Consider the following 54,966-nt stretch of genomic DNA (forward strand, 5'->3'; position numbering starts at 1 on the left):
CGTCGGTGGGCTGTCGCCCCCGACGGCCCGAACGATGCCGCAGGCAGCTGCTGCCAGGTACAACCCGAGGTGGCGACGAAGACGATCGCGGCCAGACTTCACGGTCACCATGCCGACGTCGGCCACCGCCCTGAGGCCGCGATGGCGCCTCCGGCACCACCCGTTGGAACAGCTCCCACAACTCATCCGGCACCAGCCGCTCAACAATCCCCGCCACAACCGACAGCCTACCCAATCATCCAAATGAGATGGCTTCTTAGTGTGACGAGCGGCCGTGTTCACGGCAGTGGTGTACGCGCTGACCAGCGGCTGTGCCTGGCGGCATCTGCCGCCGACGTTCGGCACGTCGCCCGCCACCGCGCATCGCCGCTTCACGGTATGGACCGAGGCCGGCCTGTGGCGTCGGCTGCACCGGGCGGGTGCTGGACGAACTCGGGACCCGGGGCGAGGTGGTCTGGACCTCGGCGATCGTCGACGCGGCCTCCGTTCGCGCCGAAAGGGGGGATCGCTGACCGGGCCGAACCCGGTCGATCGCGGCAAGAAGGGCAGCAAGCCGCACGTGCTGTCCGATGCCCAGGGCATCCCGCTCGCCGTCGCCGTGTCCGGCGCGAACATGCACGACAGCCTCGCCCTCAAACCGCTCATCCGCGGCATACCCGCCGTCCGGTCCCGCCGGGGACCACGGCGGCGCCGACCCGTCAAACTCCGCGCGGACAAGGCGTACTTCTCCGCCGAACACCTGGCCTGGCTGCGCGAGCGCGGGCTCGTCGCGCGCATCGCGCGGCCCGGCATCGAGTCCGGCGAACGCCTCGGTCGGCACCGCTGGAAGATCGAACGGTCGATCGCCTGGCTCTTCGGCTACCGCCGCCTCACCGTCCGATACGAACGAAAGGGCTCGCACTTCCTCGCGTTCCTCGGCCTGGCCGCCGCCCTGACCTGCTACAAGAAGCTCGCGAAACTTGCCACGTGAGACACCCTCTTAGAGCGGTCAACGACGGGAAATACGAGGTCGCCTGCAATCCATGGTCAGCTCACGCTCATCCCCCGCTCCGGCCACACACCCCGCTCCGTGTACAGCGCGTTGAGCTTCCGCGAGGCTTTCAGGAACGTATAGTCGATCTGCGCGTCCTGGACCGTCGAGGTGCAGGACGCCTTGTCCATGGTCAATCGCCGCTCAAAGTTGTCGGGGTCGTCACCGAATTCGTACTCCACGAGCTCCTCGGTCTCCGAGATTTTCCGGAAATACACAATCGCAGCCATTTACCATTCCCCTTCGAAGTCTTCGCGCTTGTCCAGCGGTCCGGAGTTGTCGGTGATCCCGGCCAGTGCCCGGTCCGTCGCGGAGGGCTCCTTCGGAGCATGTTCCAGCGCTGCCTCCAGCGCCTTGGTCGACCCACCGGTCGGTGCCCTCCGCCTTCGTCCGCGCGATGTTCGCGGAGCAACGGTCTGATGGGCCCCGGCGGTTATCCGGCCCATCTGCGGCAGGAACACCGCCAGGTCTACACCGGCCTGCTGCAACCCGGCCAACTGGTGGGCCAGTGGGCCATGACCGGGCAGTCCCCCTGCACGCGCAGAACGACGCAGCGCTGGTCCAGTGGGACTGCGTGAACGCCAGCAACCAGCACTTCCGCCTCGGCTGAGGCCGTCGGACGACCCCCAGGGGAGCCGTCATCCCCTGGAGCCCCCTTCCCGGAAAGGCCCCTGCGGGGCCGACCGGCAGCCGGTCCGGAACGGGCGGCCACCTGAAGGGCTGGCGTCAGTCGCGGACGCGGGTGCCGGCGGCGAACACGCCCACCGCCCCGACGATTCCCAGCCCCCACGCCACGGCCGTACCCACGCTGCCCAGGGCCACAGGCTCCCCCAGCATCCAGCCGTACAACACGGGCGCGTACAGCAGCGGAACGGCGGTCGGCAGTGGCATCACCACGGCGAACACCTCGGTGAAGCCGAACGGCTGGGTGCGCCCGCCGGGGAGGGACAGGGCCTGCCTCATCAACCGGTACATGCGGACCGACGCCACCAGCGCCATCACCGCGACCCCCACCGGGTACCACCAGCCCTCGGCCAACAACGCCGCCAGATAGTCCATCCCCCGCATTCTGCCGGGCCCCGCCGACAAGCCGCCCCAGACCGGCGTCCGGTTCACACGCGCGGGAAGCCGTGCCTCGGCAGCGGATACTCCCAGCCCAGCTCGGCCACCCCGTAAAGCTGTGCGCGGCTCGTTCGAACTCCGACAACTCCCCCGACAGGCCGGTCCCGTCATCAGCAGCCTCTTCGATCGCCTTCAGCAGACGCATCGACAGCTGCCGGTCCGCTTTCCCCCGCGCCGAGCGCCCCGGCCGTGGCGGCGGCCTCCACCGCCTCCACGAGCGCGATCAGGAGCGTCAGCAGGACCGCGGCGCCGCCGCCACGGCCCGCGCGCGGTGCCCGCGCCGACGCCCGCCAACCGGCACGTGCGCGTCGCTCGAGGGAGCGGGCACCGGGCGCGCGGGCGGCCTGCTCGAAGGCGTCGGCCGCCGCCTGCACCCTCGTGCGGACGAGTGCCGGGGACTGGGCGGCGCACACGGCCAGGAGGTCGCCGAGCGCGGCGACATCCCCGGCGCCAGCAACCTGTCCGGCGCGGCCCAGGAGTCCGGACGCCTCCCGGATACGCGTCTCGGCCAGCGCCCAGTCGGCCGGGGCGACGACTGGGGTGAGTCGAACCGGCGAACCTCCACGCGTTGCCCCACTCGGCGACCTTGCGGCGCGATATCCCCGGCGCCTCCGCACAGGCGACGACGTGCACGCCGGGCGAAGAGCCGCAACAGCTCCCGCAGCGCCGTGGCCGGCTCGCCGCGGGCCGGGACCGTGAAGTCCACGGGAAGTTCAGGGCGTCCCATACCCCCGGCCCCCTACTACCGGCCGGCCTGAAGGGCGCCGCGGACCGCGGCGGCCACGATGGCTCGGCGGCCGCCCGGGTGTTCGGGCCTTCAGAGGGTGGTGTCGTCGTGAGCCAGGTTGCCGCCCAGCTCGCGGGATGCCTCGGCTTGTGCCAACAGCTCCCGGGCCTTGGCCTTCACCGCCTCGATGGCGTCGGCGCCGGCGACGAAGCGTAGCGGCGGCTGCTGTTGGCCGGCGAGGGTCAGCAGGGCGCGGGCGAGCTTGGCGGGGTCGCCGGACTGCCGGCCGTTCATGCTCTTCCAGGCTTCGATGGTGGCGGTGGTGCGCTCGGCGTAGTCGTCGATGGTCGGCTCGGGCCAGGTGGTGGAGGCGTCCATGAGGAGCTCGGTGCGGAAGAAGCCGGGTTCCACGACGGTGGTGTGGATGCCGTACGGCTGCACGTCGTAGCGCAGGGATTCCATCCAGCCCTCGACGCCGAACTTGGAGGCGGCGTAGGCGACGCAGAACTCCTGCCCGATGATGCCGGCGGACGAGGAGAGCGTGATGACATGGCCGGCACGCTGTGCGCGCATGATGGGCAGGATGGCGCGCGTGACGTTCATCGGCCCGAAGAGATTGGTCTCGATCTGCTGGCGCATCTGCGCGGGCGTGATCTCCTCGAAGTAGCCGGCGAAGAAGTTCCCGGCGTTGTTGACCAGGACGTCAATGCGGCCGAAGCGGTCGATGGCTGCCTGTGCGGCTGCTTGGGCGTCGTCCAGGCTCGTGACGTCCAGCTTGGTGACCAGGAGGTTGTCCTGCGCTCGGCCCAGGGCTTTGTCGACCTCCTCAGGGCGGCGGCCGGTGGCGACGACCTTGTGGCCGGCTGTCAGTGCCTCGCGGGCGATGTCCGTGCCCAGACCGCGGCCGGCACCGGTCACGAAAATGACCTTGCTCATCAGGGGTTCCTTCCAAGCACCTTACGTCGGCACCCGTGCCGTCTTCTTGGGGCGTACGGGCCGCATCGGGGGCTTTTAGCAGGTGGGATCGGGGGCCTGCGAGTGCCCTGATCCGTGCGGTGGGCCCGATGTCCGGGCAACCACGCACCGGCCGCCGCCGGACTGCTGTGACTCCTGGCTGGTCGGCCAACAGCGACCCGGTGCATCTCTCAGCTCCGAGAGCTCACGAGAGGAATCCGAGGCGTCGCAACCATTCCTCGATCTCGGTGTCGGCGCCGTCGACTCTCTCGCCTCGTAGCGCGAGGCCCTCGGCGATGGTCGCGCCAGGGCAGGAGGCGGCGTAGTCGCGTTCGGTGGTGCCCAGCCCGCTCATGGCATGGGTGGTGACCGGGTGGATGGTCTTGCCGCGGAAGTTCAGGGCGGCGGTGAACGTCGTCATGATCATGGGTGCTCTGACGTTCCAGATGGGGCTGCCGAGCAGGACCGTGTCGTAGCCGTCGACGGAAGGCAGGCGGCCTTCGATGGCCGGCCGGGCATCGTCCTCCTGTTCGCGGAGATTGCGCTGAACGGTCGCGTCGTAGTCGTGCGGGTAAGGGTCGGCGGCCTGGATGCGGTAGGTGTCGCAGGTGACGCGGCTGCTGATCTTCCTCGCGAGCACTTCGGTGTTGCCCACCTTCAGGTCGGTGCGGCCGCCGTAGTAGTAGTTCTCGCCGGGCCTGGAGAAGTAGGCCAGCAGGACTCTCCTCTCGGTGCTTCCGGTGGTGGCGGCGGGCTCGGCGGGCGTGGACGTGTCCGACTGTGGTGAGGGTGGTGAGCAGCCCGTCAGGTGGGTTCCGGTCAGGGCGGTGGCTCCTGTCAGCAGTGCCCCGCGCAGGACGGTGCGCCGGCTTGGCAGGTCGGTGCTGTGGTGGGGTGCGATCACGTGGACGGCTCCGGGTGAACCGTTGGGGCGGGTGGTGCCGGGCGGATACCTGGGCGCGCGCGTCGGGGGTATCCCTAACCGGCCGGCGGTGGTTGTGGGACCGGGCGGGGCGCTGTTGCTTCCTGTGACGTTCAGCTGTCCAGGCGGCGCTTGCTGAGCCAGGCGACCATCTCGGGGTCGCGGTGGTCGAAGAACAGCGTCGTTCCGGTGTCGAGGCCGGCGATCTGAGCCATCTGGTCGTCGGTGAGCTCGAAGTCGAAGACGTCGAAGTTCTGCGCCATGCGGTCGGGGTTGACCGACTTGGGGATCGTGACGATGCTCCGCTGGATCAGCCAGCGCAGTACGACCTGGGCCGCGGACTTGTCGTGCGCCTTGCCGATCTCGCTGAGGACGGGGTGGGTGAACAGATCGTTCCTGCCTTCGGCGAAGCCGCCCCAGGACTGGTGCTGGACTGCGTGCTCACGCATCAGGGTCTGGTCGGCGGTGCGCTGGAAGAAGGGGTGGGTCTCGATCTGGTTGACGGCAGGGGTGACCTCGTTGTTGAGGATGAGGTCCAGGAGCCGGTCGGGATGGAAGTTGGCGACGCCGATCGCCTTGGCCAGACCCTCGCGGTTGACTGCCTCCATGGCGCGCCACTGGCCGTAGACGTCTCCGTAGGGCTGGTGCATCAGGTACAGGTCGAGGTGGTCCAGGCCCAGCTTGGTCAGCGACGTCTCGAAGGCGCGGCGGGTGTTGTCCTCGGCGGGGGCGTCCTGGATCCACAGCTTGGTGGTGACGAACAGTTCCTCGCGCGGGATGCCGCTGTTCTTGATGGCGCGGCCGACCGCCTCTTCGTTGCCGTACCCGGCGGCCGTGTCGAGCAGCCGGTAGCCGGCCGTGAGGGCGTCGGCGACAGCTTGCTCGGTCTGCTCCGGCGGGATCTGGTAGACGCCGAAGCCGAGGATCGGCATCTCGATGCCGTTGTTCAGGGTGACGGTCTGCACGGGAATCTTCCTTGTCGCTCGGGGGACGCGGGAGTCGTTGGGCGGCCGGACGGCCGGGATCCGGCTGCAGCCGGAGGCACGGGGGCAGAAGGGGATGGGGGGCAGCGTTCGAGCATCTGCGCCTGGGCTTCGGTGTGGGTCTCGCCGGCGGCGGGGGGCAGGCTGTCGAGCTTGTCGATCTGTTCGCCGGTCAGCTCGACGTCGGCGGCGGCGGTGTTCTCCTCGACCCGGCTTACGCGTTTGGTGCCGGGGATCGGGGCGATGTCGTCGCCCTGCGCGAGCAGCCAGGCCAGCGCCACCTGCGCGGGTGTGGCGCCGGCCTCGGCGGCGATGGCCTTCACCTCGTCGGCGATCGCCAGGTTGCGCTGGAAGTTCTCGCCCGTGAAGCGCGGGTTGCCGCGCCGGAAGTCGTCCTCGTCGAACTGGTCGGTGGAGCGGATCGTGCCGGTCAGGAAGCCGCGTCCGAGCGGTGAGAACGGCACCAGGCCGATGTTCAGCTCGCGCAGCACGGGCAGGACCCGCTCCTCCACGCCCCGGGTCCACAGGGAGTACTCCGACTGCACCGCGGTGACGGGGTGGACGGCGTGGGCGCGGCGGATGGTGTCCGGGCCGGCCTCGGACAGGCCGAACGCGCGGACCTTGCCCGCGGCGATCAGCTCGCCGACAGCGCCGGCCGTCTCCTCGATCGGGATGTTCGGGTCGACCCGGTGCTGGTAGTAGAGGTCGATGTGGTCGGTGCCGAGACGCTTGAGCGAGCCTTCGAGGGCCGTGCGGATGTTGGCCGGGCTGCTGTCGAGGTTCCACGCGCCTGCCCCGTGATGCGAGACGAGGCCGAACTTCGTCGCCAGCACCGCCTGGTCGCGGTGTCCCTTCAGTGCCCGGCCGAGAAGTTCCTCGTTGGTGTAGGGGCCGTAGATCTCGGCGGTGTCGATCAGCGTGACACCCAGCTCCAGCGCCCGGTGCACGGTGCGGATGGACTCCGGCTCGTCGGTCCCGGATCCGGTGTAGCCGTGGGACATGCCCATCGCACCCAGCCCGATCCGGGATACCTCCAGGTCACGCAGCTTGATGTAGCGCATCCGCTTTTCTCCGCTCCGTCGTGCTTTTCCGGCGGTGTCCACCCTGGACGCCCCTCGGTGCTCGCTCACCGCGACGCGCGGTCACGGGCGGCGATTGGCATCCCTGGCTGCCTCGCTGGGGGCGGGCTGCCCGAAAGGGCGGCTCCGGATCGCCGTGTGCCCAGCCTCGCGGTTTTTCGCGTCCGTAGGCAGGCCGGGCTGTTCGGGGGTAATGACAGGACCCCCCACCGGGCGGGCAGCGAGGGTGCGGAGCTGGGCCTCTTCCTGCGCGCCCGCCGCACCCAGACCAGCCCGCAACAGGCCGGCCTCACCGTCGGCACCGGCCTGCGCCGCACCCCGGGGCTGCGCCGCGAGGAGCTGGCCACCCTCGCCGGGATCAGCATCGACTACTACGTGCGCCTGGAGCGCGGCAAGGAGACCCGTCCCAGCCCCTCCGTCCTCGACGCGCTCGCCCGCGCCCTGCACCTGGACGACCAGGAACACCAGCACCTGCGCGAGCTGGCCGCCCGGGCAGCTCGCTACGCGCCCGAGCCGCCGCCGGCGCCGAGCCGTACCGTGCGCCCCCACCTCAAGCTGCTCCTGGAAGCGCTGCGGCCGAATCCCGCCTACGTCATCAGCCGCAGCATGGACATGCTGGCCTGGAACCCCGGTGGCCTTGCCCTGTATGCGGGGCTGGAGGACTGGCCGGCCAGGCACCATCTTCGGCGTCCTCGCCGAGCTCCGCCTCCTTGCCCGGCAGGCGTTTTCTGTGGGGCGCGGCGGACCGCGTCGGTCACGGCCATCACCAGGTGGAAGGCCATCGCCGCGGTCTGCGCCGCGTCCCCGAGCGCTTCGGCGAACGGTCACCAGGCAGGGGGGCGTGTGCGGGGGTTGCCATGGGGGTGGGCTCCCTTGTCGAGGGGTCAGCGCGTACGGGCGGGCCCCGGCCGCTCCGGACCGGGGGCCGGGCGCGGCGGCGTGCGGGGTACACCGGTAACGGTCGCGTTGGGCGGCAGGCCACGGCCCGGCGTACGCACCATGCGCGCGGTACGCGAGGTCGCCGCCTCCACCGCCTCCACGAGCGCCACCAACAGCTGGAGGACGACCTGCGCGCCGCCGCCCCGGTTCGCGCGCGGCGCCCGTTCCAACGCCCGCGCCGAGGCCCGCCATCCGGCACGCGCGCAGCCTTCCAAAGATCGGGCGCCGGGGGCGCGGGCACGGCAACTCGAAGGCGCCCGCCGCCTGGACGCGCTCGCGGACCAGGGCCGGGGCCTCGGCGGCACAGGCGGCCAGGAGGCGCCACCGGCCTACGGCCGATAAATCATCTCTGTCAGGAACGCCACGACCAGAACCCACACCCCGATCCCGAGCAGCCACCACCAGTCGACGGCCACGCCCACAGCGACCATGGCAGCCGCGCAGAGCGCGAGGGCGATGATCCTGATCCGCATGCGGCGATCTGGCGCTGACGTCATGTTCTGGCTGCCTTTCGTCTCCCCTCCCAGGATCCCTGGAAGTGGCTGCATAGGTGCAGTGGTCAGCCGCCGACGTGGATGCCGGGACGGCGGTCCGGGTCGGGTTCGTGGCTGCGGATGATCTCGCGAGTGACCGGTGCGGTGTCACCGCGCCCCAGGAGGAAGTAACGGACCATGTGCACCAGTGGGCTTCCTTCCGCCCAGGCGAAGTAGCAGTGCGGCTGGACGCCGGTGGCGTCGCGCAGGGCCAGCAGGATCGCGGCGATGGCGTTGGGCGCGGCCGGCGCGTCGGCGCGCAGGATCCGGTAGCCGTCCACTTCGACGCCGTGGACGGTGAGGGTGTCGCTGAAGTCCGAGGGGTCGACCACGTCGATCTCGAGGAACATCACGTCGGCCTGGCCGGGTACCGGATTGACGCCGCGCTGTTCACGTTCTTTGGCGCTGTACTCGTCGACGTCGCCGGCCTGGCGGCGGTTGGCGATGATGTTGATGGCGTTGTCGTGGGCGAGGGTGTCGTCGATGAAGCGGCGGGCGTCACTGTCGAAGACGATGCGGTCGGCGCGCAGCTCGGTGGTGCGTGAGACACGGGAAATCAGCGACACCAGGATGATGCCGGCGATGAAGAAGCCGGAGATGACGATGCCGTCGGGCTTGTCGATGACGTTGGCGACCAGGGCGTAGAGCAGGACCGCGGTGAGCAGGGCGAAGCCGATCGTGGCCGCGCGGCGGCGGTGGCGTGCGACGGAGACGGTGACGGCGAAGGCGCCGGAGACCATCATGGCCAGGATGCCGGTGGCGTAGGCGCCGGCCTGGTCGTCGACGTCGGCGTCGAAGGCGATCGTGATGAGGATGCACAGGGCGGTGTAGACGATGACGACGGGGCGGACGGCCCGTCCCCACTCGGGGGCCATGCCGTAGTCGGGCAGGTAGCGGGGGACGATGTTGACCAGTCCCGCCATGGCGGAGGCGCCGGCGAACCACAGGATCAGGATGGTGCTGATGTCGTAGACGGTGCCGAACCCTTCTCCGACGTGCTCGTGGGCCAGCCACGCCAGGGCACGGCCGTTGGCGGCCCCACCCGGCTCGAACTCCTCGTGCGGGATGAGGAGGGTGGTGACGAAACTCGCGGACAGCAGGTAGACGCTCATGATGAGAGCGGCGGTGGTCAGCAGCCTTCGGGTGTTGCGGATCCGCGAGCGCAGCCGCTGCTCCTCGTCGGCGCCCTCGGCTGCGACGAGCGGCATCATGCTCACACCGGTCTCGAAGCCCGACAGGCCCAGGACCAGCAGGGGGAAGGCGAGCAGCGCCGGGCCCATCAGGTCGCCGAAGCCGCCTCCGCCCTCGGCGAGGGCGTCGGTCCACTCTGACCATGCCCCCGGGGTGGTGAACACGTGGGCGAGGCCGATGCCGATGACGACGGCGTTGAGCACGAGGAAGATGGCGACCAGGGGGATGGCCACGCTGACCGCTTCGCTGAACCCGAGCAGGAACACCCCGCCCAGTACCAGCAGCAGGGCCACCGTGAGGGCGACCTCGTGGCCGTGCAGGGCGGCGGGGAAGAAGGGGTTCTCCACCACGTGTACGGAGGCGTCCGCCGTGGACAGGGTGATCGTGATGATCCACGAGGTGGCTACGAAGCCGAGCAGGATGAGCACGAACAGCTTGCCCCACCAAAAGGGCAGCAGGTCCTCGAGCATCGCCACCGAACCGGCGCCGTGCGGGCTCTCCTTCGCCACCCGCCGGTACATCGGCAGCATCCCCAGCAGGGTCAGCGCGACGATCAGCAGCGTCGCCAGCGGGGAAACCGCCCCGGCGGCGAGGGCGGCGATCGCGGGCACGTAGGCGAGGCTGGAGAAGTAGTCGACGCCGGTCAGGCACATCACCTTCCACCACGCGTGCGGCTTGGCATGCCCCTCACCGGCAGCCGGCCCCACCGGCTGCACCCGGTGGCGCAGCAGCCACTGTGCCAGGGCACCGGTCGGCTGAGTCCGCAGAGCGGGGCTGTCCACCGCCTCCGGCATCACCGGCTCGTTCGCTTCCTTCATGTCCCCCATCAATCCTTCCGGCCTTGTCCAGCGCACCCGAACGACGGCCACTGGCTCAGGGCCTCGCAAGGATCATCGAGTATGCGGGCGCCGTCGGCACGGACCCTCACCGCAGGGGGCAGCTTCTGGTACCCGCCTGCCCTTGTGCCCCGTGCATCACCTGGCACCCATGTGCCACCGGTCCGGGCCGTGAGGGCCCGCACAGGACGGTCGGAGCAGCTGTGCCTACGGGGGGACCATGCCCCGCGTTCGAGGGGCGTGCAGAGCTTGCAGGCAGATTCCCGTCCCCAAAAGCCTTGACGCATCCCTAACGCGACGGGCGACCGCCTCACCGGCCTCCCCACTCCGGCGCACGGCGTCGCGCCGGCGACGGCCTGCCTTCCACGCTCACGTCCAGCGAGCCACTTGACCGGGCAGCACCCTTGCTCCGGCCAACGTCCGGGCGTGCCGCCGCGAGGGGGCCGGTCTTGGTGTCTCTCGCCGTCGACGACGCGGACGTGACCGCCGCAAGGATCCGAGAGCGCGGTGCCACCGTTGCGGTCGGCCCGCTCTCCTTCGGCACGGGACGTGCGGCGCCGGCAGCCGGCCCCGACGGGGCGGTCTTCGGACGGTTGCGCCGGCTGTGGTGGTCAACACCGACGCGTCGCGACGTCGACAGCATGTGCGGGTGTACGCCTCAAGGCCGGCGTCAGGCGGGAACCCAACTCCCGGAAGACCGGCGGGAAGACGACGTTGCGTGGCGGGGTGCAGCAGAGCAGGTGCTCGCTGGAAGTGAGGGTGAGGAGACGTGTGGGCTGCCGCTGGAATCCGCTGATGGCCAACGGTGCTTGTCGCCGCTGGAAGTCGCGCTGGAGGTCGAGCAGCAGGTGCAGTGCGATGACGTCCATGAAGGGCACGCCGGTGAGGTCCAGGCGTAAGGGGCCGCCATGGGCCGCCGCAGCGGTGGTGGCCTGGTGCAGGGTCGGGCAGGTGTCCATGTCCAGTTCGCCGGCCACCGTGATGACTGTGCCTTCTGGATCGTGGCTCATGGTGACGCGGATGCCGTCGTTCATGGTTCGCCCCGTTCAGGGGTCGAGCCCATCACGGTCGCCCGCCGATGCGGGAGAGAAGGCCGCTGAGCGCGTGGCGTAGGGCCGCGCGCAGCCGAGCGAGACCACCCGTACCGGGCCTTGGCCATTGAGATGGCCGTAGGGGCGGCGCGGGGTCTCCCACCAGACCAGGCTGGTTGTCCCTCTTACAGTCCCAGAAGCCATGGCCGCAGTCCAGACGACGCCCAGCCGCTCTGAATAGGTCCTACATGCGATGCATCCCCGAGGGCGTCAGGAGCGGGCGCCGCGAACCGGCCGGATGAGAACGATGCCCGTCAGGCCGTAAAGGGACAAGGTCGCGGTCTTGCCGGTCGCGCACTTGCCGAGGACCTGGAGGGTGATACGCGCCCACCCGGGTGACCTCCGCCCGGCCACACGGCCCCATACCTCTGCACCACACGCACGCCGGCGCGAGGATGCACGGGCCGGTTCGCCGATATCGCGGACGAACCGCACCTGCCTGACAGGCGCGGCAGCGGGGGCCGGAGCCACCCCAACCCCAACCCCAACCCCAACCCCAACCGACCACCGGCGGCGGCCCGCCGGAGACCACCGGAGGGCCGGCGTCGTTCCGGTGTGCACCGTCGACGGCGCAGGGGACTTCTCTTGTCACTGGCGACGATCGGGTCCGCGCCGCGCCGCGCCGACGCCGCCTTGGCCATGCCGGCGCCGGGCGGCCTGCCGGACTCAGTGAGTGGGGGTCAGGCCTGTGGGGACCTGCCACTGGTAGCGGCGGCCCTTGTTGGTCAGGCGCAGTCCCTGCTTGAAGACGGCCAGGCCGAGTTCGTTGGATGCCTTGGCCAGGAGGGGGACGGTGTCGCCGGTCTTGCCGTAGCCGAGGCTGAGGGGCGACTGGGCGGCGAGGGCGAGCTGGGTGAGGTCGGCCGGCGGGACGGAGACGACGTCGGCGGCCCGGTCGCCCGCGAGGTGGCGGATCAGTGAGGGACCGACCCCGGCGAACAGCGGGGTGGGCAGAACCTCGCGGATGAAGTCGAGGACGCCCTTGGTCAGGACGGTCCCCGCCTCGGAGGGGCGCTGCTGGCGGTGCAGCACGGCGTCGACGAGGGCGGAGCCGTCCTCGTAGGAAGCGGGATTGACGTGTTCGTTCACGCCCATGATGTGGCCGATGATCCGCCAGATGTGGAAGAACGCGTCCCGGTCCTGGGCGGGGAGTTCGACGCCGAGCCGGGCCAGGCCTCGGGGGATGATGACGGAGAAACTCATCAAGGTCGCGGCGAGATCCTCCTGGTTGACGGGAACTCCCCACGAGGTGTCCCAGTCCTCCTTGCGGGCGAGGTGGTAGCGCATCGTGGCGTGCAGGAGCCGGATCTTCTGCGCGGACCGCACGCCGCGTGCTCCCGGCTTCAGACTGCCTGGCTCCAGGACGTCGACCACGAACTGGGCGGTCTCCATCAGCCGGCGGTAGACGCCCTGGGTGAGGCGGGTGGAGCGGTAGAGGACCTGCGCGCCGTCTGCGCAGCCGTAGCACAGAGGCAGGGACCCGCACAGCAGCGTCGTGACGATGTGCCCCTGGTAGCGGCCCAAAAGGCTCTGCCCGCGGGCGATCAGGACCTCGTCAGCCCACTGCGGCAAGTCGGCCGAGCGGTCGAAGTACTCCTGCAGCTTGGGCGGCAGACCGGCGGGGACCGCCTGGCTGTTGCCGTCCAACGCCAGCAGGGCCTGGCGTACCTGCTCCTGCTGGCCCAGCGCGTAGATCTCCTCGATCGCCGCGTCAGCCGGCACATCGCCGGCCTTGCGCAGCGGGTCCAGCAGTTCATCGGTCCACTTCATCGCGGGCATGATCGCCTCCACCGCAGAAACACTGCGCACCAGGGGAATGAGTGTGTGCAAGGCGCACCGGGCTTGCGGCATCCGCCTCGTTCTCAACGGTTGTAGCCGCCCGCCATCGGCTGGTGCAGCCCTGCTCACCCGCACAGCCCAAGCCGAATCGATCCGCCCGGCCCCCGAGCCAAAGACGGGCACGATGCTGCGTGCTGCTGCCGCCTGGCTCACCCCGCAGCCGCTTGCCTTGCACCAGATCGCAACCACCCTCACCACCGCTGGCGAGCGGCCCGTGCCCGATGCCGTCGCGCGCTTCACCACCGCCGACAGTGGTCTTGGACGGCAACCGCCGCTGGGCCCGGTCCCGGGCGCTCCCGCTGATCGACGGCTACCGCAGGGGAGGCGAGCGGGGCGTGGACGCGCTCGGCTGGTGCGAGCAGGTGACCGGGCTGGACACCGTGACCCTGTGGCCGCTGTCCACGGAGAACCTCCGGCGGCCGGCCCCCGAACTCGACGCGCTGCTGCAGGTGGTCGTCGACATCACCGAGCGGCTCGCCGCCGCCCGGCGCTGGCGCATCCGCTTCCTGGGCCACCCGACGTGCGCGAAGGCCATCGATGGAAACCCATCCCATATGTCAAGCGCGCTTGCGTTTGCGGGGTGGGTGGGGCAGGCTCGCTCCATGACAACCACCCCACGGCTCACGCGCGTGGCACTGGATCCGGACGAGGCTCACGAGCTGGACCGCCTTGCCCGCCGTGTCGAGGAAGCCGCAGCCGCTCTGGAGCAGGCGCGCTCCGCGCTCGGCGAGGCGGCCGGACGGATCGCCGCCGGCTACGAGCGGGGCGGACCCGCCGCGGTCGCAGCCGCCGTCGGCTGGTCACGGCAGCATGTCTCCACCCTGGCCGCGGCCCACCGCCGCCAGCACTCCGGCGAACGCCAGGACGCGGCATGAGTACCGCCGCCGAGCACCCTCACGGCGGTGGCGTGCCGCAGCCGGCCGCCACCGTCGAGGAGCTGCGGGCCGCACTGACACGCATCGCGCCGGACGCCGTGGCCACCTTCGACGCCGAACGCGCGGCGGCGGTCGCCCGGGCACGCGAGGAGGTCAGCTCCGCCCCGATGCGTCGGTTCCTGCGGCAGTGGGCCCTGCATGTCGCGATCGAGCGGCACCCGGACCTGGCTGCGCGGCTGCGGCACCTGGAGGCCCGCGCCGCCCACGTCACCGACCCCGGGGAAGGACGGATGATCGCGGCCGAGATCGGGCGGATCCTCGACAAGGCCGCCGCCGAGGCAGGCCTGCCCCACGGCGGAGAGTCTTGAACCCCTGGCGGTGGGAGTACGACCCCGACGCCGAGCACGTCGTCAAAGGCCTGCCCCACCACGTGATCGACGAGGTCGAGCGCCTGGCCGACGAACTCGTCGCCCTCGCAGAAGTCGGTGTCGACGTCACCGACATCGGCGAAGGAGCCCGCAAGGGCGTACCCGGGGGACTGCGCCGTATCCCCCTCCTCGCCGACGGCTGGTTCTACGCCCTGCCCCTGCCCCGCCTCCACCTCATCGCGATCGTCCGCGTCATCCCCCCGTACACCGACCTGTGAAAAGAATTGATCCGGCTGTCGTGCCTGATCAGCTCCCACCCGTACTGGGCGGAGCGGGGCTGGAGCACGGCGGGCCGGGTCGAGCTGTTCCGCGCGGCCGAGAGCGGACCGGACGGAGTGCGGGAGTTGATCGTGCGCTGGACTGGCGAGGAGTTCACCGTCGCCGAGCCCGGGGCGTGGTCCTCGTGAGCGGACTCAAGGCCCGTCTGGAGAGCTGGCGGGCTGCACTGGCGTGGCTGGGCCGGCAGCAGAAGCTGGCCGAGCGGGCGACCAGCGAGCTGGAGGCGGAGCTCGCCGCCGCCGAGGGCATCGAGCCGTGCCCGTACTGCAGACCCGAGAACCCGCTCGGCATGACCAGTTGCCCGTCGGCTTGCCGTCCCCTCCACCCCACGTCGCCACCGACGGGCGGCCGCCGCAGCTCCATCTCGGTGACGATGCAGCCGGCCAGCTCGGGTGAGGGTGGACATCCAACTCGTCACCATCGCCTGTCAGCAGGAGGGGCAGAAAAACCTGGCGAAGCCCAGGCCAGGGGTGCCGTAAGGTGGGGGCATCGACGCGGGGTGGAGCAGCTCGGTAGCTCGCTGGGCTCATAACCCAGAGGTCGCAGGTTCAAATCCTGTCCCCGCTACTGCTCAGAAGGACCCGGATCCTCAACAGGATCCGGGTCCTTCTGCTGTTTTCGGCCCCGGCCTGACGGTCCGGTCAGCCGTCGGGCTGGCACTCAGAGGCTGCGGGCGGTGATGTCGCCGTAGGCGGTGGTGGCGTGGATGTTGAGGCCGGCGGTGCCTTCGGTGTTCATGAGGGCGTTGTGGATGCGGCCGTAGGAGGTGCCGGCGTCGAGGGCGGCGGAGATGCCGCGGGCTGCGCCGACGGACACGTTGCCGTGCTCGGTGCGCAGGGTGAGCGTGCCGCGGACGGCCTCGGTGATGTGGAGGTCGCCCTTCTGGGTGCTGATCCGGGCGGGGCCGCCGAGGCGGCCGACCGCGATGTCACCGGCCTGGAGGGTGAGGTGGGCGCCGGCGGTCTCGTCGAGCTTGACCGTGCCGTGCGCGCCCTCGAAGGTGACGTCGCCGAGGCGTCCGACGCCGCGCAGTTCGGCGCTGGCCGTCCTGGCTTCGACGCGGGAGCCGGCGGGGAGCTGGATGGTCACCTCGACGGATCCGGAGTTGCCGAGGATCGGGGTCTTCGCCGGTGTGGCCGCGATCCGCAGGACGCCGTCGCCGTATTCGACGGTGGTCTGCTCCGCCGCCTTCACGTCGCGGCCGTTCGAGGGGTTCGCGGGCAGGACCTCGACGGTGGTGTCGGCCCGGTCGGCGGCGATGAACCGGATGCGGCCCGCGGGGATGTCGAGGACGGTGGCGATCGGGGCGGTGGTGGCGAACTTCTGCATGGTCTTTTCCTTCGCTTCGTTGTTTCCGATGAAGGAAAAGCTACGTTGCGTTCGTAGGTGTGGCAACACACTCGTTGCGTAAAACAGCCATAAGCGCAGGTAGGAGGTAAGAAGTTGTTGCAATGGTTTTGATGCTAATGCAACAAAGGCCAGCATTCCGTTGCAATGAATTGAGAGTGAACGCTCCGCTGGAGGCGGCCTCCGCGCCCTCGTGCGGCCGCAGGGCCACCGCGGGACGGGTTCGCCGGCACCGCCCTCCACCAACCTCGCAGCTCGACCTCGCGGAGCCCACGCCGACCGGAAGGACCCCGTCAGCATGCCTCGGCGGAGCGGACCTCCCTCTCGGTGAGCACCGTGCGCCCGGACGCTTCCCGGGTGCGTTGTCCACGAGCCGGCAGCCGTGTCGGCGGTCTCAGGCCACCTTGCATGCGGAGGCCTCTCGCGCCGGACGGCGAATTCCGGAAGACCGTACGGAACCCACTTGCCCAATGGTCAAGAATCGTTGACCATTGGGCGCATGTCTGCCGATGATCTTCCCGAGACGTTTCACGTCACCACTGACGCGCAGCTCCGCGCCGTCTCCAATCTCACGCGCCACCGGATCATGGCCGTGCTCCGCTTCGAGCCGGCGACGATCACGCAGATCGCCGAGCGGGTGGGCCTCGCGAAGGGGAGTTCCAGCTATCACGTGCGGCTGCTCGAGCGGGCCGGCCTGGTGAAGGTGGTGCGGACGCGGAAGGTGCGGGGGGTCACCGAGCGGTACTACGCGATGGCCGCGCCGGCGATCGTGCTGCCGGATCCGGGGGCGGGGCAGCCCGATGTGCTGATGCGGCATGCGGTGGCGGACCTGGAGGCGGCGCCGGTCGGTGGCGAGCGGCACGTACGGATGGCGCATCTGCGGCTCACCGGGGAGCAGTTCGCGGAGCTGGGGGCGCGGCTTCAGGCACTGGCGGACGAGTACCGGGAGCTGTCCGATCCGTTGCTGCCGGACGTGTCGCTCGCCTTCGCGCTGTTCCGGCCGGCGCCGCGCGGGCAGGCCGAGGGTGATGCCAAGTGACCTCGGATGCAAGGAAGTTGCCAGCCGGGTTCGGCCGGCTGTGGACCGCGCAGACGGTGTCCTCGCTCGGTGACGGGGTGATGCATGCCGCGCTGCCGCTGCTCGCGTTGACGTTGACGCGCGATCCGATGGCGCTCGCCGTCGTCACGGCCGCCGGGACGCTGCCGTGGCTGCTCTTCGGGGTGCTCGGCGGTGCGCTGGTGGACCGCTGGGACCGCCGGCGCACGATGTGGGTCGCGGACGCGGCGCGTGCGGTGCTGCTCGCGATACCGGCGGCGGCGGCCGCGCTCGACGTGTTGAGCGTTCCGCTGCTCGCGGCCGTCGCCTTCCTGCTCGGCCTCGGCGGACTCTTCTTCGACACGGCCGCCACGGCCTATCTGCCGGATCTGCTCGGCCGCGACCCCGCACTCCTGGAGCGTGCCAACTCCCGCCTGCGCGGCACCCAGACCGCCGCGTCCGGCTTCGCGGGGCCGCCCGCGGGCAGTGCGCTGCTCGCGCTCGGGCGGGCGGTTCCGCTGCTCGCCGACGCGGTGTCGTTCGCGCTCTCCGCACTGCTCGTACGGTCACTGCCCGCCGCGCCCCGGCCCGTACCGGAGGCCCGGGAGTCGCTGCTTCGGCAGGCGCGGGCCGGGGCCTCGTACGTCTTCCGGGATCGGTTGCTGCTCGGGCTCGCGCTGCGTCCGGCGATCGGGAACGTCGCCTTCCTCGCCGTGGAGACCGTACTCGCCCTCTTCACGCACGACCGTCTCGGCATCGGCACCTTCGGCTACGGCCTGCTCCTCACGGCGGAGGCCACCGGCGGCCTGCTCGGCGCGGGCATCGCCTCCTTCCTCAGCCGGCGACTCGGCACCGGCACCGTGCTGACCTGCACGACCACGGTCGAAGGGCTTGCCATCCTGGGGCTCGCCGCCGCCCCGAATCCGTACGTGGCCGGGCTCGCGCTCGCCGTCTGCGGGGCGGGCATGGGCGCCACGATGGTGCTCGCGCCCTCCCTCCGGCAGGCGATCGTCCCGGCCCACCTGATGGGCCGGGTCGCCTCCACCTCCCGCATGCTCGCCATGTGCGCCGCCCCGTTCGGCGCCTTCCTCGGCGGCTGGCTGGCCACCACGTACGACGTTCGCACCCCGCTCTTCGCCGCCGCGGGCCTCCTCCTCACCATGACCGCCGTCACGGCGACCATGACCGGCAACCGCCGGGTCGAGGCGGCGCTGCGTGGCGCTGCCTCGGCCGGCGGTCCGGGTCACCCGGAGGCCGCGGGTCCCGTTCGGGAGGGTGCACCCGAACTGTTGTGACGCTTTCGCGGAAGGTGTCACAAGAGAGTTGAGTGCAGAACTGCCCGACGTTGCTGATGTACAGCTGGGATAGGGGCTCGGTTGCCGAACTAACCGGCCCCCTATTGCAGAGGTCGGACCGCGTCATCCAGGACCTTGACGAGGGTCTCAACCCGGCCTGTCGCATCAAGGGCGGCGACGCCGTTCTGGACGAGGTCATTGCGCCATCAGGGCTGGCGATCGGCCATGGCGGGGCGGGGTGGAGCGGAAGCCTGCAGGGGCCTGCCGGAGCGCGGCGTTCTTCACGATCCGCCACGACCTCCTGATGTAATAATCATCCCGCGAGTTTGTCTATTACCTACTCGGGGGGAACCTTGCCTTTCGCGCACACGGCCGAGGCCGTACGAGCATGGGTCCATGGTTGGACCGTTTCGCGCGGCGCAGCCGAACCTGTGCCCCGTGCCTGGGGTTTCACCATCGACGTCGGCCTGCCCGGACATGTCATGCGACATGTCCTGCACTCCGCAGACGAAGCGACCGTCCGCAAGGTGACCGAGCACGCCACCGCGCCCGGCGTCTGGTTGAAGGCATTCGTCCCACCGGAAGCACTTGAACCCTGGCTGGCACCTGGCTGGCACCTCGCCGGCGGAGCCGGCTACCTGATGTCCGCCTCGCTGCCCGTCGCCCACGCCCGAGCCCTGACCGAAACGCCCGACGGTTACCGGCTGGATACCTGGACTCGTGCCAGCGTCACCCGCGTCCTGGTGCGCACTGCCGACGGCGCTTTCGCCGCGCGCGGCCAGATCGCCGTCACCGGCCTCAGCGCCGTCGTCGACCAGGTGGAGACCGACCCCGCCCACCAGCGCCGCGGCCTGGGACGCCTGGTGATGGGTAGGCTCACGGCCGCCGCCGCAGGGCAGGGCGCCACGGCAGGTGTGCTGGGCGCGACGCCGGAAGGCCGAGGCCTGTACGAGACGATGGGATGGCGCGCGCTGGCCCCGCTGACAGGCGCCATGCGGGGTCCGGGCTCGTCCGAGACCTGATCGAAGATCAAAAACCTTACCCCAGCTATTGATCCGAAAAGCTTTGGGTTCAGGCTCGTTGACGGTGTGTGAGTGAGCTGGTGGGGGACGCCCGGACCTGGTCGCCGGATGCGCAGGAGGCCGTGCGGTTGCTGGCGGCGATCTGGCCAGCCGCAGGGCGCCGCCCGCCAGAACATGCTCCGGTCGATCCAGGCGCAGTAGCCGAGCAGAGGCGCTGCCGGCCGAAGCCCATCGCCGACTGCCGGAGCGTACCGGCTTCCCGGGCTGGGGCTGCCCGCCGGCCCCCGGCGGGCAGCCCCAGAGACATTTCACGCTATGCGGTCACCACTTGTAGGTCCAGACGGTGTCGTTGTACGCGTCGGAGCTGTTCACGTGGATCCGGATGCGGGCGGTGTCGTCCTGGAATGTCTGGCCGGGTTTCCAGGTCTGCATGTCCAGCGTGGTGCAGTTCCCGGTGGGTGCGGCGGCTTTGGGGTTGCTCACCACGCGGACCGGTCCGCTGCCGCTGGCGACCGAGGTGTCGACCTTGTAGATCAGTACGCCGGTGGTGCAGGCGTTGGAGTCGTTGTTGGCGGCCTTGCGGGACTCGGCGACGTAGGCCGTGGTGGCGCTGGTCTTGATCACCGCCAGCTTGTAGCCGCTGCCCCCGTATTCCACCCCGTTCAGGTTGGTGGAGTACGTGCCGTTCGTGGACAGACAGGAGACCTGGCTGTCGGTGATCCATCCGAGCTTCCACACGTGCCAGCCGAGGAACTGCGGGGCCGAGCCGCTCACCTTGCCCATGACGTCCCAGCCGCCGACGTACTGGTGCTGTTCGCCGTTGAAGGCGTAGAGGTCGGGCAGGCCGAAGGTGTGGCCGGTCTCGTGGTCGGCGACCTTGTAGCCCCAGTGCCACATGTCCTGTCCGAAGGTCACCGCCCACTTGATCATCACCCAGGCGTTCGTCGCCTTGTTCCAGACCCAGGTCGGGTTGGCAGGGTCCTGGACCCAGGTGGGGGTGTGGGTGATCGCGGCCGCGGTGCTGGTCGGCACGATGTAGAACGTGTCGTAGTTGGCGAGGTTGACGCCTGCGTCGGCGGCACCGGCGAGCGCGTCCTTCAGATATACCCGGTGCGTGTCCCAGGAGAACCCGCGCGCCCAGTTGTAGTCGGTGGAGTTCTTCGGCATGCGCACCCAGTTGCCGTATGGGGCTCGCATGTCCAGCCAGACCTTGCCGTTGGATGCCTTCCACATCCAGTCGGCGGCGCCGGATATCTGGTTGTAGTAACGATCGAGAGGCGTGGTGGTCCCGACGGCGTCGGGGAAGTCCACGTAGATCACGCCCACGCGCTTGGTGCCCTCCGGTTTCTGGAACCGGTTGTAGTCGGTTTGCTGGCCCTCGTCGGTGTAGCCGGTCGTCCCCTGGAGCGCACACGCCGAGGTGCTTCCGCTGGCGGAGCCGGCAGGGACGATGACCAGGGCGAGCAGGGTGAGCAGGGCGGACAGGACGAGTACGGGTGCCGCGACGCGCCGGCGCCGCGACGCGAGTGAGGATCTCATGGTGTGCCTCCGTGCGGAGAGGTACGCCTCGTGGGGAGAGGTGTGCCTCCGTGGGGGGAGCCCGCTCTTAGTGACACGGACATGACATTCTGTTGCCTGCCGATGAATATGCTTGGGGACAGGATGCGGATGCGGCGGCGGCACCAAAAGCTACTGGATCCCCCGATTCGGAAACTCATTGGGTTCACTCGTCGAGGATGTAGCGGACGTGTGGGGCTTTGAAGTAGCCGGTGATGACGTGGGGCTGGCGTTGTCGGCGGTGGAAGAACCTACGGGTTTCGGCGGCGAGTTCGGCCTGGTTCCTGGCCCGGCGGGTGTGGGGCAGGCTGCGTTTGAGGTCGGCGTTGACCAGCTTGTCCGGGTTCAGCTCGGGTGAGTGCGAGGGCAGGAAGTGCAGCTCGATCTCGTCCTTGTGGTCGGCGAGCCAGGCCCGGACAGTCTTCGAGCGGTGGGCCGAGTGCCGGTCGACGATCAGGTGGACTTTCTGGTCGAAGTGTCCGGTGATCCGCGTGAGGAAGCGGCACATGGCCTTCGCGTCGAAAGACTCGGAGAAGACCATGAAGTGCATCCGGCCGCGGGTGTGCTGATCGCGGACATTGCGTTCACGGAGAACCGGTTTCTCCGCGTACACAGCCAGCGAGGCCTTCACTCGGGGGCCGCCCAAGACCCTGCAGGGCCGTATCAACTTCCTGATGGGCAGGCCGAAGACGACCAAGTGTGACTGAGCGCGGTATCTGGCCCGAATGGACAACTCCGATGCTCAGAAGCTGTGGGGCGGCGTACTGGTGGGCGCGGGCCCCGGCCCGGGGGCACTCCCACCCGGCCTGCTCCATGGGCGACCAAGATCGGACGCCCGGCACACGATCTCCGTGAGCAGGGGCTCGGCAGGTGTACGGGACCTTCCCGCAGGTGTCAAGCCACGACTTTCTGTGACATGACCAGCCCGTCAGCATGACGCCTACTGGAAGTAGCGAACGACGGCACCTCCCACCAGCCCCCACCTGCGAGGAACGCTTTCATGTCCCACACCACGCACCGCCCCCGCCACGCCCGACGAACCTCCCGCTACCTGCTGGCCTTCGCCTCGGCCGCCTTCATCTCCGGCGCCATCGCCATACCGGCCTCAGCGGCAACCGCACCCACAGCCCCGCTCGCGGTCGCAGGCGTCCTCTCCGACATACCCGGGACCAACGACGACACCACCGAGTACGGCGGCAACACCGGCCAAAAGGACTCCGGCAGGGTCTACAGGGACCAGGACGGCGACTTTACCGGCGGGGGCATCATCGGCAGTGGCGGCAATGGCGGCAGTGACGGCAACCAGTACCGTGACCCCGCCGGCGGCGCCTACGGACCGGACACCTGCCTGCAGGGCTACGTATGGCGCGAAGGCTACGACGGTGACACACAGTGCGTCACACCGGCAGAACGCGACGTAGCCAAAGCCGGCGCCAACTAAAGCGCTCAGTCTCACCAAGGGTCATCGCGCAGGAGCTCGGGGTCAGCCAGCGCTCGGTCGAGCGCTACCGCACGGGGGGAGGAGCGCAAGACCCCGCCGAAGGCGATCACTGACCGGATCGACGCCGCGGTGCGGGCCCGCTGGCAGCCGAAGGTCCGTGGGCGCCGGCGGCAGCAGGCCGCCACCAGTACCGGCATCACGGTGGAGACCCGGGCGCGGTTCGGCTACACCGCGCCCATCGGCACCACCGACGACGGCCGCATGCGACGCCTCACCGTCCACCTGCCGCCTACCTGCGCACGGCGCCTGTTCGACGCCCAGCAGCACGGCGCCGGGATCCGGAACTGCGCGCGATCGTCGCCGAAGGTCTCCAGGACATCTGCTTCAAGGACGGTGGCACTCGCGCCGACCGGCTCGAAGTCGAATTCACGGACATCGACTACATCGACGTGTCGTTCTGACGGATGCCATCGTCCCGCCTGCGGTCAGGACGAGGGGGCGGGGCCCGGTGCCGGGGTCTGGGCGGACCAGAAGTCGGAGCGGACGTTGGGGGTGGGGATGTCGCCTTCGTAGGTGCGGCCGTTCGCCGCCTTGGTGGGCGCTGCCACCGTCGACTCGTCCACGCAGGGGCTGGTGACTTCGAAGAAGGCCTGCCCCTCGTGCCCGAAGAGGACCATGATGCCGAAGCCGTCCGGGGACGTGGCGATGATCTCAGGCATGTCCTTGTCCGGATTCACCGTCTTGATCCGGTAGCCGCTCGCCTTCCAGAAGTTCTCGACCACACCGAGAAAGTTGCCGCGGCGCTCAGGGGAGACGACCGTCATCACGGTCCAGTAGCGCGTCACGTCGCAGCTGCCGGTCGTCGTGGTGTCGTGGACCCATTCGATCTCCGGCTTGATCGCCCCGACCGTCGCGTAGAACATCGCGTCGGCGCGCTCCGCCGCTGACTGCATGTCCATGCCTGCCACTGCCCCTCGTCCGTCCTTGGCGCCGTCCGACAGCCCGCACCCGGCGAGCAGCGCGCCGGCCACGGCCAGCGCACAGGTCAGGCGAATGGTCCGTGTGATGCGCTTCATCGATAGTCTTCCCTCACGATTTTCTCAGGGTGTCCGGCGACGATCCTGGCGATGTTGTTCGCCGACGTCTGGTCCTTCTCCGGAGTGAAGTACTGGGAGTGGGCGTCGAACCCTCCGCCGTCGCGGATCATCCTGGGTCCGTCGTCGACCAGGAAGCGCTGTGCCCCGAAGGCCTCGCTCGCCGGGTCCTTGCCGAAGTACACGTCGTCGTTGCCGATGTCGAAGAGGTCACGTCCGACCGCAACCCCCACCGGGCCGCCCAGCATCCAGCCGAGCGCCGCCTCGCCCTTCGTGGGCAGGTGGGTGACCGGGTCGTTGTCGGCGGCGCCGACGAACACGTGCTCCTTGCCCACGCCGAGCTCCGTCGCCTTCTGGGCGTCCACGCCGGGGCTGCCGAGCAGGATGACATCGTCGACGCCCGGGATCCCGCCGGACTGCTGGGCGGCCGTGCCCACGGTGAGCGAGCCGTAGGAGTGCCCGATGGCCGTCACGTGAGGGTCGTGGTTCTCGTTCGTTGCCGAGAGGCCTGCCATGAACTGGTTGTAGGCCGGGGCGCCCCGCTGCGCATCGCCCCTCGTCATCACGTCCACGTTCTGCGGGGCGTCGTAGCCCAGCCAGACGATCGAGGCACTGGACGGGTCCAGACGCTGGGCACCCTTGGCCGTGTCCTGGGCCCGCTTCATCGTGTCCTTGACGAACTCGTCGTTGAGCTTGGTGCTGAGGCCGGGTACGTACGCCGAGACGTTCTTGGAGGTGTCGGGGTTGCCGTACGAGACGATCGCGCGTCCGTTGCCCTCGTCTCCGATGCCCAGGAGGAACATGGGCGGGCGGCTCGGCTCGCCCAGTTTGTCCTGGATCATGCGGAGGGCGTTGAGCTTGGTCTCCGCGTCGTCGCCGCCCCGGCGCGCCAGGTCGTCGATGAGGACCGGCAGGTAGTTGCGGTTCGCCTCGTCGCGGGAGACCGCCGGGATGCCGTCCAGGCCGCCGATCAGGTCCGGTGCGATCTCCAGGTACTCCTGGCGCTGTTCGTCGGTCAGGCCGTCCCACCACTTCTTGCGCTCGGCGGGGCTCTTGTCCTCGGGGACGCCTTCGCCGAGGTAGGTGCCGGCGGTGGAGCGGACGTCGGAGGTGTCCCGGAAGACGTCCTTCAGCGTGGACTCGGTGACGTCGAGGCCCTTCTCCGCCTTCAGACCGCTGAGGGTCTTCGCGTACCGGGCGTCTATCTCGTGCGCGGACCGTACGGCGCGGGCGATACGGTCGGCCACGTCCTGCGCCTTCGCCGCGTTCGGGTTCAGCGGCTTGAAGCCCGAGTAGCCGGGGTACAGCGGCGACTGCCCCTGCGAGCCGAGGCCGGGCGGTTCCAGCGGGAGGCGGGAGCTGCCCTGGACCTTGCTGCCCGGGGCCTCCTTCTTCGCCCCGGTCAGATCCTCGACCTCGGTGGCCGGGTAGCTGACGGAACCGTCCTCGTGGACGGTGAAGTTCAGGGCGGCGGCGTCCGCGAGGGCCTGCTTCAACTGGTTCTGGGGCTCGGCGAGATCGCCGGCGAGCCCGTTGAGCGCTGTACGGACGAGCCCGCACTCGGTGTGCAGGTACTGGAAGTTGCGGCTCAGGCGCTGGAGCCTGCCGAGGGCCGCCTCCGCCGACTCGCTCTCCTGGGTCTCGCGGAGCTTCGCGGACATCGCGCGGTCGACCCGTACGCGGTCGGAGTCCGAGCGGCCCGAGACCTCGTGCCACTTGTCGCCCGCCTCCGTGAACTCGGAGGTCTTGAGGTCGCGCAGCAGCTGCCAGGTGAGGGTTCCCGTCATCGCTTCTCATCCGCCTTGGCGCCGCCGTCGACGCCCTTGAAGGACGTCTCGATCGCGGTGTCCGTCTCGCCCATCTCCTTGGCGACCGTCAGCAGGGTCCCCTTGAGCTGCTCGCACTCGTCCCGCACCGACTGAAGGCGTTCCTCCCAGGACGTCAGCACGCCCTTGAGGGCCGCGACGGAGCTGAGACCGGCGGCTCCCGCCGCGACGCCCTCGTGGCCGGGGCCGAGCGCCGACCGGCTCGTCTCCGTGCTGATGCGCAGGTCGGCGGCGGTGGCGGAGGCGCTGGTCCAGGGGCCGTTGCTGTGTGTGAGGCTTCCGGTGCCGCCCCCGCCGGTTGCGGGGTCAGGGGCCGCCGAGGCGAGCCTCATCGCGGGCCCGCCGTCGGTCGGTCCGAACAGCTCCTGCCAGCGCTCCGAATAGGACACGGCTCCCCCGTCTACATCTGTTCCGCTTCCGCGCCCCGAGAGACTAACGCACAGGTCACGCACGCGTGTGCGATCGGGGACGGGTTCCGCACAGGGGAACGGCCCACGCCCTTGGCTTGTCGCAGCGCGCTGGACCAGCGGACCTCGCCGGGCGATCCCGGTGTTCCCGGGCTCGCGCGGGGCCGGGTCGTCAGCGGCGTTCAGAGCGAGGGTGAGGGCCTGATGGCCGTGCCACCCCGCCTTTGCGGGCGAGGAGGACGACCTGCCGGCGGGCCGCCTCCGCGGCTGCCACGGGCGTCCCGCCGGCGGCGGCGAACTGCCGGGCGCGGTCGGCTGGTGCGGAGGGTCGGGTACGCAGACCAGGTGGGCCCCGCCTCGTCGGCGGGCCGGGCCCGGCCCGCCGAGGGGTGGTGACGGTGCCGGAGAGGAGGCCGTGACCGTCGTGGGGTGTGGTGGGTGCTTCCCGGCTCGCTCAGCGGGCGGGCGAACCGCTCGGCTTCGGCGCTGCGGCGCCCGTGCCGGACGCGGCGGACTCGGCGGACTCGGCGGGCCTGCGCAGGGATCCGGGTCCGGCGAGCGCCGCGAGCGTGGCGGCACCGAGGGCGATCGCCGACATGACGAACGTCGTCGTGTACCCGGACTCGGCCGGGATCGTGGTGCCCGGAACGGTCTTGGAGGCCACGATCGACGCGGCGATCTGCGCGCCGAGTGAGCTGCCGATGGTCCGCATGATGGTGTTGATGCCGGTGGCTTCGCCGACCTGTCCCGGGTCCACGGCGGCCACCACGAGGTTGGCCAGGGCGGCGTAGGCCAGGCCCACGCCGATGCCGAGCACGCCGGAGCCGACGTACATCGCCCACTCGCTGTCGTGGCCGCCCGCGTAGATCGCGAAGCCCACCACACCGATCAGGCAGGCGAGCACCAGCGGCAGCTTGAAGCCGATGGCCGCGCCGATCCGGCCGGCCAGCGGGCTGGAGACGAGCATGGTGAGGGCCATCGGCACCATGAAGAGCCCGGACTCGGTGACCGAGGAACCGAATCCGAAGCCCACCTCGGGCGGCGTCTGGGCGAGCAGCGGCACCAGCGTGAACGCGCCGTACATGCCGAACCCGATGATGAGTGCGGTCACATGGGAGGTCGCGACGGCAGGGCGGCGCAGCAGGTCGATGTCGATCAGCGGCTCCTGGACCCGCCGCTCCACCGCCACGAACACCGCGCCGAGCACCACGGCGGCCACGAACAGGCCGATGACGGCCGGTGAGGTCCAGCCCCAGGACTTGCCCTGGCTGATGGGGAGCAGCAGGGCGACGACGGCGCCGCTCAGCAGTGCCCCTCCGGCCCAGTCCACCCGGCCCGGGGAGCGGTGGGCGGACTCCTTGACGAACGCGGCGACCGCGAGGATGCCGAGCACGATCACCGACAGCCCGAGCCAGAAGACCCAGTGCCAGCTCAGCGTGTCCACGATCGGGCCGGGAAGGATGAGTCCGACGCCGAAGCCGATGCCGAACGTCGAGCTGATCAGACCGATGGCGACGGGCACCTGCTTGGGCGGGAACTGCTCGCGCACGATTGCGAAGGCGAGCGGGAAAGCGGCGGAACCGACGCCCTGTACAGCGCGGGCGGCGATGAGCAGTCCCAGGGAGTTCGACACGGCGCAGAGCAGGGTGCCGGCGGCGAACACGCTGAGGCAGGCGATGAGGATCCGGCGCTTGCCGAACATGTCACCCACCCGGCCGAGCAGGGCGGTGGCCACGGAAGCTGTGATCAGGAATGAGCTGAGGACCCAGGAGACGCCGGTCGTGCTGGCGTCGAACTCCCGCTGCAGGTCGGGGAGTACGGGCACGACCATCGTCTGCATCAGCGAGAACGAGAGAACCGCGATCAGCAGTGCGACGAAGGGGGGCGCGACGCCGGGCGGGATCGCTCGGGTGTCCGCTGCCGGTAAGGCGTTCGAGGTCGTGGCATCGGTCATGGCTGGCTCCTTGGGAGTTCGGGCAGGGCGGTCCTGCGGCCGGCACCGAGCGCACGTCAGCCACACGCGGCGTGTCCCGAATTCCCCCACCGACGACATCAGTTCTCAGACGGTCCGCGATCGCGTGACACGCGGAGGCGAGGGCGGCGAGTGGCCGCGCCCGCCCCGCGTCCGCGTCCACGGCGTTCTCCAGGCCCGGTCCCCGGCCTGGAGAACGTATGCCTCCGCGGTCAGCGCCTGCTCTCGGCGTAGGCCTTGGCGTGCTCCAGCGCGGCGCGGCTGTTGGTGCTCAGCGCGTTGTGTACGTACTGCCTGGCGTCGGCCAGGGTCGCCTGCGGGCCCAGGGCCTCGGCTATGCCGTCGGGGTTGAGGACGACCGTCTGCCGCGAGGAGGCGAGCACGCCGTCGCCGTCCTCCTCGAACGCCCAGTGACCGGTGTGCAGGGTCAGCAGTGCGGGCAGCCTGACCGCCTTGTAGGCGATCTTGTGGTTCGGGAAGCACACGCGGTACGACTTGGTGTTGTGGACGCTGCCGTCCTGGACGCGTATGTCCATCTCCAGCGTCTGCAGGCCCGCCGAGTCCTCGACGAGGCGGACCGCGGCGACGTGCGGCAGCCGCTCGCCCCACAGCTGGGCCTCATTGATGAAGTCGTAGACGTCCTTGGCGGAGCCGTCGACGCGCACGGTGTCCTCGATGGAGAACGTCAGGTCGCGGTCGGCATGCGCCTGCTCCAGGCTGCTCTTCAGCGAGGCGAGCTGCGAGCGGGCGTTCTCGTCGACCGCCTGGTCGATCCACTTCAGCGACTCGGGGTCGTCGCCGGCGGCCCGGTAGTCGAACAGCAGCCTGATCCGGGAGCGGTCCTCCTCCAGGGGCTCGATGATGTAGGTGCCGGCCATGGACGCGATGGGCTCGGGGGACACGTCCTGCCGGAAGTCGATGCGCAGGGCCCGCTCATCGAGCGTGCGGCGCGCGGACCAGCTCGCGGCCTGACCGTTGGCAGTCGCCCAGACGCGAATGCGCTCCTCGTCGCCCGTGCGCTCCGTCTGCTCCACGAAGATGGTGGGTGGGAAGATCTGCGGCAGGTTCTCCACGTCGGCCAGGAGCCGGTACGCGTGGGCGGCCGGGGCGGCCACGGTGATCTCGTGCTCAACCTCACGGGTCGTCATGTTTGGCTGTCTCCTTGAGGGTCTGTGCGGTGATCAAGGCGGCGGTGTCGGTGGTCAGGCCCGCGACGTCCTCGGGGGTGCGGTGGCGGTCGAGCGGGATCTCGGCCTGGAACGTGGAGAGGACGGCGGGCTCCCCTCGACTGGCGCGGCTCAGCTAGGTGCCTCAGGATCAGACACAGGAAACTTACAAACCGACGCCGCCGTTTGTCAAAGGGGGCGACCGCCTCACGGCATATTCAGGGGCGAACAGCCGGAGCCGATCCAGGAGTTGGGTCGCAGACGCCGAGCATCTTGTCCCGCTTCACCCCCTCTGGCAATAAAACCGACCTTGCGGTTTACTCATATCGGACTACTCTTCGCCCGCGTCGACCCACCAGGAACCCACATGACCAAGCAGGAGCGAGCCGCCCGCACCCGGTCCCAGCTGATCGCCGCCGCAGCCGACGTGTTCAACCGGAACGGCTTCGTTCGCACCCATCTGATGGCGGTCAGCCAGCAGGCGGGCGTCAGTACCGGCGCGCTCTACTTCCACTTCGAGAACAAGGAGGAGCTCGCCTCGGCGGTGGTGAGCCAGGCCGTCGGCGCCATGCGGTCGGCGGTCCAGGGGGTCCATCGCAGCCGCGCGTGCGCTCTGCAGCAACTGATCGACGCGTCGCACGCGATCGCCGCGCTCCTGCGGTCCGACCGTGTGGTCAAGGCCGGCGTGCTGCTGAACCAGGAGGGCCACGGGCGCGGCCCCGATCTGCGTCAGGAGTGGCACGCCCACATACAGCGGCTTCTCGCGGAAGCGGCGCGGGAGAACATGCTCGCCCCTGACGTGTCACGGCAGAGCGCCGCCGGCGCGATCACGGCGTCGACCGTGGGATTCGAGGTGCTCGGGCGCGAGGACTTCGAGTGGCTGTCCCGGCACGCCGTCGCCGCCTTCTGGGGATTTCACCTTCCCGCTCTCGCCGCCGGCACGGCGCTGCACCGGCTGGAGGCGGCAGGCACCGACGTGGAGCTGCCGGAAAAGCGGTAGCGGCGGGCGGCTCACCGTCCGCGCCGGTGCGTCCTAGTCGATGCCGCGAACGATGTGCGGCTCTTCGGGCCCGGCGTCGGTGTCCTCGTCGACGCCGGCGAGCAGCAGCGGCGGCGCCCAGGGCGGAATGTGACGGAACGGCCTGCCGTACTCCTGCGCGGCCTCGTCCACCGACTTCTCCCTTCGCCGGGACCACTTCCATGGGCCTCGGAAGCTTTCCCGTACGGTGGCGGAGCGAGCTGGACGATCACTTGAAACTCTCTGGACCGGCGCCTGGACGACGGCCGCGGCGGGATAATCGCAAGAGAAGTCGGGGCGGCGGGGCAGGGAAATCGTTGCGGATGATCGGCCCGTCGGAATCTCAGGCCGCGTAGAGATCGAAGGTGGAGGTGCGCCGTGGTCCGGCGGCGACGTCCAGCTTGGGGTCGACGGCCAGCATGGCCTGGTGCAGGCGCCGCACCTGCGGCGAGGGCTCGACGCCCAGCTCCTCTATGAGACGTGTCCGCAGCCTGCGGTAGACGTCCAGGGCCCCGGCCTGTCGGCCCGAGCGGTACAGGGCGACCATGGCCTGCGAGTGCAGCCCCTCGTGCTGCGGGTGGCGTGCCGTCAGCTCGGTGAGCTCGGAGATGAGTTCGGAGTGCCGGCCGAGCCGCAGGTCGGCGTCGATGCGCCGCTCGACGGTGCCCAGGCGGCTCTCCTCCAGGCGCAGCACCTCGATCTCCAGGACCGGCCCGACGCGTACGTCGACGAGTGCGGGTCCGCGCCACAGGTCGAGGGCCCGTCGGAAGCAGGCCGATGACATCTCGTCGTCGCCGTCCTCGAAGGCGCCGCGCCCCTCGGCGACCAGCCGTTCGTACTGGTAGACGTCGACGGATTCGGGCGGGATCTGCAGCAGGTAACCGTCGTGGCGGGTCACGAGCACGTCCTTGGCGGCGCCGGGGACATCGGGGCCCATGGCGGTGCCGAGGCGTCGGCGCAGCTGGAGGATGTAGGTCTGCAGGGTGGTGCGGGCGCTCTGAGGGGGCTCGGCCCCCCAGAGTTCTTCCATCAGCGTGTGGACGGGCACGACCCGTCCCGGGCGGAGCGCGAGCAGGGAGAGGATCTGCCGCGGCTTGGCCGCGTTCGGGACGATCGCTCCCCCGTTGACTTCGGCGCACAGTGATCCCAGCACCTGAATCTCCACGAATACCCCCATACATCGCGAGTTCATCTTCGGCGGTTCTGATCGCCGCAGCGAGCACAGTAGCGAAAATCGCGCGCGCTCCCGATTTTCTCCAGTCGCGCTTTAGGGGATTTCCATTGCTGCTTGGGGCGGGGGAATGCCGGCACGGTGGATCCCGAACTCGTGGAAAGGAATGGAATCCGATGGTCCGGCCTTTTTTGCGCGGTGGAGAATACCCCTAGAGGTCTCCGGCGGCCGCCTCGGCGTCGACGGTCCGCAGCAACGCCTCGTCGATCTCCCTCAGCGTGCCGACGATGTGCCGGACACCGGCCTTCTCCATCATCTGCCGCTGGTAGCCCTGCCCGGATTCGCCGGGGTGCCCGATGAAGGCCGTCCCGAGTTCCCGCGCCGTCTCCGCCACGCGCGCCACGTCGTCGATGAAGAGGACCTGGTCGTAGCGGAGCCCGAAGAGGTCGGTGATTTCCCGGATGCCGGGGCGGAAGTCGTTGGTGCACACGTAGCCGGGTTCGTCGAAGCAGTCGGCGTACTCACCGAGATGGCGGGTGAAGTGCGACCGCTCGAGCCCTCCGTAGCAGACCGTGCGCACGTCCAGTGAACGCAGTGTCGCCAGCAGCTCGGCCGCACCGTCGAGCAGGTGCACCGGATGCCGGTGCACGTACTCCTCCCGCTCGGCGAAGTAGTCCTTCAGTAACTGCTCGGCGGTGCCTCCCAGTTCGTCCGCGGCCCGCCGGGCGGCGACGAGTTGTGGCTGCGACAGCAGTTCACGCTCGAAGCGGGCGCTGTAGGTGCCTCCGCGGGACTCGACGAGGCGACGCATGACAGGGCTGAAACTGTCGTTGAGCAGCACGCCGTCTATGTTCACCGCGACCAGGCTCAGGTGTGAAAGCTGACGGGGCAAGGTGTCTCCCGGGTGAGTCGGTGAGCGGGCCGCCGCCGACAGTACCGGTACTCATGCGCCGTCGACATCGATCCGGCGGTCCCTGACCAGGAGTTCGCGCCCGGCCCCGGTGCCCCGTACCAGGGTGTCCGTGCAGGTGCAGACCTGGTGCACCCGCGACCGGCCGCTCGCGCTGGTGGCGTACACGATCGTGTTCGCGCGCACGTGCAGGATCCCGCCGGGGCGTTCCTCGATCTCGAACATGCCGGTCATGTGGCGGCGTTGTTCCCCGGCGGCGGCGATCGCTGCCGTCGCCGCGCGGGCCCCCGCGATCAGCCCGGCGCGGCCGCGCATCGGTTCCGGGCGGGTGGACAGCCGGCAGAGGGCGTCCTCGGTGAAGGTGGCCGCCCACCCCTCGGCGTCCCCCTCGTCCAGGCGCCGCATCTGGCGGGCGTAGAACGCCGCCACCTCCGCGTACATCGTTTCTCCGTTCCGTGTGCCGAAGTGCCGTGCCGCCGCAGCTGGTTGTTGTGTACGGACCTGCTGCTGCGGCGCTCACAGGGTCCGCCGCGCCGCCCGCGGCCGGGTCGAGCGGCTGTCGAGTGCGCCCCGCGGCGATCCCGCCTTCGTCGCTGCGGGGACGCGGCGCGGGCCGAGCGCGAGCGAAGCCCGAGTTCCGCGTGCTGATCTGTTCTCGCACAGCTCGCTTCGTATGCAGCAGGAGGATCGATCATGGCTACCCGTCGCCGAGTGCTTGGTGCAGGACTGTCCGTCGTGGGCGCCGGGCTCACCGGGGTCTCGCTCCTGCCCGCCCTGAACGCGCAGGGAGCCACCACAGCGTCCGCTTCCGGCGCGCAGGCCGCCGGCGCGGCGGTGCAGTTGTTCGCCGTGCCGATGCCCCTGGTACCGGTCCTCGCACCGGTGTACACGGCCGGGGGCGTGGACACGTACAAGATGACCATGCGCACGGTGACCAAGGAGATTCTGCCCGGCATCCAGACCGAACTGCGCACCTACAACGGCCAGTTCCCCGGTCCGACCATCAAGGCCCGCAGGAACCGGCCCGTCGTCATCCGTCAGCGCAACGAACTGGACGTGGACACCTCCGTGCACCTGCACGGGGCCTCGGTGCCGCCGAGCGACGACGGCTCCCCGATGGACACCATCGCGCCGGGCGCCGGGCGCCTGTACGTGTACCCCAACAGGCAGTCGCACGCCTCGCTCTGGTACCACGACCACGCCCACCACGTGGAGGCCGAGAACGTGTACCGCGGCATGCACGGCAGCTATCTGCTCACCGACGACGAGGAAGAGGCGCTGCCGCTGCCCAAGGGCGAGTACGACGTCCTGGTCGCGATCCGTGACGCGCACTTCGACACCGCTACCGGCGCGCTCATCTACCAGATGAGCGACCGGGCCCGCACCACCCTCCTGGTGAACGGGGCGCCGTACCCGTACTTCGAGGTCGCCGCCCGCTCCTACCGGCTGCGTTTCGCGAACCACTCCAACCAGCGTTTCTTCGAACTGCGGCTGGCGGACGACGGCGACATGGTGCAGATCGCCTCCGACGGCGGGCTGCTCCCGCGCCCGCACACCACCAAGGCGCTCTACCTGACCTCCGGTGAACGGGCCGATGTGGTCATCGACTTCTCTCGCTACCCCGTCGGTACCAAGCTCGTCCTGAAGAACACCGGCTTCGGGGCGGTCGAGGACGTCAGCCAGGTGATGCGCTTCGACGTGGTGCGCACCGCTGCGGACGACAGCTCGGTGCCGGACGTCCTGCGGACGCTGCCGCCGCTGCCCGAGCCCGCCGCCGAGCGCACCGTCGTGCTGCGCATGGACGAGGACGGCCGCCTGAATCCGAAGGCGTACATGGACGAGAAGCTGTACGACCCCGCGCGCGTCGACGCGCACATACGCTCCGGCGCCAGCGAGATCTGGACCGTCACCAACGCCAACACGAAGGCGCCGCACAACTTCCATATGCACCTGGTGCAGTTCCGGGTCCTGGAGCGGGGCGGAGCGGCGCCCGGGCCCGCCGAGGCGGGCCTGAAGGACACCGTGCGGCTGCTGCCCGGCGAGACGGTCAAGCTGCAGGCCACCTTCGACGCCTACCGGGGCGAGTACGTCTACCACTGCCACATGCTCGACCACTCGGCCATGGGCATGATGGCGACGATGAAGATCAGCTGAGTACGGCAGCGATGGCGGCCGCCTTGCGGGGTTCAGCGGGCGCGCTCGTCCGGGCACGAGCGGGGCGCGAACAGCGGCGCGGCGTACGTTTGTTGCTGGTCCCGCTCCTGCTCGTGATGCTCCTGTCCCAGCTCGACAACGTGATCGTGGGAACGGCCATGCCCACGGTCGTCGGTGAACTCGGCGGCCAGGAGCACATGTCGTGGGTGGTCACCGCCTACACCCTGGCCACGGCGGCATCCACGCCGATCTGGGGCAAGCTCGGCGACATGTACGGCCGCAAGGGCATCTTCATGACCGCGGTCGCGATCTTCCTGGCCGGGTCGGCGCTGTGCGGCACGGCCCAGGACATGGGCCAGTTGATCGCCTTCCGCGGGGTGCAGGGCCTGGGGGCCGGCGGCCTGATTTCCGGCGTCGTCGCGATCATCGGCGAGCTCGTGCCGCCCCGCGGCCAGGGCCGCTATCAGGGCCTGGTGGCCGCCGTCGTGGGCACCGCCATGATCGGCGGCCCGCTGGCCGGCGGAGCCGTGACCGACCACATCGGCTGGCGCTGGGCGTTCTATGTCAACCTGCCGCTCGGCGCCCTCGCCCTCGCCATGATCGGCGCCCTGCTGCACCTGCCCGGGCGGCGTTCCACGGCACGGGCCGACTACCTCGGCGCGGCGCTGCTCATGGCCGGGATCACCACGGTCGTCCTGGTCACCGCCTGGGGCGGCACGGAGTACGCCTGGGACTCGGCGACCGTCCTGGCGCTCGCCGCCACCGGCGTGGTCTGCCTGGCCGCCTTCGCCGTCCGGCAGACCCGCGCCGCCGAGCCGATCGTGCCGCCGCGCCTCTTCCGCGACCGGAACTACCCGCTGATGGCGCTGATCGGCTTCCTCACCGGCTTCGTCCTGTTCGGCGCGGTCCTCTTCCTGCCGCTCTACCAGCAGGCCGTGCACGGTGCGTCGGCCACCGCCTCCGGTCTGCTGCTCCTGCCGATGCCCGTCGCGATGACCGCCGTCGGCGTGGTGGCCGGGCGGGTCATCACCGCCACGGGGCACTACAAGATCTTCCTCGTGGCCGGCGGGGCGCTCCTGCTCGTCGGCATGTCTCTGCTCTCCCGGATGGGCACCGCCACCTCCCGGTTCGAGGCGGCCCTGTGCGTCGCCGTGCTCGGCGCGGGGCTGGGCTGTCTGCTCCAGACCGTGATGCTGGTTTCGCAGAACAGCGCCGGGCGGAAGGACATCGGTGTCGCCTCCGCCGGTGTGACCCTCTTTCGCATGCTGGGCAGTTCCGTCGGCGTCGCCGTCATGGGCAACCTGTTCAACGGCCGCGTCCAGGAGGTGACGGCCGGGCACCTGCCCGGCGGCGAGGCGCACCGGTTGGCCACGGCCGAGGGCATGCACGCGGCGTTCCTGGCCGGCGCGGCGGCGGGGGCGGTGATGCTCGCCGCGAGCCTGCTCGTCAAGGAAGTCGCGCTGCGTCGCTCTTAGCCCGGGGGTCTGGACTGGGGAAACGGCCCGTGGCACGTGGGTGTGTAAGGTACCCTCTAGACGGTTTCTTTTTCATTCGTCCGCCGCTTACTGGACACGGGCACTGAGCACAAGGGGTGGTCTCGTGGCGCGACAAGAACGGGCAGTTCGGACCCGCCGCGCCGTGCTGGAGGCTGCAGCGCAGATTTTCGCGGAGTGCGGTTACTCGGCGGCGACGGTGTCGGACATCCTCAAGGTCGCCGGTATGACCAAGGGCGCCCTGTACTTCCACTTCGACTCCAAGGAAGCCCTTGCGCGAGGGGTCATCGAGGCGCAGGTCGAGCAGTCCCTTCCGCCCCAGGAGCTCAAGGTCCAGGAGTGGGTGGACCAGGGCATGTTGCTCGCGTACCAGCTGCCGCGCGACCCGGTGGTGCGCGCCGGCGCCGTGCTCTCGTCCGACCCTCTGGGCCGGGAACACTACGGCAGCGCCTGGCCCGCCCTGATCGAGCGCTCGGCGCGGACGCTCGCGGAGGCGAAGGAGCGCGGTGAGATCCTCGGCCACATCGTCCCGCTGCAGACCGCCGAGCTTCTGGCCAGTACGTTCCACGGCGTCCAGCTCTTCTCCCAGCTCGAGACCGGCCTGGTGGACGTCGAGCGCCGGATCGCCTTGCTCTACGCGCACTTGATGCCGACGATCGCCATCCCCGCCGTCCTGGCCCGTCTGGACCTCGCTGCCGACCGCGGCGCGCGGCTGTACGCGCAGATGGAGGCGGCGCGGACGGAGGCGGAGGACGCGGAGCGGCCCGCGCCCGTCGGCGCGGCCGGCTGAACCGGCGGGCTGGCCCGCCGGGCCGCTGGGCTCACGGACGGCCCTCCGTGTACGACTGCGGCAGGCCGTCACCAGGTGGTGCGCCCGCCGTCCACGGGCAAGGTGGCTCCGGTGACGAACGAGGCGGCGTCGCTGCACAACCAGGCGGCCGCCTCGGCGACTTCCTCCGGTGCGGCCATGCGGTTCTGCGGTGCGGACGCCATGCTCTTGGCCTCCTGCCCGGGGACCCGGGCGAACCAGTCCTCGACCATCTCCGACCGGGTCAGGCCCGGGGCTATCGCGTTGACGCGGATGCCGTCGGCCGCGTACTCGACCGCGGCCGCCTTGGTCAGGCCGATCACGGCGTGCTTGGCCGCGATGTAGGGCGCCGGCACGGAGCTCGCCACCAGGCCGGCCACGCTGCTGGTGTTCACGATCGAGCCGCCGCCTTCGATCATCGCTCTGATCTCGTGGCGCAGGCAGTTCCACACACCGCGCACATTGGTGTCCATGACCAGGTCGTACGCCTTGTCCTCGAGGAGGTGCAGAGGGGCCACGTCTCCCCCGGCACCCGCGTTGTTGAATGCCACGTCGAGGCGCCCGTACGTCTCCACCGCGTGGGAGACGGCCCGTTCCACGTCGGCGGAGAGCTGGACGTCGCCCGCGCAGTACGAGGCGTGCGCGCCGTCCGCGCGCAGTTCGGCCGAGAGCTGCGCGAGGCGGTCCTCGCGCCGGGCGACCAGGACCACCCGGGCCCCTTCGCGTGCGAACACCCGGGCCGCCGCGGCGCCGATGCCGCTGCTCGCACCGGTGATCAGGGCGACCTTCCCCTCGAGCGAGCCTTGGCCCTGCGTCATTCTGCGCGATCTCCTTGCTCTGGCGGCGTATTTCGCTTCAGGTGCCCGTCTCGGTGCTGCTGTGTCCCGAAGCGTAGCCTTCCTGTTCGATGTCCGAGGGTGAATCCTTGGCGCCGGACAACTGCCTGCCGCCGCAGGTGAGTTGGTAGGTCACGTCGTTGAACTGCGGTGCCGCCGAGGGTCTCGGGCGGGCGGCTGCCGGCGGGGCCTGGGGGCGTTGGCGGGCAAGGAGTCCGGCGTGCGCCGAGCCGGTGCCGGCCGGGTTGAGCTCGGCGGCCGTCTGCGGGTCGGCCACCGAGGGCAGCAGTGCCTTCCAGAAGCTGGTGAGGGTCTGGTCGGTCAGCCACTCCCTGTCGGTGCGGCTCAGTACCGCGAGGCCGACCGTCGTGGCCACCACGACGTTCACGACGCCGTTCTGCGACACCCCCGGCGCGAGCGAGTTCTCGTCCGCGGCCCGGGCCACGAGCCCGTGCACGTAGGTCTGCCACTCCTGGCGGAGGTCGACGCGGGCGCGCTGCCCCGCTTCGCAGCTCAGCATGAATCCGGCCCGCACCACCACGTCCCAGAGCAGCAGCTGGACCAGTCGGTGCGAGAGGTCGGTCAGGTCCTGCAGAGCGCTCGCTTCCCCCGGCGGCAGACTGTCCACCGCGTGGCGCAGGGCGCGGGCGGCGGCGCTCTCGACGGCGCCGGCCACTTCGGCCTTCGTGTCGAAGTGGAAGTGCAGAGCGCCACGGCTGACCCCGGCACCCGAACTGATCTCGTTCAGGCTGGCCTTCTCGTAGCCGTGCCGCTCGAACAGCTCGGCCGCCGAGCGGATGAGTGCGTTCTGGGTACGGGCGGCCCGTTCCTGTTGGCTCACTGTTGGCTCTCCCGCTCCTGAGGGGGTTTCCTCATACATATAAAACCAGCTTGCCGGTTTTGCAACCAGGGCTGACGCGGATCGGCTGGGCCGGCGACGGGATGCGGCTCGTTCCGCCCACGGGGCGCGGGCACCGAGAAGGTCGGCCCGACTCGACAGGTCGACCGCGCGGGAAGCCCGGAGCCGCGCCGACCCGTTGGCCGGAATTGAAGGTTCTGGGCCGCCCGGCCGACACGGAAAGATCCGCCGGCACCCGCCCCCAGGGGCACAAGAAAACAGTCTCACCGGTTTGATAATGAGCTACGCTGAGGCAGGTCACGCCCCCAAGGAGCCATGATCATCCTCGCCCACCCTCCCCCGGATCCGGCCCGCGCCCCTCCCCGCAGAGAACCCGACTCCCCTGGACGGCAGGTGGCATCTCCCCAGGTGGGAAAGGCAACAAGGTTCATCTGTAAGGCTGTTGGGGCCGCTTGAGCTGCGACTGCGCCCGGCTGGAGCCGCGCTCGAGGCCGTATGCATCCGGACTTGACGGAGGCCCCGAAGGGCCGTTTCGCCGCTCGGACGGCCAGCCGAAGGTTTACAAAAAAACCGGCTGTACGGTACTCTCCTCGTGGATTTACGGCACGTAGGGCTCCGGCGACGGAGCACAAGCGTCCAGCCACCACGCGGCGAATCCCCAGCCCCCGCTTCCCGCCGCGGACGGGTCATGAGGGCTCGCGGCCGGCCGACGCCACTCAATGGACCCGTATCCGGAAGACCTTCCACGTGTGCGCCAACAGAGGATTGCTGTCAGGAGGGGCGAGTTGTCTCTGGCCGAAGAGTTGACGTACCCGACCGTCGATATCGACGAGATGGAGCTGTCGGCCATCCGGATCGAATCGCAGCCGCTCACCCGCGTACGGATCGACTCGCTCGTCCTGTCCGACTCCCCCCGTCTGGACGCGGAGGACCCGGACCACGTGCGGGTGCTCGCCGAGGCCGGGGACCGTCTGCCCCCCATCACCGTGCACCGGCCCACCCTGCGCGTCATCGACGGCGTGCACCGGATCCGCGCGGCCCTGCTCAACGGACGTACCGAGATCACCGCGAGGCTGCTGGACTGCGATCCGGCCGACGCCTTCGTCTTATCGGTCAAGGCCAACATCACCCACGGCCTGCCGCTCTCCCGCGCCGACCGCGCCTGCGCGGCGGCCCGCATCGTCCTGACCCACCCGCAGTGGTCGGACAGCGCGGTCGCCGCCGCCACCGGGGTCTCCGACAAGACCGTCTCCCGCATCCGCGCGCAGTCATCGGCCGCGGACGCCGCGCAGTCCGGCACCCGGATCGGCCGGGACGGCCGGGTGCGCCCCCTCGACAGCGCGCAGCGCCGCCGCCACGCCGCCGCGATCTTCCTCGAACAGCCCGACGCCGGTCTGCGCGAGGTCGCCCGTGCCACCGGGCTCTCCCCCGCCACGGTGCGCGATGTACGCCAGCGCATCCAGCGCGGCGAGGACCCCGTCCCTGGCCGCTACCGCACCACCCGCGACGGCCAGCGCGCCGCGAGCGCCCCCGCCGCTGCCGTGCCGGTCCGGCCGCGTCCGCCGGCCCCGGCCCGTGTGGTGCGCGGTGCGGGCGTGGTGGACCGGCAGAAGCTGCTCGCCAAGCTCAGCGAGGACCCCTCGCTGCGGCACACCGAAGCCGGCCGGCGCGCCCTGCGCTGGCTGCACCACTACTCCGTCGACGGCGACAGTGTCGAGACCCTCGGGCGCGGGCTGCCCCGTCACTGGGCCCCCGAGGTCGCCGACCTCGCCCGCAGCTGCGCGGCGGCCTGGAGCGAGCTGGCCGCGCAGCTCCAACAGCGTGCCGAATAAGGCCCCTCGGGCCGGCGCACGCGACCGCGGGACGGCGTCGGCGACCGGCCCGGTCCCGGGCCGCCGCCGCACCCGGGCACTCCCCCGCTTGTCAGAACCGACGCACTTCAGGAGGTCTTCCGTGTCCAAACATGCCGAGACGACCGGTTCCCGTACCGGCCCCGAGGGCGGGGCCGGCACGGGTGTGTGGTTCATCGGGGCCCGCGGCTCCGTCGCCACGACCGCGGTCGCCGGGTGCGCCGCCCTCGCCGCCGGGCTGTGCCCGCCGACGGGCGTGGTCACCGAGACCGGGCCTTTCGCGGCCGCCGCTCTGCCCGCCCTGTCCTCCTTCGTCTTCGGCGGTCACGACACCGTCGACTGGCCGCTGCCCAAACGCGCCGAGGCCCTCACCGAGCAGGGCGTCCTGCCGCACGGGCTCGTCCGGGCCGTGCACGGTGAACTGGCCGCCGCCGACCGGGAGATCCGCGCCGGCGGACCGTCGGCCGGTGACACCCGCACCGACGAGGAGCTGATAGCGGCCTTCGCCGCCGACATCGACGACTTCACGCGGCGCACCGGCGTCGCCCGGACCGTCGTGGTGAACGTGGCCTCCACCGAGCCCGCGCCGGCCGAGGGCGCCTCCCGGCTGCCCGCCAGCTCGCTGTACGCGGCGGCCGCCCTGCGCGCGGGCTGCGCGTACGTGAACTTCACCCCGTCGACCGGGATACGTCATCCGGCCCTCGCCGAAACGGCCCGGTCCGCCGGGGTGCCGTACGCGGGCCGGGACGGCAAGACGGGGCAGACCCTGCTGCGGGCGGTGCTCGCGCCCATGTTCCGCCAGCGGGCGCTGGACGTACGGGCCTGGTCGGGCACCAATCTGCTCGGCGGGGGCGACGGGGCGGCGCTCGCCGACTCCGCGGCCGCCGCGGCGAAGAACGCGGGCAAGAACCGGGTCCTCGAGGACACCCTGGGGGCGCTGCCCGAGGGCGAGGTGCACATCGACGACGTGCCCGCGCTCGGCGAGTGGAAGACCGCCTGGGACCACGTCGCCTTCGAGGGCTTCCTCGGGTCTCGGATGATCCTGCAGACCATCTGGCAGGGCTGCGACTCGGCCCTCGCCGCGCCGCTGGTGCTCGACCTGGCGCGGCTCGCCGCCCGCGCCCATCAGGCGGGGATCACCGGGAGCCTGCCGGAGCTCGGCTTCTACTTCAAGGACCCGGACGGCGCCTCCTCGGCGCTCGCCGAGCAGTACGAGGCCCTCCTCGGCTTCGCCGCGCGGCTGGCGGAGGTCCGGTGAGCAGTCCCCGCGACTGGGCCGAACTCCTGCGTGTCTCGGCCCTGTTCACCGTCCCGGGCGACGCGCTCGCCGGGGCCGCGGCGAGCGGGCTGCGCCCGGGCGCCCGCACTGCGCTCGCCGTCGGTGCCTCCCTGTGCCTGTACGAGGCGGGCATGGCGCTCAACGACTGGGCGGATCGGGATGAGGATGCCGCCGAGCGTCCGCGCCGCCCCCTCCCCTCGGGCCGGATCGCCCCCGCGCAGGCGCTGGCGGCGGCGGCCGGGCTGACCGCGGCCGGGGTCGGCCTCGCGCTCGCCGCGGGCCGGCCCGCCGCCCTCACCGCCACCGCGCTCGCCGGGACCGTCTGGGCGTACGACCTACGGCTCAAGCACACCGCCGCGGGCCCGGCCGCGATGGCGGCGGCCCGCGGCCTCGACCTGCTGCTCGGAGCGGTGGCGAGCGCCCACTGCCCTGCGAGCGGCGTGAGTTCCGGCCAGGCGGTGCGCCGGGCCCTGCTGCCCGCCGCCGCGCTCGGCGCCCACACCTACGCCGTCACCGCCGTCTCCCGCGCCGAGACCCGGGGCGGTGCGCCGGGCAGGTCGCTGGCCGCGCTCGGGGCGACGGCCGTGATCGGCGCGCTGGCCGGTGCCTGGCCGGGTCGGCGCGCGATCGACTCGCCCCGCGCGTTCGCCCGTACCGCGCTGGCCGGCGCCTATGTGGCGACGGCCGCGCGGCCGTTCCTGCACGCCGCGCTCAACCCGTCGCCGCCGCTGACCCAGCGGGCCGTCGGCGGCGGCATCCGCGCCATGATCCCGCTCCAGGCGGCCCTCACGGCGCGCTCGGGACGGCTCGCCCCCGCGGCGGTGCTGACCGGGCTGGTTCCGGTGGCCCGCCGGCTGGCCCGGAAGGTGAGCCCGACATGAGTCTGCGCCTGGGCTACGGCACCAACGGCCTGACCGATCTACGGCTCGACGACGCCCTCGGCGTGCTGGCCGAGCTCGGCTACGACGGCGTCGGTCTGACTCTTGATCACATGCACCTCGACCCGCTCGGCCCGGGCCTCTTCGGCCGGGCCGCCCGGGTCGCGGACCGGCTGGACGCGCTCGGCCTCGGCGTCACCGTCGAGACCGGCGCCCGGTACGTCCTCGATCCCCGGCGCAAGCACGGGCCGACCCTGCTCGACCCGGAGCCCCAGGGGCGGGCGGCGCGGACCGCGCTCCTGGTCACCGCGGTGCGGGTGGCCGCGGATCTGGGCGCCCACGCGGTGCACTGTTTCAGCGGTGTCCGGCCCGAGAGCGTGGATGAGGACACCGCCTGGGAGCTGCTCGTCGACTCGCTCGGCCCGGTCCTCGACGCGGCCGAGGCGTCCGGCGTCCCGCTGGCCGTCGAACCCGAGCCCGGTCACCTCCTCGCATCGCTCGCCGACTTCCACCGGCTGCGGGCCCGGTTCGGCGACCATCCGCTGCTCGGGCTCACCCTCGACATCGGGCACTGCCAGTGCCTGGAGCCGATGCCGCCGGCCGACTGCGTCACCGCCGCGGCGCCCTGGCTGCGGCACGTGCAGATCGAGGACATGCGGCGCGGTGTGCACGAGCACCTGCCCTTCGGGGACGGCGAGATCGACTTCCCGCCGGTGCTCGCCGCGCTCGACGCCACCGGTTACCAGGGCCTGACCGTGGTCGAGCTGCCGCGCCACTCGCACGCGGGACCGGAACTCGCCCGGTCCTCCATGGAGTTCCTGCGCGCACAGCTTGCCGGGGTCGGGGCGAACCGGCCCCCGGCCGCCGTGTCCCCGCTGGTGGGCGGTGCTCCGGGACCGCGTACCTCCGCGCGTCGAAGCCGTCTGTCCCGCGCCGTCCCGTCAAGGAAGCCCGCATGCTGATCACTCGCGAGGAACTGCTCGCCCGCCTCACTGCCGAGAGTGCCGCCTGGCTGGACTTGGCGCTCGCCGAGGCGCACGACGCCGCGCGCACCGCCCCGCACGCCCCGCACGCCCCGGACGCTCCGCCGGGCAGGGGCGCGGCGCGGTGGGAGCTGCGGTTCGCGGCGGCCGGCCGGGAGTGCGGCCTGCCTGATGCGGCCGAGGCGGCCCGGGTGCTCCTGCTGCACACGGCCCGCCCCGGCGCGGCCGCCGTGGCCCGGCTCTACGAGCGGGGCACCGGCGCCGAACGCCGCGCCGTGCTGCTGGCCCTGCCGCATCTCCCGCTCGCCCCGGACCAGGGAGTGCCGCTGATCGAGGACGCGCTGCGCACGAACGACACCCGGCTCGTGGCCGCGGCCGTCGGGGCGTACGCCGCCGCGCACCTGGATGCCCACGCCTGGCGTCACGCGGTCCTGAAGTGCCTGTTCGCCGGGGTGCCTGTGGCCGCCGTGGCCGATCTCGCGGACCGGGCCCGCGGCGACGGCGAACTCGCGCGCATGCTGCGGGACTTCGCCGGGGAGCGCACCGCCGCCGGGCGGCCCGTCCCGGACGACCTGAGCCACGTACTCGCCCTGACGGCCAAGGGAGCCTGATGCGTATCTTCGACCCCCACATCCACATGACCTCGCGCACCACCGACGACTACCAGGCGATGTACGGGGCCGGGGTGCGCGCGCTGGTCGAGCCCGCCTTCTGGCTGGGGCAGCCGCGCACCTCGCCGGAGAGCTTCTTCGACTACTTCGACGCGCTGCTCGGCTGGGAGCCGTTCCGGGCCGCTCAGTACGGGATCGCGCACCACTGCACCCTCGCCCTCAACCCCAAGGAGGCGAACGATCCGCGGTGTGTGCCGGTCCTCGAGGAGCTGCCGCGCTATCTGGTCAAGGACGGTGTGGTCGCGGTCGGCGAGATCGGCTACGACTCGATGACGCCGGCCGAGGACACCGCCCTGGCCGCGCAGCTCGAACTCGCCGCCGAGCACGGGCTGCCCGCCCTGGTGCACACCCCGCACCGCGACAAGCTCGTGGGCCTGCGCCGCACCCTGGACGTGGTGGCCGAGTCGAAGCTGTCCGTCGACCGGGTCCTGGTCGACCATCTCAACGAGACCACCGTCAAGGAGGCCAAGGACGCGGGGAGTTGGCTCGGCTTCTCCGTCTATCCCGACACCAAGATGGACGAACACCGCATGGTCGCCGTCCTGCGGGAGTACGGGCCCGAGCGGGTCCTGGTCAACTCGGCCGCGGACTGGGGAAAGAGCGACCCGCTCAAGACCCGCAAGGTCGGCGAGGCGATGCTCGCCGCGGGCTTCGGCGAGGACGAGGTGGACCGGGTGCTGTGGCGCAACCCCGTCGCGTTCTACGGGCTGAGCGGCCGGCTCGCCTTGGAGCCCGCCAAGCCCCGGACGCTGCACGAGGGCAACTCCATACTGCGCGGGGGCGAATGAGCCGTGCGTTTCCAGCACCCCGACGGCTCGACCGTGCACCTCGCGTACTGCACCAACGTCCACCCGGCCGAGACCCTCGACGGTGTCGTCGCCCAGCTCGCCGCCCACTGCGAGCCGGTCCGCCGCCGTCTGGGCACCGAGCGCCTGGGGATCGGACTGTGGCTGGCCCGCGACGCGGTCCGCGCCCTGGGAGCCGACCCCGCCGCGCTGCGCCGGCTCCGTGGCGAACTGGACCGGCGCGGCCTGGAGGTCGTCACCCTCAACGGCTTCCCCTACCGGGGCTTCGGCGCCCAGGTGGTCAAGTACCGGGTCTACCGGCCCGACTGGACCGACCCGGAGCGCCTGGAGTACACGAGTGACCTGGCCCGGCTGCTCGCGCGGCTGCTGCCGCCGGACGTCACCGAGGGCACCATCTCCACCCTTCCGCTGGCCTGGCGCACCGGCTTCGACGAGGCCGCGGCCGCGGCGGCGCACGCGGCCCTGAGCGAACTGGCATGCCGCCTGGACCGGTTGGAGTCCGAAACCGGCCGCTCGATCCGGATCGCCCTGGAGCCGGAACCCGGCTGCGCGGTGGAGACCACCGCGGACGCGCTCGCCCCGCTCGCCGCCCTGCCCGGCCACCGCATCGGCCTGTGCCTGGACACCTGCCACCTCGCGACGAGTTTCGAGGAGCCGGCGGCGGCGCTGGCCGGCCTGGCGCGGGCGGGCATCGAGGTGGCCAAGGTGCAGCTCTCCGCAGCCCTGCACGCCGGCAACCCGCGTGATCCGGCGGTCCGTTCGGCGCTCGCCGCCTTCGACGAGCCGCGCTTCCTGCACCAGACCCGGGCCAGGGCGGACGGGGCGCTGTACGGCACCGACGACCTCGGGCAGGCGCTGGCGGGGGACGCGCTGCCGGACACCGTGCCCTGGCGCGCGCACTTCCACGTACCGCTGCACGCCCCGCCGGCGCCGCCGCTGTGTTCCACCCTCAACGTGCTGGGCGAGACGCTGGCCGTGCTGGTCGGGGGCGCCGCGGCGCGCAGCCGTCACTTCGAGGTCGAGACGTACACCTGGCAGGCCCTGCCGGCCGCGGTGCGGCCGGCCACCGACGCACAGCTCGCCGACGGGATCGCCGCCGAACTCGCCTTCGCCCGCGATCTGTTGACTGGACTCGGACTCAAGGAGCAGCAGTGACGAAGACCCGCCCGACGCCCCTGCTCGTCCTGGACGTGGTGGGCCTGACCCCCGCGCTCCTGGAGCGCATGCCGCGTCTGAAGGCTCTGGGCGCCGGCGGTTCGCGCGCCGGGCTCGGCACGGTGCTGCCCGCCGTCACCTGCGCCGCCCAGTCCACGTTCCTGACCGGCACGCTGCCCGCCGAGCACGGCATCGTCGGCAACGGCTGGTACTTCCGCGAACTGGGCGAGGTCCTGCTGTGGCGCCAGCACAACGGGCTCGTCGGGGGCGACAAGCTCTGGGACGCCGCCCGTCGCCTGCACCCCGGCTACACGGTCGCCAACGTCTGCTGGTGGTACGCGATGGGCGCGGACACCGACTTCACCGTCACCCCGCGCCCGGTCTACTACGCCGACGGCCGCAAGGAGCCCGACTGCTACACCCGGCCGCCCGGCCTGCACGACGAACTCCACGCCGAGCTGGGCACGTTCCCGCTGTTCAGTTTCTGGGGGCCGACCGCCGACCTGGTGTCCAGCAAGTGGATCATCGATGCGACCCGGTATCTCAACCGCACCCGGCGCCCGGACCTGACGCTGTGTTATGTGCCGCATCTCGACTACGACCTCCAGCGCTTCGGCCCCGAGGACCCGCGCTCGCTGAAGGCCGCCGCCGACCTCGACGCGGCGCTCGTCCCCCTGCTCGACGAGGCCGAGGCCGAGGGGCGCACCGTGGTGGTCCTCTCGGAGTACGGCATCACCAAGGTCAGCCGGCCCGTCGACATCAACCGGGCGCTGCGCCGCGCCGGTTACCTGGAGGTGCACACCCAGGACGGCATGGAGTACCTGGACACCATGGCTTCGCGCGCCTTCGCGGTCGCCGACCACCAGATCGCGCACGTGTACGTGCGCCGGCCCGAGGACCTGGCCGGGGTGCGGGAGGTCCTGGAGGGTCTCGCCGGGGTCGGTGAACTCCTCGGCGACGCGGGCAAGAAGGAGTACGGCCTGGACCACCCGCGCTCCGGGGAGCTCGTCGCCGTCGCCGAGCCGGACGCCTGGTTCACGTACTACTACTGGCTCGAGGACGCCCGGGCCCCCGACTTCGCGCAGCTCGTCGAGATCCACCGCAAGCCCGGCTACGACCCCGCCGAGCTGTTCATGGACCCGCTCGACCCGTATGTGAAGGTCAAGGCGGCCGGCGCGCTGGCCCGCAAGAAGCTCGGCATGCGCTACCGGATGGCCGTGGTCCCTCTCGACCCGGCGCCGGTGCGCGGCAGCCACGGCAGGCTCCCCGAGCGTCCGCAGGACGGCCCGGTGCTGCTCTGCTCGCGGCCCGGCGAAGTCGCGGGCACTCTCGCCGCGACCGAGGTGAAGTCGCTGTTGCTGCGGCTGGCGGGGATCGGCTGACAGGGCATATCGAAGCGTATCCGGTCCCCCGTCTTCAAGTGGGTGGGAAGGTCCTTCCCGGAATTCGCCAACTGCCTTTTGGCGGCGAATGCGCAGGGGGGTTCACGGCTGCCGGGTGAGCCGGTGCACAACTGCGGAATTTCCGATGTTGCACACTGCATTCGGGCCAATTCCTGCGTCTACGGTGATGCAGGTTTGATTCGCTCCTGACTGCGGGGGCGTGCCAAGTTGAGGAGAGACATGTCCAGAGCAACAAAGTCTTGGGCGGGGGCCTTCCTGGCAACGGCAGTCGTGGGCGGCCTCACGGTGATGGCGATACCCAGCCAGAGCCAGGCCGCGACCCAGGACGCGTCAGCAGCCACGGTCATCGCTTCCGGTCTGAAGAACCCGCGTGACGTCGCGATCCAGCCCGACGGCTCGATCCTGGTCGCGGAGTCCGGCAGTGGTCCGGCCACCGCCTGCACGGAGCCGGGCTCCCAGTGCCTCGGTTTCACCGGCTCCATCTACCGGGTGAAGGGCTCCCTCAAGGGCCGTGTCGTCACCGGTCTGCCGTCCAAGATGATCGTCCGCGCCGACGGCAGCAACGTGATCGCGGGGGCGAACCACGTCGAGTGCGCCGGCAGCGGCACCTACCGGGTGACCTACAGCCTGAGCGGCACCGCCGCGACCCGTACGGCGCTCGGCACGGGCGCCGAGCCGCTCGGCACGCTCGCCATCGCCAAGGGCAAGATCCTCGGCGACCTGACCACGCACGAGAGCAACCTCAACCCCGACGGCAGCCAGGTCCTGTCCAACCCGCAGCGGTCGGTCAAGGTCGGTGACGACTTCCTGGTCACCGACGCCGCCGGCAACACCCTGCTGCGGGTCAGCCCGGACGGCACCGTCAAGACGGAGTTCGTCTTCCCGAAGAACGGGGACGCCGAGGCGGTGCCGACCGGCATCGTGAAGGGCGCGGACGGCGCGTACTACATCTCCGACATGAGCGGCATCCGCAAGGGCCTCGGCCGTATCTGGCGCTGGGTGCCGGGCAGCGACCCGACCGTCTTCACCACCGGTCTGACGGGTGTCATCGACCTCGCCGTGCAGCCCGACGGCCACCTGGTCGCCCTGTCGTACGCCACGGGCGACACGGTGAGCCAGCCCGACACCGGTGCGCTGACCCGGATCGACAAGACCACGGGTGCCCTCACGCCGATCAGCACCGGCACCACGCTGAACCTGCCCACGGGCCTGGACATCGCTTCCAACGGTGACATCTACGTCACCAACAACACGCTGACCACCAGCGGCCAGCTCCTGAAGCTCCCGGCTTCCTGACCCGGTCGGCCCGCGTCGCCTGCACCACGGATTCCCCGCATCCGTGGTGCAGGCCCGCTGCGTTTCGCGGCTGCGCGGCAACGTCCGCAGCCGGTTGCGGGCTTGCCGCGTGGCGATCCGGACGAGGTGGGCCCGCAGGTCTCGTACGGGCGGGCGGTCGACGTCCGCCCATCGCAGCCAGGACTCCTGCAGGACGTCCTCGCTGCGATGGACGACGAACGGATCGTCGATCACACGGTCGGGCGCGACCCGGCGTTCGTGGGGCGCGCGGCCAGCGGAATCTCGCACGCCTCGGAGAAGCCCTGGGACTGGATCCCGAGCGCGTTGTTGTTCCTGGTCGCCAGGTTGGCGAAGGCGATGAACGCGGTGAGTTCGACCAGTGCTGCCGAGCCGAGCACCTCGAGCAGCCGCGCGGACAGCTCGTCGGTGACGGTCGGCGGCGTGTTGGTCATGGCCTCGGCGTACTCCAGGACGTCGCGCTCCAGCGGCGTGAACACGTCCGTCTCCCGCCAGTTCGGCACCTGGCTCGCCTTGGCCAGGTCCAGGTTCTGGTTCAGCGCCTGGAAGTAGTTGATGTCCAGGCACCAGTTGCAGCCGACCTGGGCGGCGACGGCCATGTGCGCGAACGTCTTGAGGCTCTCGTCGACCGCGTCCCACTCGTTCGCCTTGCTCCCGAGCTCCAGGGTGGACTCGGCCACCTTGGGGTTGTGCCACGCCACCGCGACGGGCTCGGGCACGACGCCGAACGTCTTGATGAGGTTTTCCGTGAGCTCGTCGGAGAGCTCTGCCTTGGGAACGCGCAGTGCCATGGTGTTCTCCCTCTGTGTTGTGCGTGGTTGGGCTCCGGCATGAAGACACCGCCGGGTCCGCGCACGTGACAGCCGATGGTGCCGCGGACGCCGGCAACGGCTCGATTGTTCGTGGAGGCAGCTTGAGGCCTGGTCGAGGCGGGGACGACCTCGTCACGTGACCCACCTCACTTTGTGGCGCCCTTGGCGGGGCGACGGCACGCATGTCACTCTTCCAGCACGCCAACCCTGCCCAAAACGTGTTGTGGGCAGTCGAGTTGAGAGCCGCAGCCCCGGGCGGTCCGCCGTCCGCCCCTTCGCCGGCGGCGACGAAGGCCGGCTTCGAAGACGCCTCGTTCCCTTCGCACCGCGCGCCCCTTCCTGCGCTGCGTCAACGCGCCCTATGTCCTGCGTCATGCGTCATGCGTCCCATGTGAGCCGAAGCCTGCTGCGAAACAGGAAATGTCAGGCACTTGGAGGAGGAGAAATGTCTGGAGCCACCGCGGTCGACGAGGTGTACTCGGCCATCGAGGAGTCGGCTCGGCTGCTGGGGGTGCCCTGCTCACGCGAGAGGATCGGGCCGATCCTGACCGCGTACGGGAAGGGGCTCGCGGACGCCGGGATGGTGCTGAGCGTGGCGACCGGCGGGGACCCCACGGACGACCTCGACTACACCATCACCGTGCCGGTCGGCGGGCCCGACCCCTACGCCGTCGCGCTGGCCGAGGGCTTCGTCACGGCGCCGGAGCACCCCGTCGCGGGCCTGCTCGACGACCTCAAGGCGCGCGTCCCGATCAGCGAGTACTTCATCGACGGCGGCATCGTCAGCGGCTTCAGCAAGGTCTACGCGCACTTCCCGGGCGACCCGCTGACCGTGGCGCAGCTCGTGGCCATCCCCTCCATGCCGCCGTCGCTGGCCGACAACGCGGAGCTGTTCGCCCGCCACCACTTGGACAACGTGGCGATGATCGGGATCAACTACCAGAGCCGGAAGGTCAATCTGTACTTCGCCCACCTGCCCGACGCCTTCCGCACCGAGGACAACATCCAGTCGCTCAACCGTGAACTGGGCCTGTCGGAACCGCAGGGGCGGGCGCTGGAGTTCGCGCAGCGGTCCTTCCGGTCCTACGTCACCCTCGGCTGGGAGTCCTCGCGGATCGAGAAGATCTGCTACGCGCCGGCGCCGGTCCGCAACTGGGATCCGTCGCTGCTTCCCGTTCCCCTCGACCCGCGGATCGAGAAGTTCGTACGGAACACGCGGTGCACGTATTCCGACCGTCCGTTCGTCATCGCGGCGCTGAAGTGGTCCCCGGACGGGCAGCACCTGAATCTCGGTCCGTACATCCGGCTCTCGCCCCTGCTGCGGAATCTGCTGCACGAAGTCACCGGCGAAAAGGTGTGACCTCAGCAGCCCCGCAAAGGGCTGTGACGGGCATCACATCAGGCGACCTCACACTTTCCGGGGCTGCGTCGTCGGAAAGGTGAAGCGGTAACCACCACCCCACTTTTGAGGAGTGTCTTATGTCTGTGCGTGTGAATCTTTTCGGCAGTGAAATCGCCGGCAAGGCCATGAAGGGCATCAACACGGCGAGCCTGGCCGTCATCAACAGCGGTCTGCTGCCGAAGGTGACGATCGATCTGGTGCTGCTGCGGGTGAGCCAGATCAACGGCTGTGGCTTCTGCACCGACATCCACAGCAAGGACCTGGCGCACGCCGGAGAGAGCGCGACGCGGGTCAACCTGGTCCCGGTCTGGCGCGAGGCCACCGTCTTCACCGAGGCCGAGCGGGCCGCCCTTGAGGTCGCCGAGCAGGGCACCCGGATCACCGACGGCGCCGGCGGTGTGCCGGAGGACGTGTGGACGAACGCCTCCAAGCACTACAACGAGGAGCAGCTGGCCGCGCTGACCTGCCTGGTCGCGCTGATCAACGCCAGCAACCGGCTCGGTGTCATCGGCGGGATCCCGGGCGGCAACTACACGCCCGGCCAGCACGGCTGAGCCCACCCGCCGGCGCCATCGGCACCAGCACCACGATGCCCCGGGCACCGCACGTCGGAGCCCGGGGCATCGTGCTGCGCCCCTATGCACGTCGCACCGAGAACGTGACAGACATGAGGAAAGGATTGACATGGCCAGGAAGCTGGATGCGGACGTCATCGTCGTCGGAGGCGGTCCTACCGGTCTGATGTTGGCCGGGGAACTGCGTCTGGGCGGGGCGAGCGTCGTCGTGGCCGAGGCGCTGGAGCAGCCCAGCGGTGAGTCGCGCGCGCTCGGTTTCACCACGCGTGCCCTGGAATCGTTCGACCAGCGCGGTCTCGTCGAGCGTTTCCCCGGCCTGGAGACCAGCCCGTTCGGGCACTTCGGCGGTATCCCGTTCGACTACACCGTGCTCGAGGACGCGAACTTCGGGGCCCGGGGCATCCCGCAGTCCCAGACCGAGGCGGTCCTGGAGGAGTGGGCCGGTGCGCTCGGCGCCGATCTGCGCCGCGGCCGCACGTTCCTGTCCCTGGAGCAGGACGAGGACGGCGTCACGGTCACCGTGGCCACCCCCGACGGCGGGCAGGAGGAGCTGCGCGGCCGGTACCTGGTGGGTACCGACGGCGCGCGCAGCGCGGTGCGCAAGGCCGCGGGCATCGACTTCCCCGGCACGTCCGGGAGCCAGGTCATGCACCTGGCCGACGTGGTCGGCTGCGGGGTGCGGCCGCGCCCGCACGGCGAGCGGCTGCCCGGCGGTCTGGTGCAGGTCTTCCAGCTGCCCGGCGGGGTGGACCGCATCATCCTGTCCGAGTACGACACCTCGCTCCTGGGCGCCGGTGAGGGCGTCGAGTTCGCCGATGTCGCCGCGGCGTGGAAGCGGGTGACCGGCGAGGACATCTCCGGTGGCACCGCGCAGTGGGTCAGCTCCTTCACCGACGCCACCCGGCAGGCCGCCGAGTACCGCAAGGGCCGCGTGCTGCTGGCCGGGGACGCCGCGCACATCCACCTGCCGGTGGGCGGTCAGGGCATGAGCGCCGGTGTGCAGGACGCGGTCAACCTGGGCTGGAAACTCGCCGCCACCGTCCGGGGCCGGGCGCCCGAGGGACTGCTGGACACGTACCACGCGGAGCGCCACCCGGTGGGCGCGCGGTTGCTGTCGAACACCCGCGCCCAGGGGCAGGCCATCTTCGGTGGCGAGGAGTCGCAGGCGCTGCGCGAGCTGTTCGCCGAGCTGATCGCTCTCGACGAGGTCAAGCGGCAGTGGGCGGGCGCGGTCAGCCACATCGACATCCGCTACGACATCGACGCCGGCGGCCACCCGCTCGTCGGCCGCCGGCTGCCGCCGCGCACGCTGGACACCGCGAGCGGCCCGGTCCGCACGCCCGAGCTGCTGCACCCGGCGCAGGGCGTGCTGCTCGACCTCGCCGACAGCTCCGCGGTGCGGGCCGTCGCGGCCGGCTGGAAGGACCGGGTCTCCACCGTCACCGGCACGCCGCCGTCGGCGGACACCTTCGGTGGCGCCACCGCCCTGCTGGTGCGCCCCGACGGTTACGTCGCCTGGGCGGGCAGCGATGCCGAGGGCCTGGCGCAGGCTCTGCGGCGCTGGTTCGGCGCCGCCGACGCGGCCTGACCCGAACCCGCCCGACCGGCAAGGCGACGGTCCGGGCCCGGCGGCGACCTGCCGCCGGGCCCGGGCCGTTCGCGTCTCGCTGCCCGGCCCGCCGGCGGCAGCGACCAATTTTCGAAAGGGATCCCTGCAATGACGTCTGACGCCACCCTCGCGCGGTTTCGCGAATACATGGTGGGCCCCTCGCGGTTCATGACCCTGCTGTCCACCTTCGAGCTCGGCATCATCGACAAGCTCCGCCAGACGCCCGGCCTGACCGCGGTCCAGCTCGGCGAGGCCGTCGGCGCCAAGCCCGACGCTGTGCAACAGCTCCTCCTCCTGCTGGTCAAGGAGAGCTTCATCGCCCACGACGAGGAGACCGGCGCCTACACCCTCGACGCGCTCGCCGACCTCTCCGAGGATGACGAGCGGCTCGTGCTCGCCGATCTGGACATGATCAAGATGGTTTCGCTGCGGCAGCTGTTCCATCTGACCGAGAGCGTGCGCACCGGCACGACCGTGGGTCTGCGCGAGGTCTACGGCTCCGAGGGCGACCTGTACAACGCGCTGGCCGAGCACGACGAACTGCGCGAGTCGTGGGCGCGGTTGATGAACACCGCCACGGCCCACATCGACCCGTGGTTCTTCGGACACGTCGACATCCCCTCCGGTGCGCAGGTCCTCGACCTCGCCGGCAACACGGGTCTCGGCGCGATCCACACCTACCGGCACAAGGCCTCTCCCGGGCTGAAGGTCACCACCTTCGACCTGCCGGCGAAGGAGAAGGAGTGCCTGGAGAACTTCAAGGCCCATGGTGTGGAGGAGCACTGCTCCTTCATCGGCGGCGACGTCTTCGAGGAGGTGCCGCGGGGTTTCGACACCGTGCTGATCAAGCACTTCCTGCCCATGTTCGACAAGAGTGACGTGTTCCGGATCCTCGAAGGCGTCCACCGGTCGCTGGAGGCCGGCGGGACCATCAACGTCCTGGTGCCGGTGTTCCCCGAGAACCTCAAGGACCGGGACAACTACACCGTCGACTTCTATCCCAGCTTCTTCATCGGCTGCGCCATGGGGCAGGGCGGGCCGCAGAAGCTGTCGACGTGGCAGCGCTGGATCGAGGAGTGCGGGTTCAAGGTCACCAAGGCCATCGCCGAGGATCCCGCCACGATGCCGAAGAACGCCCTCCCGGTGGAGGCCGTTCTCTGCGCGACGAAGGTCGCGTGACCACAGGAACAGGAGAGGAAGAGATGTCCGACGTCGCTGAGACCGAAGGGGGCATGGCCGCCCTGAGCTCGCTCGGGGCGGGGCTCGCCCAGGCCAGCGCGGAATCGCTCAGCGGGCCGCGCGAGCAGCTGGCCGAGAGCCTTCTGCGCTCGGCCCTGACCCGCTGGGAAGACCCCGGGGTGCGGCCGAAGCTGCTCGCCACCCTCGCCGCCGCGACCACCACCGAGGAGGGCGCGGAGCAGCTGCGCGACTTCCTGTACTCGCAGCTCTTCGCGCAGGTGGGCATCGCGCTCGAGGGCAAGCCGATGAACATCGAGCAGGTCGCCGAGACGCTCGCCGTTCCGGCGATCAACATCAACGCGGCGGCGGCGCAGGTCTGGGGCGTGGTCCTGTACCGCTACGTCCTGAAGATGGAGCCGATCGCGTCGGCGTCGGGCGAGGAGCTGATCGAGCTGCTCTCGCCGACCATCCAGCGGTATCTGCTCGGCTGACGCCGTGCCGGCCGACCGGCCCCGGTGGCCGCGCCCGCTCGCGCGTCGCCACCGGGGCCGGTCGCCTTTCAGGTGGGGATTCCCTCGCGCTTGATCTCCGGGACGGGGATGCCGAGGGCCCGCAGCTGCTGGAAGGGGTTCATGAACTCGCGGTTCTGCACGATCTTTCCGTCGTCGAGGGCGAAGGAGTGCAGGAAGTGGTTCTCGTAGTAGCCCTCGGGATAGCCCGGGAAGCGGATCTTTCCGTGCCCGTCGCACTCGACCCAGAAGAAGTTCGGGTCCTGCGTCTCGAAGACCTGGATGTTGTACCACTCCCAGT

Annotated in this window: 54 protein-coding genes, 1 tRNA gene and 4 pseudogenes (1 of these 59 only partly in view); 31 read left to right on the top strand and 28 right to left on the bottom strand. The window is 70.6% G+C overall.

Annotated elements, in window-relative coordinates; all coding sequences use genetic code 11:
- Positions 1–226: pseudogene (locus ACZ45T_RS29420) on the bottom strand (transposase); the annotation flags it as partial.
- A 48-nt stretch (positions 227–274) separates the two neighbouring features.
- Between ACZ45T_RS29420 and ACZ45T_RS29425 the strand changes: the two are divergent.
- Positions 275–970 (top strand): IS5 family transposase, encoded by a 696-nt coding sequence (locus ACZ45T_RS29425; RefSeq protein WP_468446533.1) that lies wholly within the window; start codon positions 275–277, stop codon positions 968–970.
- Between the two features lie 56 nt (positions 971–1,026).
- On the opposite strand, the gene ACZ45T_RS29430 is transcribed toward ACZ45T_RS29425, so the two are convergent.
- From ACZ45T_RS29430 to ACZ45T_RS29455, 6 genes are all read right to left on the bottom strand, one after another.
- On the bottom strand, positions 1,027–1,260 hold the full coding sequence (locus ACZ45T_RS29430) for a hypothetical protein (protein ID WP_468446535.1): 234 nt from the start codon (positions 1,258–1,260) through the stop codon (positions 1,027–1,029).
- A gap of 496 nt (positions 1,261–1,756) precedes the next feature.
- The gene (locus ACZ45T_RS29435) at positions 1,757–2,089 is read right to left on the bottom strand and encodes a hypothetical protein (protein WP_468446537.1); all 333 of its coding nucleotides are present in this window, start codon (positions 2,087–2,089) and stop codon (positions 1,757–1,759) included.
- A gap of 880 nt (positions 2,090–2,969) precedes the next feature.
- Entirely contained in the window at positions 2,970–3,815 is an 846-nt protein-coding gene (locus ACZ45T_RS29440) for an SDR family oxidoreductase (RefSeq protein WP_468446539.1), read from the bottom strand.
- 223 nt (positions 3,816–4,038) lie between these two features.
- Positions 4,039–4,737: a flavodoxin gene (locus ACZ45T_RS29445; RefSeq protein WP_468446541.1), complete on the bottom strand. Its 699-nt coding sequence runs from the start codon at positions 4,735–4,737 to the stop codon at positions 4,039–4,041.
- Positions 4,738–4,868: 131 nt separating this feature from the next.
- A complete protein-coding gene (locus tag ACZ45T_RS29450) occupies positions 4,869–5,720 on the bottom strand; it encodes an aldo/keto reductase (protein WP_468446543.1) in 852 nt (283 codons plus the stop codon).
- Positions 5,702–6,799 (bottom strand): aldo/keto reductase, encoded by a 1,098-nt coding sequence (locus ACZ45T_RS29455; RefSeq protein WP_468446545.1) that lies wholly within the window; start codon positions 6,797–6,799, stop codon positions 5,702–5,704. Before ACZ45T_RS29455 ends, ACZ45T_RS29450 begins: the two co-directional genes overlap by 19 nt.
- 198 nt (positions 6,800–6,997) lie before the next feature.
- Here ACZ45T_RS29455 and ACZ45T_RS29460 point away from each other — a divergent pair, with 198 nt between their 5' ends.
- Entirely contained in the window at positions 6,998–8,098 is a 1,101-nt protein-coding gene (locus ACZ45T_RS29460) for a helix-turn-helix domain-containing protein (protein WP_468446709.1), read from the top strand.
- On the opposite strand, the gene ACZ45T_RS29465 is transcribed toward ACZ45T_RS29460, so the two are convergent.
- Complete coding sequence (locus tag ACZ45T_RS29465; RefSeq protein WP_468446547.1) at positions 8,086–8,253, bottom strand: hypothetical protein; 168 nt, start codon at positions 8,251–8,253, stop codon at positions 8,086–8,088. The two genes, ACZ45T_RS29460 and ACZ45T_RS29465, sit on opposite strands and share 13 nt — an antisense overlap.
- A 62-nt stretch (positions 8,254–8,315) precedes the next feature.
- The gene (locus ACZ45T_RS29470) at positions 8,316–10,298 is read right to left on the bottom strand and encodes an APC family permease (protein WP_468446549.1); all 1,983 of its coding nucleotides are present in this window, start codon (positions 10,296–10,298) and stop codon (positions 8,316–8,318) included.
- A 479-nt stretch (positions 10,299–10,777) separates the two neighbouring features.
- Here ACZ45T_RS29470 and ACZ45T_RS29475 point away from each other — a divergent pair.
- Positions 10,778–10,906 (top strand): annotated as a pseudogene (locus ACZ45T_RS29475) (VOC family protein); the annotation flags it as partial.
- A gap of 21 nt (positions 10,907–10,927) precedes the next feature.
- Here the strand turns inward: ACZ45T_RS29475 and ACZ45T_RS29480 are convergent.
- Both ACZ45T_RS29480 and ACZ45T_RS29485 read right to left on the bottom strand, forming a co-directional pair.
- Positions 10,928–11,350, bottom strand: coding sequence for an STAS domain-containing protein (locus ACZ45T_RS29480; protein ID WP_468446551.1), 423 nt, complete (start codon positions 11,348–11,350; stop codon positions 10,928–10,930).
- Between the two features lie 723 nt (positions 11,351–12,073).
- Positions 12,074–13,177, bottom strand: a complete 1,104-nt coding sequence (locus ACZ45T_RS29485; RefSeq protein ID WP_468446553.1) for an oxygenase MpaB family protein — start codon at positions 13,175–13,177, stop codon at positions 12,074–12,076.
- A 326-nt stretch (positions 13,178–13,503) separates the two neighbouring features.
- Here ACZ45T_RS29485 and ACZ45T_RS29490 point away from each other — a divergent pair, with 326 nt between their 5' ends.
- The 5 genes from ACZ45T_RS29490 to ACZ45T_RS29510 all read left to right on the top strand — a co-directional run bounded on the left by ACZ45T_RS29490 (position 13,504) and on the right by ACZ45T_RS29510 (position 15,395).
- Entirely contained in the window at positions 13,504–14,121 is a 618-nt protein-coding gene (locus tag ACZ45T_RS29490) for an undecaprenyl diphosphate synthase family protein (RefSeq protein ID WP_468446555.1), read from the top strand.
- Positions 14,118–14,489, top strand: coding sequence for a DUF6247 family protein (locus ACZ45T_RS29495; RefSeq protein WP_468446557.1), 372 nt, complete (start codon positions 14,118–14,120; stop codon positions 14,487–14,489). Before ACZ45T_RS29490 ends, ACZ45T_RS29495 begins: the two co-directional genes overlap by 4 nt.
- Positions 14,486–14,767, top strand: coding sequence for a hypothetical protein (locus tag ACZ45T_RS29500; protein WP_468446559.1), 282 nt, complete (start codon positions 14,486–14,488; stop codon positions 14,765–14,767). The genes ACZ45T_RS29495 and ACZ45T_RS29500 overlap by 4 nt, the downstream gene beginning before the upstream one ends.
- A gap of 6 nt (positions 14,768–14,773) precedes the next feature.
- A complete protein-coding gene (locus ACZ45T_RS29505) occupies positions 14,774–14,956 on the top strand; it encodes a hypothetical protein (RefSeq protein ID WP_468446561.1) in 183 nt (60 codons plus the stop codon).
- A 365-nt stretch (positions 14,957–15,321) separates the two neighbouring features.
- Positions 15,322–15,395: transfer RNA gene (locus ACZ45T_RS29510), tRNA-Met, on the top strand.
- Between the two features lie 93 nt (positions 15,396–15,488).
- On the opposite strand, the gene ACZ45T_RS29515 is transcribed toward ACZ45T_RS29510, so the two are convergent.
- A complete protein-coding gene (locus ACZ45T_RS29515; RefSeq protein WP_468446563.1) occupies positions 15,489–16,157 on the bottom strand; it encodes a DUF4097 family beta strand repeat-containing protein in 669 nt (222 codons plus the stop codon).
- Positions 16,158–16,674: 517 nt separating this feature from the next.
- Between ACZ45T_RS29515 and ACZ45T_RS29520 the strand changes: the two genes are divergently transcribed.
- From ACZ45T_RS29520 to ACZ45T_RS29530, 3 genes are all read left to right on the top strand, one after another.
- Positions 16,675–17,214, top strand: coding sequence for an ArsR/SmtB family transcription factor (locus ACZ45T_RS29520; RefSeq protein WP_468446565.1), 540 nt, complete (start codon positions 16,675–16,677; stop codon positions 17,212–17,214).
- Entirely contained in the window at positions 17,211–18,506 is a 1,296-nt protein-coding gene (locus ACZ45T_RS29525; RefSeq protein ID WP_468446567.1) for an MFS transporter, read from the top strand. The genes ACZ45T_RS29520 and ACZ45T_RS29525 overlap by 4 nt, the downstream gene beginning before the upstream one ends.
- Before the next feature lie 527 nt (positions 18,507–19,033).
- Positions 19,034–19,528: a GNAT family N-acetyltransferase gene (locus ACZ45T_RS29530; RefSeq protein WP_468446569.1), complete on the top strand. Its 495-nt coding sequence runs from the start codon at positions 19,034–19,036 to the stop codon at positions 19,526–19,528.
- A 321-nt stretch (positions 19,529–19,849) separates the two neighbouring features.
- Here ACZ45T_RS29530 and ACZ45T_RS29535 read toward each other — a convergent pair whose 3' ends face one another.
- Positions 19,850–21,067, bottom strand: a complete 1,218-nt coding sequence (locus ACZ45T_RS29535) for a M6 family metalloprotease domain-containing protein (protein WP_468446571.1) — start codon at positions 21,065–21,067, stop codon at positions 19,850–19,852.
- A 184-nt stretch (positions 21,068–21,251) separates the two neighbouring features.
- On the bottom strand, positions 21,252–21,635 hold the full coding sequence (locus ACZ45T_RS29540; protein ID WP_468446573.1) for a transposase: 384 nt from the start codon (positions 21,633–21,635) through the stop codon (positions 21,252–21,254).
- A gap of 450 nt (positions 21,636–22,085) precedes the next feature.
- Here ACZ45T_RS29540 and ACZ45T_RS29545 point away from each other — a divergent pair, with 450 nt between their 5' ends.
- The gene (locus ACZ45T_RS29545) at positions 22,086–22,526 is read left to right on the top strand and encodes a hypothetical protein (protein WP_468446575.1); all 441 of its coding nucleotides are present in this window, start codon (positions 22,086–22,088) and stop codon (positions 22,524–22,526) included.
- Positions 22,478–22,987 (top strand): annotated as a pseudogene (gene tpg, locus ACZ45T_RS29550) (telomere-protecting terminal protein Tpg). The gene ACZ45T_RS29545 and the pseudogene tpg overlap by 49 nt, the downstream one beginning before the upstream one ends.
- A gap of 24 nt (positions 22,988–23,011) precedes the next feature.
- On the opposite strand, the gene ACZ45T_RS29555 reads toward tpg, so the two are convergent.
- From ACZ45T_RS29555 to ACZ45T_RS29575, 5 genes are all read right to left on the bottom strand, one after another.
- The gene (locus ACZ45T_RS29555) at positions 23,012–23,602 is read right to left on the bottom strand and encodes a hypothetical protein (RefSeq protein ID WP_468446577.1); all 591 of its coding nucleotides are present in this window, start codon (positions 23,600–23,602) and stop codon (positions 23,012–23,014) included.
- Positions 23,599–25,407, bottom strand: coding sequence for an alpha/beta hydrolase (locus tag ACZ45T_RS29560; protein ID WP_468446579.1), 1,809 nt, complete (start codon positions 25,405–25,407; stop codon positions 23,599–23,601). The genes ACZ45T_RS29555 and ACZ45T_RS29560 overlap by 4 nt, the downstream gene beginning before the upstream one ends.
- The gene (locus ACZ45T_RS29565; protein WP_468446581.1) at positions 25,404–25,835 is read right to left on the bottom strand and encodes a hypothetical protein; all 432 of its coding nucleotides are present in this window, start codon (positions 25,833–25,835) and stop codon (positions 25,404–25,406) included. The genes ACZ45T_RS29560 and ACZ45T_RS29565 overlap by 4 nt, the downstream gene beginning before the upstream one ends.
- Positions 25,836–26,307: 472 nt before the next feature.
- Entirely contained in the window at positions 26,308–27,807 is a 1,500-nt protein-coding gene (locus ACZ45T_RS29570; protein WP_468446583.1) for an MFS transporter, read from the bottom strand.
- A 230-nt stretch (positions 27,808–28,037) separates the two neighbouring features.
- Positions 28,038–28,973 (bottom strand): aromatase/cyclase, encoded by a 936-nt coding sequence (locus ACZ45T_RS29575; protein ID WP_468446585.1) that lies wholly within the window; start codon positions 28,971–28,973, stop codon positions 28,038–28,040.
- A 385-nt stretch (positions 28,974–29,358) separates the two neighbouring features.
- Between ACZ45T_RS29575 and ACZ45T_RS29580 the strand changes: the two genes are divergently transcribed.
- On the top strand, positions 29,359–29,991 hold the full coding sequence (locus ACZ45T_RS29580) for a ScbR family autoregulator-binding transcription factor (RefSeq protein WP_468446587.1): 633 nt from the start codon (positions 29,359–29,361) through the stop codon (positions 29,989–29,991).
- Between the two features lie 33 nt (positions 29,992–30,024).
- Here the strand turns inward: ACZ45T_RS29580 and ACZ45T_RS29585 are convergent, their stop codons facing one another.
- The 4 genes from ACZ45T_RS29585 to ACZ45T_RS29600 all read right to left on the bottom strand — a co-directional run bounded on the left by ACZ45T_RS29585 (position 30,025) and on the right by ACZ45T_RS29600 (position 32,531).
- The gene (locus ACZ45T_RS29585; RefSeq protein WP_468446589.1) at positions 30,025–30,162 is read right to left on the bottom strand and encodes a hypothetical protein; all 138 of its coding nucleotides are present in this window, start codon (positions 30,160–30,162) and stop codon (positions 30,025–30,027) included.
- A gap of 190 nt (positions 30,163–30,352) precedes the next feature.
- Positions 30,353–31,174, bottom strand: a complete 822-nt coding sequence (locus tag ACZ45T_RS29590) for an AfsR/SARP family transcriptional regulator (RefSeq protein WP_468446591.1) — start codon at positions 31,172–31,174, stop codon at positions 30,353–30,355.
- A 217-nt stretch (positions 31,175–31,391) separates the two neighbouring features.
- The gene (locus tag ACZ45T_RS29595; protein WP_468446593.1) at positions 31,392–32,036 is read right to left on the bottom strand and encodes an HAD family hydrolase; all 645 of its coding nucleotides are present in this window, start codon (positions 32,034–32,036) and stop codon (positions 31,392–31,394) included.
- Between the two features lie 87 nt (positions 32,037–32,123).
- Positions 32,124–32,531, bottom strand: coding sequence for a nuclear transport factor 2 family protein (locus ACZ45T_RS29600; protein ID WP_468446595.1), 408 nt, complete (start codon positions 32,529–32,531; stop codon positions 32,124–32,126).
- 252 nt (positions 32,532–32,783) lie between these two features.
- Between ACZ45T_RS29600 and ACZ45T_RS29605 the strand changes: the two genes are divergently transcribed.
- The 3 genes from ACZ45T_RS29605 to ACZ45T_RS29615 all read left to right on the top strand — a co-directional run bounded on the left by ACZ45T_RS29605 (position 32,784) and on the right by ACZ45T_RS29615 (position 36,527).
- Positions 32,784–34,244, top strand: coding sequence for a multicopper oxidase family protein (locus ACZ45T_RS29605; RefSeq protein WP_468446597.1), 1,461 nt, complete (start codon positions 32,784–32,786; stop codon positions 34,242–34,244).
- Positions 34,245–34,255: 11 nt separating this feature from the next.
- Entirely contained in the window at positions 34,256–35,719 is a 1,464-nt protein-coding gene (locus ACZ45T_RS29610; RefSeq protein ID WP_468446599.1) for an MDR family MFS transporter, read from the top strand.
- Positions 35,720–35,843: 124 nt separating this feature from the next.
- Positions 35,844–36,527, top strand: coding sequence for a ScbR family autoregulator-binding transcription factor (locus ACZ45T_RS29615; protein WP_468446601.1), 684 nt, complete (start codon positions 35,844–35,846; stop codon positions 36,525–36,527).
- 68 nt (positions 36,528–36,595) lie between these two features.
- On the opposite strand, the gene ACZ45T_RS29620 is transcribed toward ACZ45T_RS29615, so the two are convergent.
- On the bottom strand, positions 36,596–37,363 hold the full coding sequence (locus ACZ45T_RS29620; RefSeq protein WP_468446603.1) for an SDR family NAD(P)-dependent oxidoreductase: 768 nt from the start codon (positions 37,361–37,363) through the stop codon (positions 36,596–36,598).
- A gap of 37 nt (positions 37,364–37,400) precedes the next feature.
- Positions 37,401–38,222 (bottom strand): ScbR family autoregulator-binding transcription factor, encoded by an 822-nt coding sequence (locus tag ACZ45T_RS29625; RefSeq protein ID WP_468446605.1) that lies wholly within the window; start codon positions 38,220–38,222, stop codon positions 37,401–37,403.
- Between the two features lie 803 nt (positions 38,223–39,025).
- Here ACZ45T_RS29625 and ACZ45T_RS29630 point away from each other — a divergent pair.
- The 9 genes from ACZ45T_RS29630 to ACZ45T_RS29670 all read left to right on the top strand — a co-directional run bounded on the left by ACZ45T_RS29630 (position 39,026) and on the right by ACZ45T_RS29670 (position 48,561).
- Positions 39,026–40,072 carry a ParB/RepB/Spo0J family partition protein gene (locus ACZ45T_RS29630; RefSeq protein ID WP_468446607.1) on the top strand — a complete coding sequence of 349 codons (1,047 nt, stop codon included), beginning with the start codon at positions 39,026–39,028 and terminating at the stop codon, positions 40,070–40,072.
- 121 nt (positions 40,073–40,193) lie between these two features.
- Positions 40,194–41,348: an inositol-3-phosphate synthase gene (locus ACZ45T_RS29635; RefSeq protein WP_468446609.1), complete on the top strand. Its 1,155-nt coding sequence runs from the start codon at positions 40,194–40,196 to the stop codon at positions 41,346–41,348.
- Positions 41,345–42,250 carry an SCO3242 family prenyltransferase gene (locus ACZ45T_RS29640; protein WP_468446611.1) on the top strand — a complete coding sequence of 302 codons (906 nt, stop codon included), beginning with the start codon at positions 41,345–41,347 and terminating at the stop codon, positions 42,248–42,250. The genes ACZ45T_RS29635 and ACZ45T_RS29640 overlap by 4 nt, the downstream gene beginning before the upstream one ends.
- The gene (locus ACZ45T_RS29645; RefSeq protein ID WP_468446613.1) at positions 42,247–43,209 is read left to right on the top strand and encodes a sugar phosphate isomerase/epimerase family protein; all 963 of its coding nucleotides are present in this window, start codon (positions 42,247–42,249) and stop codon (positions 43,207–43,209) included. Before ACZ45T_RS29640 ends, ACZ45T_RS29645 begins: the two co-directional genes overlap by 4 nt.
- Positions 43,203–43,841: an EboA domain-containing protein gene (locus ACZ45T_RS29650; RefSeq protein ID WP_468446615.1), complete on the top strand. Its 639-nt coding sequence runs from the start codon at positions 43,203–43,205 to the stop codon at positions 43,839–43,841. The genes ACZ45T_RS29645 and ACZ45T_RS29650 overlap by 7 nt, the downstream gene beginning before the upstream one ends.
- Positions 43,841–44,689 carry a TatD family hydrolase gene (locus ACZ45T_RS29655; RefSeq protein WP_468446617.1) on the top strand — a complete coding sequence of 283 codons (849 nt, stop codon included), beginning with the start codon at positions 43,841–43,843 and terminating at the stop codon, positions 44,687–44,689. Before ACZ45T_RS29650 ends, ACZ45T_RS29655 begins: the two co-directional genes overlap by 1 nt.
- 3 nt (positions 44,690–44,692) lie before the next feature.
- Positions 44,693–45,862: a metabolite traffic protein EboE gene (gene eboE, locus ACZ45T_RS29660; protein WP_468446619.1), complete on the top strand. Its 1,170-nt coding sequence runs from the start codon at positions 44,693–44,695 to the stop codon at positions 45,860–45,862.
- Entirely contained in the window at positions 45,859–47,244 is a 1,386-nt protein-coding gene (locus ACZ45T_RS29665) for a nucleotide pyrophosphatase/phosphodiesterase family protein (protein WP_468446621.1), read from the top strand. The genes eboE and ACZ45T_RS29665 overlap by 4 nt, the downstream gene beginning before the upstream one ends.
- 240 nt (positions 47,245–47,484) lie before the next feature.
- Positions 47,485–48,561, top strand: coding sequence for a ScyD/ScyE family protein (locus ACZ45T_RS29670; RefSeq protein WP_468446623.1), 1,077 nt, complete (start codon positions 47,485–47,487; stop codon positions 48,559–48,561).
- A 63-nt stretch (positions 48,562–48,624) separates the two neighbouring features.
- Here the strand turns inward: ACZ45T_RS29670 and ACZ45T_RS29675 are convergent.
- Both ACZ45T_RS29675 and ACZ45T_RS29680 read right to left on the bottom strand, forming a co-directional pair.
- Positions 48,625–48,795: pseudogene (locus tag ACZ45T_RS29675) on the bottom strand (sigma factor); the annotation flags it as partial.
- Positions 48,792–49,370 carry a carboxymuconolactone decarboxylase family protein gene (locus tag ACZ45T_RS29680; protein WP_468446625.1) on the bottom strand — a complete coding sequence of 193 codons (579 nt, stop codon included), beginning with the start codon at positions 49,368–49,370 and terminating at the stop codon, positions 48,792–48,794. The gene ACZ45T_RS29680 and the pseudogene ACZ45T_RS29675, both read right to left, overlap by 4 nt.
- Before the next feature lie 466 nt (positions 49,371–49,836).
- On the opposite strand from ACZ45T_RS29680, the gene ACZ45T_RS29685 reads away from it, so the two are divergent.
- From ACZ45T_RS29685 to ACZ45T_RS29705, 5 genes are all read left to right on the top strand, one after another.
- The gene (locus ACZ45T_RS29685) at positions 49,837–50,751 is read left to right on the top strand and encodes an aromatic prenyltransferase (protein WP_468446626.1); all 915 of its coding nucleotides are present in this window, start codon (positions 49,837–49,839) and stop codon (positions 50,749–50,751) included.
- 119 nt (positions 50,752–50,870) lie between these two features.
- The gene (locus tag ACZ45T_RS29690) at positions 50,871–51,347 is read left to right on the top strand and encodes a carboxymuconolactone decarboxylase family protein (RefSeq protein ID WP_468446628.1); all 477 of its coding nucleotides are present in this window, start codon (positions 50,871–50,873) and stop codon (positions 51,345–51,347) included.
- Between the two features lie 130 nt (positions 51,348–51,477).
- Positions 51,478–52,956: an FAD-dependent monooxygenase gene (locus ACZ45T_RS29695; protein WP_468446630.1), complete on the top strand. Its 1,479-nt coding sequence runs from the start codon at positions 51,478–51,480 to the stop codon at positions 52,954–52,956.
- Positions 52,957–53,085: 129 nt separating this feature from the next.
- Positions 53,086–54,156: a methyltransferase gene (locus tag ACZ45T_RS29700; RefSeq protein ID WP_468446632.1), complete on the top strand. Its 1,071-nt coding sequence runs from the start codon at positions 53,086–53,088 to the stop codon at positions 54,154–54,156.
- Between the two features lie 23 nt (positions 54,157–54,179).
- Positions 54,180–54,647, top strand: a complete 468-nt coding sequence (locus ACZ45T_RS29705; protein WP_468446634.1) for a TetR/AcrR family transcriptional regulator — start codon at positions 54,180–54,182, stop codon at positions 54,645–54,647.
- 68 nt (positions 54,648–54,715) lie between these two features.
- Here the strand turns inward: ACZ45T_RS29705 and ACZ45T_RS29710 are convergent, their stop codons facing one another.
- A protein-coding gene (locus ACZ45T_RS29710) for a PhzA/PhzB family protein (RefSeq protein WP_468446636.1) crosses the window boundary here: on the bottom strand, positions 54,716–54,966 show its 3' portion. The gene runs 238 nt beyond the window's last position; the window shows 251 of its 489 coding nt (coding positions 239–489); its start codon lies beyond the right edge, outside the window; its stop codon occupies positions 54,716–54,718.

The sequence above is a fragment of the Streptomyces sp. NPDC030995 genome (assembly GCF_055571215.1).

Coding starts and splice junctions, on each gene's coding strand:
- ACZ45T_RS29535 (WP_468446571.1), bottom strand. CDS start 21,067: ATGAGATCCTCACTCGCGTCGCGGCGCCGGCGCGTCGCGGCACCCGTA.
- ACZ45T_RS29705 (WP_468446634.1), top strand. CDS start 54,180: ATGTCCGACGTCGCTGAGACCGAAGGGGGCATGGCCGCCCTGAGCTCG.
- ACZ45T_RS29610 (WP_468446599.1), top strand. CDS start 34,256: ATGGCGGCCGCCTTGCGGGGTTCAGCGGGCGCGCTCGTCCGGGCACGA.
- ACZ45T_RS29520 (WP_468446565.1), top strand. CDS start 16,675: ATGTCTGCCGATGATCTTCCCGAGACGTTTCACGTCACCACTGACGCG.
- ACZ45T_RS29570 (WP_468446583.1), bottom strand. CDS start 27,807: ATGACCGATGCCACGACCTCGAACGCCTTACCGGCAGCGGACACCCGA.
- ACZ45T_RS29495 (WP_468446557.1), top strand. CDS start 14,118: ATGAGTACCGCCGCCGAGCACCCTCACGGCGGTGGCGTGCCGCAGCCG.
- ACZ45T_RS29470 (WP_468446549.1), bottom strand. CDS start 10,298: ATGAAGGAAGCGAACGAGCCGGTGATGCCGGAGGCGGTGGACAGCCCC.
- ACZ45T_RS29670 (WP_468446623.1), top strand. CDS start 47,485: ATGTCCAGAGCAACAAAGTCTTGGGCGGGGGCCTTCCTGGCAACGGCA.
- ACZ45T_RS29605 (WP_468446597.1), top strand. CDS start 32,784: ATGGCTACCCGTCGCCGAGTGCTTGGTGCAGGACTGTCCGTCGTGGGC.
- ACZ45T_RS29685 (WP_468446626.1), top strand. CDS start 49,837: ATGTCTGGAGCCACCGCGGTCGACGAGGTGTACTCGGCCATCGAGGAG.
- ACZ45T_RS29600 (WP_468446595.1), bottom strand. CDS start 32,531: ATGTACGCGGAGGTGGCGGCGTTCTACGCCCGCCAGATGCGGCGCCTG.
- ACZ45T_RS29540 (WP_468446573.1), bottom strand. CDS start 21,635: ATGCACTTCATGGTCTTCTCCGAGTCTTTCGACGCGAAGGCCATGTGC.
- ACZ45T_RS29465 (WP_468446547.1), bottom strand. CDS start 8,253: ATGACGTCAGCGCCAGATCGCCGCATGCGGATCAGGATCATCGCCCTC.
- ACZ45T_RS29700 (WP_468446632.1), top strand. CDS start 53,086: ATGACGTCTGACGCCACCCTCGCGCGGTTTCGCGAATACATGGTGGGC.
- ACZ45T_RS29680 (WP_468446625.1), bottom strand. CDS start 49,370: ATGGCACTGCGCGTTCCCAAGGCAGAGCTCTCCGACGAGCTCACGGAA.
- ACZ45T_RS29580 (WP_468446587.1), top strand. CDS start 29,359: ATGACCAAGCAGGAGCGAGCCGCCCGCACCCGGTCCCAGCTGATCGCC.
- ACZ45T_RS29690 (WP_468446628.1), top strand. CDS start 50,871: ATGTCTGTGCGTGTGAATCTTTTCGGCAGTGAAATCGCCGGCAAGGCC.
- ACZ45T_RS29645 (WP_468446613.1), top strand. CDS start 42,247: ATGAGTCTGCGCCTGGGCTACGGCACCAACGGCCTGACCGATCTACGG.
- ACZ45T_RS29435 (WP_468446537.1), bottom strand. CDS start 2,089: ATGGACTATCTGGCGGCGTTGTTGGCCGAGGGCTGGTGGTACCCGGTG.
- ACZ45T_RS29455 (WP_468446545.1), bottom strand. CDS start 6,799: ATGCGCTACATCAAGCTGCGTGACCTGGAGGTATCCCGGATCGGGCTG.
- ACZ45T_RS29480 (WP_468446551.1), bottom strand. CDS start 11,350: ATGAACGACGGCATCCGCGTCACCATGAGCCACGATCCAGAAGGCACA.
- ACZ45T_RS29515 (WP_468446563.1), bottom strand. CDS start 16,157: ATGCAGAAGTTCGCCACCACCGCCCCGATCGCCACCGTCCTCGACATC.
- ACZ45T_RS29440 (WP_468446539.1), bottom strand. CDS start 3,815: ATGAGCAAGGTCATTTTCGTGACCGGTGCCGGCCGCGGTCTGGGCACG.
- ACZ45T_RS29560 (WP_468446579.1), bottom strand. CDS start 25,407: ATGACGGGAACCCTCACCTGGCAGCTGCTGCGCGACCTCAAGACCTCC.
- ACZ45T_RS29485 (WP_468446553.1), bottom strand. CDS start 13,177: ATGAAGTGGACCGATGAACTGCTGGACCCGCTGCGCAAGGCCGGCGAT.
- ACZ45T_RS29545 (WP_468446575.1), top strand. CDS start 22,086: ATGTCCCACACCACGCACCGCCCCCGCCACGCCCGACGAACCTCCCGC.
- ACZ45T_RS29650 (WP_468446615.1), top strand. CDS start 43,203: ATGCTGATCACTCGCGAGGAACTGCTCGCCCGCCTCACTGCCGAGAGT.
- ACZ45T_RS29555 (WP_468446577.1), bottom strand. CDS start 23,602: ATGAAGCGCATCACACGGACCATTCGCCTGACCTGTGCGCTGGCCGTG.
- ACZ45T_RS29575 (WP_468446585.1), bottom strand. CDS start 28,973: ATGACGACCCGTGAGGTTGAGCACGAGATCACCGTGGCCGCCCCGGCC.
- ACZ45T_RS29430 (WP_468446535.1), bottom strand. CDS start 1,260: ATGGCTGCGATTGTGTATTTCCGGAAAATCTCGGAGACCGAGGAGCTC.
- ACZ45T_RS29655 (WP_468446617.1), top strand. CDS start 43,841: ATGCGTATCTTCGACCCCCACATCCACATGACCTCGCGCACCACCGAC.
- ACZ45T_RS29695 (WP_468446630.1), top strand. CDS start 51,478: ATGGCCAGGAAGCTGGATGCGGACGTCATCGTCGTCGGAGGCGGTCCT.
- ACZ45T_RS29620 (WP_468446603.1), bottom strand. CDS start 37,363: ATGACGCAGGGCCAAGGCTCGCTCGAGGGGAAGGTCGCCCTGATCACC.